The organism is Sphaerotilus uruguayifluvii (assembly GCF_013294065.1).
Taxonomy (GTDB): domain Bacteria; phylum Pseudomonadota; class Gammaproteobacteria; order Burkholderiales; family Burkholderiaceae_C; genus Sphaerotilus; species Sphaerotilus uruguayifluvii.
On the sequence record NZ_JABSNM010000005.1, the window covers coordinates 1 to 57,671 of the forward strand.

Here is a 57,671-nt window from a genome sequence, read left to right on the forward strand (position 1 = left end):
CAAGGCCCAAGCCGCCACCAGGCTGCACGGTCCGGTCTGGCCGCCTCAACGGCGTTCAGACTCTACCGCGCTGGTCTGGTCTGAAACATACAAGCCCGGCCCGTCCGGGTCCGGACCGGGCGCCTGCCGGCCGGCTTCAGCCGGCGGCAAGGCCCGCGAAACGAGGTGCGCGAGGATTTGCGCACAATGCCGATCCGGTGCCCCCGCGCCTGCGGGGGTGTGAACGACGTCACGAAGATGGCGCCGATTGAACCCGGATCCGGATGCCGCTACGCTGGAAACCTTTCTGCCGCAGCACCGCCTCGAGACGAGGCTGGAGCTGCCTGAGCTTGGCCGCGACGGCGGGATTGCCCGCCAGCAGCGTCCATCCCTCGTCGTCGGCGGGGCCGGAGCGCACATGCCTGGCCAGCGCGGCGGGCAGCAGCGGACGCACCGCATCCATGCGCGCGCTGGCCTGCGCCAGCCGCTGCTGGAGCCTCAGCAACGGCTCGCACTGGTCCAGTGCCCGCTGCAGCGGCAGCGGGTCCGGCACGGAAACCGACGCGCCCGGCGCGGGGCGAGGAACGAAGCGACGATGGATATCCTGATCACCCATGGCGGACTGGCCCGCACGCGCTCGCTGCACCTGCGGCCGCTGCAATTGTGGCTGATCCTCGCCGGGGCGGTCCTCGCGATGCTGCTGCTGTCGGGCACGGTCTACCACTTCGTGTTTCTGAAGGCGGTGCGCGAGGGCTGGCCGGTGGTCAGCCAGATCGTCGGCCCGGTCATCGGCCGCGACGCGGTGCAGCGCGAGCGCTACCTGCGCGAGAACGTCGACGCGATGGCGCAGAAGGTCGGCGAGCTGCAGGCCAAGCTGCTGAAGATCGAGGCGGTCGGCGAGCGTGTCTCGGGCCTGGCGGGCATCAAGGCCGAGGAGCTGCGTGCGCTCGACGAGGCCGCGAAGGCCGCCTCGGCGGGGGGCGCGGCGTCCGCGCCCGCGCGGCCGTCGCCCCGGGGCGGCCCCTTCGTGCCGGCACCGGTGCCGGTGCCGGCCGATGGCGCCGGCCGGCTCGAGGCGCTGATGCAGCAGCTCGATGCCCAGGCCGATCGCCAGTCCGACCTGTTCGTGCTGGCCGAGTCGCGCCTGCTGTCGAGCCGGCTGGAGATGATGCTGGTGCCCAGCGTGCGGCCGGTCGACTCCGGGATCGGCTCGGGCTTCGGCTTCCGCATCGACCCGTTCAACGGACGCACCGCGCTGCACACCGGGCTGGACTTTCCCGCCCCGGTCGGCACGCCGATCCACGCCGCCGCCGGCGGGCGCGTCACCGAGGCCCAGCCCGACGGCGCCTACGGGCTGGCGCTGCTGATCGACCACGGCAACGGCCTGGTCACCCGCTACGGCCACACCTCGCAGATCCTGGTGCGCCCGGGCGAGCTGGTGCGCCGCGGCCAGCAGGTCGCGCTGGTGGGCAACTCCGGCCGCTCCACCGGCCCGCACCTGCACTTCGAGGTGCTGCTCGACGGCGCGCCGCAGGACCCGGCGCGCTTCCTGGCGCGTGGCGAAAGCCTCGATGCGGCCGAGCGCGCCGCGCTGCTCGCGCCCGCGGCGGCGCCCCTCAGGAAAGCCGCCAGAGGCCGGTGATATAAACTCGAAAACTGTTTCCGTCGTCCGAGGGCGCGCCACAGCGGCGCGCCGGCCTGGCCTGCCGCGCTGCTGAACTCACACGGCCGCACCTCACCCACCTTGTTCCCGGATCCTGCGGCAAGGGCTGAACCGCCGCGGAGTCCCCTGCTCGCGTCGCGCACGTCCCCGTTCATGTTGCCCAAGCTCCTGACCCAGATTTTCGGCAGCCGCAATGACCGCCTGCTCAAGCAGTACCGGCGTGTGGTCGAGCGCATCAATGCACTCGAGCCGCAGTTCGAGAAGCTCAGCGATGAGGAGCTGCGCGGCAAGACCGACGAGCTGCGCCAGCGCGTCGCCGGCGGCACCTCGCTCGACGACCTGCTGCCCGAGGCCTTCGCCACCGTGCGCGAGGCCGGCAAGCGCGTGCTGAAGATGCGCCACTTCGACGTGCAGCTCATCGGCGGCATGACGCTGCACAACGGCAAGATCGCCGAGATGCGCACCGGCGAAGGCAAGACGCTGATGGCGACGCTGCCCGTCTACCTGAACGCGCTGTCGGGCAAGGGCGTGCATGTCGTGACGGTCAACGACTACCTGGCCAGCCGCGACGCGGCGACGATGGCGAAGCTGTACGGCTTCCTGGGCATGAGCGTCGGCGTGAACCTGCCGAACATGCCGCGCGAGGCCAAGCAGGCCGCCTACGCCGCCGACATCACCTACGGCACGAACAACGAGTTCGGTTTCGACTACCTGCGCGACAACATGGTCTACGAGACGGCGGACCGCGTGCAGCGGCCGCTGAACTACGCCATCGTCGACGAGGTGGACTCGATCCTGATCGACGAGGCGCGCACGCCGCTGATCATCTCCGGCCAGGCCGACGACCGCACCGACCTGTACCTGCGCATCAATGCGGTCGTACCCTTCCTGAAGAAGCAGATCGGCGAGGCCGATCCGCGCACCGGCGAGGGCGTGATCGAGCCGGGCGACTTCACCGCCGACGAGAAGACGCACCAGGTCTTCCTGACCGAGGCCGGCCACGAGAAGGCCGAGCAGCTGCTGGCCGAGGCGGGCCTGATCGTGCCGGGCGCGTCGCTGTACGACGCGGCCAACATCACGCTGGTGCACCACCTCTACGCCTCGCTGCGCGCGCACCACCTGTTCAACCGCGACCAGCACTACGTCGTGCAGAACGGCGAGGTCGTCATCGTCGACGAGTTTACCGGCCGCCTGATGAGCGGACGGCGCTGGTCCGACGGCCTGCACCAGGCGGTCGAGGCCAAGGAAGGCGTGAAGATCCAGGCCGAGAACCAGACGCTGGCCTCGATCACCTTCCAGAACTACTTCCGCATGTACGCCAAGCTCGGCGGCATGACCGGCACGGCCGACACCGAGGCCTACGAGTTCCAGGAGATCTACGGTCTGGAGACCGTGGTGATCCCGCCGAACCGGCCGATGATCCGCAAGGACGAGCTCGACCTGGTCTACAAGACCGACAAGGAGAAGTACGACGCGGTGGTCGCCGACATCCGCGACTGCTTCGAGCGCGGTCAGCCGGTGCTGGTGGGCACGACCTCGATCGAGAACTCCGAGCAGGTCGCGGTGCTGCTCGAGAAGGCCGGGCTGCCGCACCAGGTGCTCAACGCCAAGCAGCACGCCCGCGAGGCCGACATCATCGCCCAGGCCGGTCGGCCGAAGATGATCACGATCGCCACCAACATGGCCGGCCGCGGCACCGACATCGTGCTGGGCGGCAACATCGAGAAGCCGCTGCAGGCCATCGAGGCCGACGAGTCGCTGTCCGAGGCCGACAGGGCCGCGCGCATCGACCAGCTGCGCGCCGAGTGGAAGGAGCTGCACGAGAAGGTGCGCCAGCTCGGCGGCCTGCGCATCGTCGCCACCGAGCGCCACGAGAGCCGCCGCATCGACAACCAGCTGCGCGGCCGCGCCGGCCGCCAGGGCGACCCGGGCTCCTCGCGCTTCTACCTGTCGCTGGAGGATCCGCTGATGCGCATCTTCGCCGGCGACCGGGTCAAGGCGATCATGGACCGCCTGAAGATGCCCGAGGGCGAGGCGATCGAGGCCGGCATCGTCACCCGCTCGATCGAGAGCGCGCAGCGCAAGGTCGAGGGGCGCAACTTCGACATGCGCAAGCAGCTGCTCGAGTACGACGACGTCTCCAACGACCAGCGCAAGGTCATCTACCAGCAGCGCAACGAGCTGCTCGAGCAGACCGAGATCGCCGCGCAGCTCGCGCACCTGCGCCGCGGCGCGCTGACCGACGTGGTGCGCGCCTTCGTGCCGGCCGAGAGCGTCGAGGAGCAGTGGGACCTCGACGGCCTCGAGAAGGCGCTGGCCGAGGAATGGCAGCTCGAGATCGGCCTGAAGGGCCTGGTCGAGTCCAGCCAGGAGATCGACGACGCCGAGATCGTCGAGCGCGTCATCGCCGCCGCCGAGGCGTCCTACCAGGCCAAGGTCGCGCTGGTCGGCGAGGATCAGTTCAACAACTTCGGCCGCATGGTGCTGCTGCAGGCCATCGACACCCACTGGCGCGAGCATCTCGCCTCGCTCGACTACCTGCGCCAGGGCATCCACCTGCGCGGCTATGCGCAGAAGAACCCGAAGCAGGAATACAAGCGCGAGGCCTTCGAGCTCTTCAGCCAGATGCTTGATGTGGTAAAAATGGAAGTCAGCCGTCTGCTGCTGACGGTGCGCATCCAGTCCCAGGAAGAGGCCGCGCGTGCGGCCGGGGCGATCGAGTCCGAGGCCGAACACCTCGACAACGTCACCTACACCCATCCGAACGAGGATGGCAGCGTGTCCGAGGATCCGGCCGGCGAGGCCGATCCGGCGTCCCGGCCGCTGCCCGAGCACCTGATGCAGCGTGTCGGCCGCAACGATCCGTGTCCCTGCGGCAGCGGCAAGCGCTTCAAGCTGTGTCACGGCAAGCTGACCTGATCCTCGCCCGGTCGGTCAGACGAGTCCGAGAACAGGGGGCCCGCGGGCCCCTTGTCGCTTTCTCCGCGTTGTTCATCGTGTCAGGCCGGTGCCTTCCCGGCTCTCCTTTCCGACAGCAGGACCGTCGCCCATGACCCCAGACACCTTTCGCCACAGCCCGGAAATCCTGCCGGGCCGCCGCCTGCGGCTCGAGAAGATCCATGTCCGCCATGCGCCGGCGCTCTACGCCAGCGTGCGCCGCTCGATGCCCGAGCTCGACTACATCGCCTGGGGCCACCAGCACTGGGACGAGGAGGCCGCGCGCCACCACTGCGAGAGCACCCGCGAGTGGATCCTGTCGGAAGGCGAGGGCGTCAGCTACCTGGCCTTCGAGTACGACACCAGCACCTACGTCGGCTGCGTCGACCTGCACAGCGTCGACTTCGGCGTGCCGCGCTGCCAGATCGGTTTCGTCGGCTGCACCCGCCAGCGCGGCCGCGGCCTGATGCGCGATGCGGCGCTGACGCTGATGGACTGGGCCTGGCGCCAGGGCATGGTGCGCATCGAGGTCTGGTGCGACGTGCGCAACACCCGCTCGCTGGCCTTCGCCGAGAGCCTGGGCATGCTGCGCGAGGGCCTGATGCGCCAGGTCGAGCGCGACGGCCGCGGCCTGCTGTGCGACCACCATCTGCTGGCGCGCCTGGCCGGCGATCCGGTGCCGGATCGGCTGCCTACAATGCCCGCGCGCCGGGCCCGTGCCGATTCCGATCCGGCCGTGGCCTGAATCCCTCCTCATCTGCCCACCGTCCGACTGCCATGCCCGTCAATCTCTCCGCTCCGAATCCCCAGGACCTGCACCCGGTCGCCGGCGTGCAGCTCGGCATCGCCATGGCCGGCGTGCGCAAGGCCAACCGGCGTGACCTGACCGTCATCACGCTCGCTCCGGGCTCCAGCGTCGCCGGCGTGTTCACGAAGAACCGCTTCTGCGCCGCGCCGGTGCAGATCTGCCGCGAGCACCTCGCCGCCGGTCCGGCCAAGCGCGCGATCGTCATCAACACCGGCAACGCCAACGCCGGCACCGGCGACGACGGCCTGGTGCGCGCGCGCGCCGTGTGCCTGGCGCTGGCCAATGCGCTGGAGATCGCGCCCGAGGAGATCCTGCCGTTCTCGACCGGCGTCATCATGGAGACGCTGCCCAGCGACCGCATCCAGGCCGGCCTGCCCGCCGCGCTGGCCGACGCGAAGGCCGACAACTGGGCGGTCGCCGCAGAGGCGATCATGACCACCGACACGCTGCCCAAGGCCGCGTCGCGCCAGGTCACGATCGGTGGCAGGACGGTCACCGTCACCGGCATCAGCAAGGGCGCGGGCATGATCCGTCCGAACATGGCCACGATGCTGGGCTTCGTCGCCACCGACGCGGCGATCGACCCGGCGCTGCTGCAGCCGCTGGTCACCGAGGCGGCCAACCTCAGCTTCAACCGCATCACCATCGACGGCGATACGTCCACCAACGACTCGTTCGTGCTGATCGCCACCCACCAGGCCGGCAACGAGACGATCGCCGCGCTGGATTCGGCCGAGGGCCGGGCGCTGCGCGACGCCGTCGTGGCGGTGTCGCAGCAGCTCGCGCAGGCGATCGTGCGCGACGGCGAGGGCGCGACCAAGTTCATCGCCGTCACCATCGAGGGCGGCCGCACCGAGGCCGAGTGCCTGCAGGCCGCCTACGCCATCGCGCACTCGCCGCTGGTCAAGACGGCCTTCTTCGCCAGCGACCCGAACCTGGGCCGCATCCTGGCGGCGGTGGGCTATGCCGGCATCGACGACCTCGACCAGACCCTGATCGACCTGCACCTCGACGACGTGCATGTGGTCCACCAGGGCGGCCGCCGCCCCGAGTACCGCGAGGAAGACGGCCAGCGCGTCATGAAGCAGGCCGAGATCACCATCCGCGTCGGCCTGAACCGCGGCGACGCGCAGGCCACCGTCTGGACCTGCGACCTCTCGCACGACTACGTGACGATCAACGCCGACTACCGCAGCTGAGCGTCGGCGCAGACCATCGGCGTGGCCCGGCTCAGGGCCCGCAGTGGCTGCTGGTGTCGCTGGCCTGACGGATCAGCGTCTGCGCCAGCAGCTGCTCGGCGCTCGACAGCACGCCCGAGCAGTCCGCGGGCGCCGGAGCCGGTGCGCAGGTCGGGGCTGGTGCGCTGGTGCAGCTGCCGCCCGTGCCGCCGCCGCTGCTCCACTGCGCGAGCAGGTCCGCGGCCTGGGTCAGCAGGTCGCCGCAGTGCAGCGTGTCGGTGGTGCCGCCGCTGCTGCAGCTGCCCGTCGACGTGGTGTGGGTCGCATCGGTCGTCGTGAGGCCGTCGTGGCTGCAGGGATCGGCCAGCGACCAGTTCAGGATGCTGCCGGTCAGGCAGCCCGAGGTGTCGGGGACCAGGCAGGACGTGGCGGGAGCGCACTGCACGTCGCAGTGGCCGTTGCCGTCGACGTCGATGCCCAGCGTCAGCGAACCCGTGCGGCTGTCGCCGTCGGCATCCGTCAGCACGAAGCCGATCTTCTCCTGGTAGTCGTGCGAGGCGCCGGCCGGCGGCTGGTAGCTGTAGTGGCCGTTCTCCATGTTGAAGGTGAACTCGCCGCCGCTGGCGGTGCGCACCGTGACGGTGTCGGAGGCGCTGGTGGCCGGATCCCAGCGGTGCTGCACGCCGTCGACGATCAGCGCGCTCAGGTGGCCGCCGTCGGCGCCGGCGGCGTGATCGAGGCCGCCGGCCACCAGATCGCCCTGGACCGGGTCGGCCACCGTCTGCGCCAGCGCCGCGTCGAGCTGCTCGAAGCGGGTGACCAGCAGCGGCGAGATGCTGTCGTTGTGGTCGACGCCGTCGTGGGCGACCGGCGCCAGCGCCGAGACCGGCACGTCGCAGCCCAGGCCGATCGCGTAGGAGCGGATGTCGTGGCTGTCGAGGAAGCTCTCCCAGGTCTTCTGCTCCGCCGCGTCGATGCCGACGTCGCTCGTGGGCAGGTTCGGCCGTCCGTCGGAGAAGAAGTAGGCGACGCTCTGCCCGTCGACCAGCCGCCCCGGATCGTCGAAGGCGCCGCGCGCCGCGTCCAGCGCCGCGTCGTAGTTGGTGTTGCCGCCGGCGCTCAGGCAGTGCAGCGCCGAGCGCGCCTGGTCGGCCGTCATCCAGCAGGCGCCGCGCTCGCTGGCGCCGGTCGAGAAGGTCACCAGCCGCACCATCACGTCGCCGTGCTCGGCGTAGCTGTCGATCAGCTTCTCGATCGAGGCGATCGCGCTCTGCAGCCGGGTCTGGCCGTCGATGCCGTCGCGCGTCGACATCGAGCCCGACACGTCGAGCGTGACCAGCAGATTGGTCTGCACCAGGCTCAGGTCGGCGCAGCGGGCCACGCACAGCGGCACGGGTGAATCGTCGCGCACGCCGACGTCGATCGTGGCGCTGCTGCTCGAGTGGCCGTCGCTGACCTGCACGCCCAGCGACAGCGTCAGCAGGTCCTCGCTGCCGCGCACCGGGTGGTCGAGCGGCGCGTGCAGCGTCACGGTGTAGCGACCCTCGGCGTCGATCGTCGCGCTCAGCACCGGCTGGCCGCCCGCGCTGCCCACCAGCGGGTGCGCGGCCGAGCCGTCGCCGCTCCAGCTCAGCGCCACGCCGCCGCTCGAGTACAGGCCCGAGGGCGCGCCCAGCGTGAACGACAGCGTGCTGCTGTCGACGTCGCTGAACTGCAGCCGTCCGGTCGCGCAGGTCGTGACCGGATCGCCGGTCTCCGGCCGGCCGCCGGGCAGGCCCTCCTCGCTGAGCAGGGCGGTGCCGCCGCGCAGCACCGGCGCGTCGTCCACCGGCGTGATCGCCAGCGTCAGCGTCGAGACCGCGGCATGGCCGTGGCCGTCGCTGACGGTGCAGCTGGCCGCGGGCACCGCGCCGGCGTAGTCCTTGGCCGGCGTGAACAGGAACTGCCCGTCGCTGCCCACCGTCAGCGTGCCCACGCCGGCGATCGTCGCGCTGCTGCCGGCCGTGAAGCTCTGGTCGTTCCAGGTGAAATGGGTGACGGTGAGCGTGTCGCCGTCCGCGTCGCGGTCGTTGGCGAGCAGGTTGCCGCTGACGGCGGTGTCCTCCGGCGTGACGGCGCGGTCGGCCTGCAGCACCGGCGCGCTGTTGCCGTCGGCGATCTGCGTCGTGACCGAGAAGGCGCCGGGGTCGCCGCGCAGCACCTCGAAGCCGCCGCCGGAGATCGTGCCCAGCGTGACGGTGATCTGCTCGCCGCCCTCGGCCACGCCGTCGGCGGCGGTGGGCAGGTCGAAGCTGGCGCTGCGGCTGCCGGCGGGAATCGTCACCGAGGCTACCGGCGCGAAGTCGCTGCCGGCGCTGGCGCTGCCGCCGTAGTTCAGCCGGATCACCACGTCGGTGATGGCCGCCTGGCTGAGCGTGACGGTGTAGCCGCTGGCGACCGCACCCTCGGCGACCGCGGCCGGGCCGGTGATCGACACCAGGCAGGTGTCCTCGGCGCCGGGCGTGCCGGGGCCGAAGGGGCCGGCGTCGTCCAGCAGCGTCGTCGTCACGCTGCGCTCGAGCGGATGCACGACGATGGCCTCGAAGCCGCCGCCGGAGATCTCGCCGACCGAGACGGTGAGGGTCTCCTTGCCCTCGGCCAGCGCGTCGTCGAGGGTCTTCAGGTCGAAGGCGACGCTGCTCTGTCCGGCAGGGATGGTGACCGTGGTGACAGCCGAGTAGTCGGAGCCGTCGGTGGCGGTGCCGGTGTAGGCGAGCTTGACGGTGACGTCGGTGGCCGCGGGCTGGCTGAGCGAGACGGTGTAGCCGCCGGCGGTCTCGCCCTCGACCACGGTGGTCGGGCCGGAGATCGACACCAGGCAGGTGTCCTCGGCGCCGGGCGTGCCGGGGCCCGAGGGGCCGGCGTCGTCGTGCAGCAGCGTGGTGACCGAGGCCCGCGCCGGATCGCCGGCAATGGCCTCGAAGCCGCCGCCGCTGATCGTGCCCAGCGTCAGCGTGATCGTCTCGGTGCCCTCGGCCAGCGCGTCGTCGAGGGTCTTGAGGTCGAAGCTGGCCTGGCTCTGGCCGGCGGGGATGGTCACGCTGGCGACCTGGATGAAGTCGGTGCCGGCGGAGGCGGTGCCCGAGCAGACCAGGCGCACCGTCACGTCGGTCTGCGCGGGCTGCGTCAGCGAGACGGTGTAGCCGCCGGCCACCTCGCCCTCGACGACCTCGCCGGGACCGGAGATCGAGACGAGGCAGGTGTCCTCGGCACCGGGCGTGCCGCCACCGCTGCCGCCGACGTCGTCGATGAGGGTGGTGGTCACCGCGCCGTGCGCCGGATCGACCGCGGTCGCCTCGGAGCCCGGCGCGCCGATCCGCGCGATCGCGACGGTGAACTGCTCCGCGCCCTCGGCGAGCGCATCGTCGAGCGTCGAGATCGAGAACGTGGCCTGCGTCTGCCCCGCCGCAATCGTGATCGAGGCCACCCGCACGAAGTCGCTGCCGTCGACCGCCGTGCCCGAGTAGCTCAGCCCGACGACGACACCCTGCGCCGACGGCTGGCTGAGACTGACGACATAGCCTTCCGCCACCTGACCTTCGACGACCTCGCCCGGCCCCGTGATCGACACCAGGCAAGTGTCCTCGCTGCCCGGCGTGCCACCGCTACCACCGCCGACGTCGTCGGTGATCGTGGTCGTGACCGACCCATGAGCCGGATCAGCCGCGATGGCCTCGAAGCCGCCACCGGTGATGTCGCCGACCGAGATGGTGATGGTTTCGGCGCCTTCGGCCAGGGCGTCGTCGATGGTCTTCAGATCGAAGGTGACGCTGCTCTGGCCTGCGGGGACGGTGACCGTGGTGACGGCGGTGTAGTCGCTGCCGTCGGCGGCGGTGCCGGAATAGGTGAGCTTGACGGTGACGTCGGTGGCTGCCGGCTGGCTGAGCGAGACGGTGTAGGAACCGGACTCGCCTTCGGTGATGGAGCCGGCGGCCGGGCCTGCAATCGACACCAGGCAGGTGTCCTCGCCGCCCGGCGTGCCACCGCCACTGCCTCCGACATCATCGGTAATCGTCGTGGTCACCGAGCCCTGAGCCGGATCGGCCGCGATGGCCTCGAAGCCGCCGCCGGTGATGTCGCCGACCGAGATCGTGATGGTCTCGGCGCCTTCGGCCAGAGCATCGTCGATGGTCTTCAGATCGAAGGTGACGCTGCTCTGGCCGGCGGGGATGGTGACCGTGGTGACGGCGGTGTAGTCGCTGCCGTCGGTGGCGGTGCCGGAATAGGTGAGCTTGACGGTGACGTCGGTGGCTGCCGGCTGGCTGAGGCTGACGGTGTAGCCGGTTGCCGGTTCACCCTCGACGACGGAGGCGGGGCCGGAGATCGAGACGAGGCAGGTGTCCTCAGCGCCCGGCGTGCCACCGCCACCACCGCCGACGTCGTCGGTGATCGTGGTCGTGACCGAGCCCTGAGCCGGATCGGCCGCGATGGCCTCGAAGCCGCCGCCGGTGATGTCGCCGACCGAGACGGTGATGGTCTCGGCGCCTTCGGCCAGCGCGTCGTCGAGGGTCTTCAGATCGAAGGTGGCGCTGCTCTGGCCGGCGGGGACGGTGACCGTGGTGATGGCGGTGTAGTCGGAGCCGTCGGTAGCGGTGCCGGAATAGGTGAGCTTGACGGTGACGTCGGTGGCTGCCGGCTGGCTGAGCGAGACGGTGTAGCTGGTTGCCGGTTCACCCTCGACGACGGAGGTCGGGCCTGCGATCGAGACGAGGCAGGTGTCCTCGGCGCCCGGCGTGCCACCGCCCGAGCCGCCGACGTCGTCGGTGATCGTCGTGGTCACCGAGCCCTGAGCCGGATCGGCCGCGACGGCTTCGAAGCCGCCGCCGGTGATGTCGCCGACCGAGACGGTGATGGTTTCGGAGCCTTCAGCCAAGGCGTCGTCGAGGGTCTTCAGATCGAAGGTGACGCTGCTCTGTCCCGCGGGAATGGTGACCGTGGTGACGGCGGTGTAGTCGGAGCCGTCGGTGGCGGTGCCGGAATAGGTGAGCTTGACGGTGACGTCGGTGGCTGCAGGTTGGCTGAGCGAGACGGTGTAGGAGCCGGACTCGCCTTCGGTGATGGAGCCGGCGGCCGGGCCTGCAATCGACACCAGGCAGGTATCCTCGGCGCCCGGCGTGCCGCCACCACCGCCGACGTCGTCGGTGATCGTGGTCGTGACCGAGCCATGAGTCGGATCGGCCGCGATGGCCTCGAAGCCGCCGCCGGTGATGTCGCCGACCGAGATGGTGATGGTCTCGGAACCTTCGGCCAGGGCATCGTCGATGGTCTTCAGATCGAAGGTGACGCTGCTCTGGCCGGCGGGGACGGTGACCGTGGTGACGGCGGTGTAGTCGGAGCCGTCGGTGGCGGTGCCGGAATAGGTGAGCTTGACGGTGACGTCGGTGGCTGCCGGCTGGCTGAGGCTGACGGTGTAGGAGCCGGACTCGCCTTCGGTGATGGAGCCGGCGGCCGGGCCTGCAATCGACACCAGGCAGGTATCCTCGGCGCCCGGCGTGCCACCGCCACCACCGCCGACGTCGTCGGTGATCGTGGTCGTGACCGAGCCCTGAGCCGGATCGGCCGCGACGGCTTCGAAGCCGCCGCCGGTGATGTCGCCGACCGAGATCGTGATGGTCTCGGAGCCTTCGGCCTGCGCGTCGTCGAGGGTCTTCAGATCGAAGGTGACGCTGCTCTGGCCGGCGGGGACGGTGACCGTGGTGACGGCGGTGTAGTCGCTGCCGTCGGTGGCGGTGCCGGAATAGGTGAGCTTGACGGTGACGTTGGTAGTTGCCGGCTGGCTGAGGCTGACGGTGTAGCCGGTCGCCGGCTCACCTTCGACGACGGAGGTCGGGCCGGAGATCGAGACGAGGCAGGTGTCCTCGGCGCCGGGCGTGCCACCGCCCGAGCCGCCGATGTCGTCGGTGATCGTGGTCGAGACCGAACCATGAGCCGGATCGGTTGCGATGGCCTCGAAGCCGCCGCCGGTGATGTCGCCGACCGAGACGGTGATGGTCTCGGAGCCTTCGGCCAGGGCATCGTCGATGGTCTTCAGATCGAAGGTGATGCTGCTCTGGCCGGCGGGGATGGTGACCGTGGTGACGGCGGTGTAGTCGCTGCCGTCGGCGGCGGTGCCGGAATAGGTGAGCTTGACGGTGACGTCGGTGGCTGCGGGTTGGCTGAGGCTGACGGTGTAGCCGGTTGCTGGCTCACCCTCGACGACGGAGGCGGGGCCTGCGATCGACACCAGGCAGGTGTCCTCGCTGCCCGGCGTGCCACCGCCACTGCCTCCGACATCATCGGTAATCGTCGTGGTCACCGAGCCCTGAGCCGGATCAGCCGCGATGGCCTCGAAGCCGCCGCCGGTGATGTCGCCGACCGAGATGGTGATGGTTTCGGCGCCTTCGGCCAGCGCGTCGTCGATGGTCTTCAGATCGAAGGTGATGCTGCTCTGGCCGGCGGGGATGGTGACCGTGGTGACGGCGGTGTAGTCGGAGCCGTCGGTGGCCGTGCCGGAATAGGTGAGCTTGACGGTGACGTCGGTGGTTGCCGGCTGGCTGAGGCTGACGGTGTAGCCGGTTGCCGGCTCGCCCTCGACGACGGAGGCGGGGCCGGAAATCGACACCAGGCAGGTGTCCTCGCTGCCCGGCGTGCCACCGCCCGAGCCGCCTATGTCGTCGGTGATCGTGGTCGTGACCGAGCCCTGAGCCGGATCGGCCGCGACGGTCTCGAAGCCTCCGCCAGTGATGTCGCCGACCGAGACGGTGATGGTTTCGGAGCCTTCAGCCAGGGCGTCGTCGATCGTCTTCAGATCGAAGGTGATGCTGCTCTGGCCGGCGGGGATGGTGACCGTGGTGACGGCGGTGTAGTCGGAGCCGTCGGTGGCGGTGCCGGAGTAGGTGAGCTTGACGGTGACGTCGGTGGTTGCCGGCTGGCTGAGCGAGACGGTGTAGGAGCCGGACTCGCCTTCGGTGATGGAGCCGGCGGCCGGGCCTGCAATCGACACCAGGCAGGTGTCCTCGCTGCCCGGCGTGCCACCGCCCGAGCCGCCGACGTCGTCGGTGATCGTGGTCGTGACCGAGCCCTGAGCCGGATCGGCCGCGATGGCTTCGAAGCCGCCACCGGTGATGTCGCCGACCGAGATGGTGATGGTCTCGGAACCTTCAGCCAGGGCATCGTCGATCGTCTTCAGATCGAAGGTGACGCTGCTCTGTCCCGCGGGAATGGTGACCGTGGTGACGGCGGTGTAGTCGCTGCCGTCGGTGGCCGTGCCGGAATAGGTGAGCTTGACGGTGACGTCGGTGGCTGCCGGCTGGCTGAGCGAGACGGTGTAGGAGCCGGACTCGCCTTCGGTGATGGAGCCGGCGGCCGGGCCGGATATTGAGACGAGGCAAGTGTCTTCGCCGCCCGGCGTGCCACCGCCACTGCCTCCGACATCATCGGTAATCGTCGTGGTCACCGAGCCCTGAGCCGGATCGGCCGCGATGGCTTCGAAGCCGCCGCCGGTGATGTCGCCGACCGAGATGGTGATGGTCTCGGAGCCTTCAGCCAGCGCGTCGTCGATGGTCTTCAGATCGAAGGTGACGCTGCTCTGGCCGGCGGGGACGGTGACCGTGGTGATGGCGGTGTAGTCGGAGCCGTCGGTGGCGGTGCCGGAATAGGTGAGCTTGACGGTGACGTCGGTGGCTGCCGGCTGGCTGAGCGAGACGGTGTAGCCGGTTGCCGGTTCACCCTCGATGACGGAGGCGGGGCCGGAGATCGAGACCAGGCAGGTGTCCTCGGCGCCCGGCGTGCCGCCGCCACCACCGCCGACGTCGTCGGTGATCGTGGTCGTGACCGAGCCCTGAGCCGGATCGGCCGCGATGGCCTCGAAGCCGCCGCCGGTGATGTCGCCGACCGAGATGGTGATGGTCTCGGCGCCTTCGGCCAGCGCGTCGTCGAGGGTCTTCAGATCGAAGGTGACGCTGCTCTGGCCGGCGGGGATGGTGACCGTGGTGACGGCGGTGTAGTCGGAGCCGTCGGTGGCCGTGCCGGAATAGGTGAGCTTGACGGTGACGTCGGTGGCTGCCGGCTGGCTGAGGCTGACGGTGTAGCCGGTTGCCGGTTCACCCTCGACGACGGAGGCGGGGCCGGAGATCGAGACCAGGCAGGTGTCCTCGGCGCCGGGCGTGCCGCCGCCCGAGTCGCCGACGTCGTCGGTGATCGTGGTCGTGACCGATGCGTGTGCCGGGTCGATCGTGATCGTCTGCCCTGCGGTCGTGCCGCTGATCTCGCCGATCGTGATGGTGACGCTCTCGGCTCCTTCGGCCAGGGCATCGTCGAGGGTCTTCAGGTCGAAGGTGATGCTGCTCTGGCCGGCGGGGATGGTGACCGTGGTGATGGCGGTGTAGTCGCCGCCGTCGGTGGCCGTGCCGGAATAGGTGAGCTTGACGGTGACGTCGGTGGTTGCCGGCTGGCTGAGCGAGACGGTGTAGCCGGTGGTCTGGCCTTCGATCACGCTGGGGGGGCCGCCCAGTCCGACCTGCGCATGGTGGCTGCCCTCGCCGCCGTTCCCGCTGCCGGTGTCGGTGCCTCCGCCCTGGTCGAGGCCGGTGCCGAGCGTGCCGTCGGCGCTCTCCGGCTCGACGAACGAGGGCGTGCGGTCGTAGGCGTACTGGTATTCCTGCGGCGTGACGATCTCGATGACCCGGTCGACGATCATGCCCGGCTGCAGGCTGCCGTCGCCGCCGCCCTCCAGGCCGGCTCCGGGCTCCATCTCGAGCTCGCCGTTGTCGAGGCTGGCGATGATGCGGTCGAGCGCGTCGTCGCCCGTCGGATAGGTGACGGGCCGCACGTTGGTGGCCACCGCGTCCCCGCCCAGGCTGATCTCGACGACGCCGTTCTGTCGCGTCAGCAGCACGTCGCCCTTCAGCACCACGTCCCCGAGCTGCAGCGCATGCGTGCCGCCGTCGTCCTGGCGCATCACCGCGTCGCCCCACAGTCCGACGACCACGCCGGCCGGCAGGCGGCTCGGGACATAGTGGACGTTCAGCCGCGGCAGGTCGGGCTGGGCAGCGCTCGACGAGGCGGTGGAACCATGGGGGGAGAGGGTGGCGGGCATGGAGAGCCTTTCGACGGTCGCGAATGCGTGAGCGGGGCGCGCGTGCAGCGCGCCTCGCCGATATCGGAGGCGTCGGGAAGGCTCTTGAGAAGGTGCGCCGGTTCGCGAAAAACCGGCGGCACGCGCCGGCCGGGGTCGCTCAGTCGGCCGGCACGAAGCGGTCGACCTCGTCGCTGATCAGGCCGTCGATGCCCAGGTCGATCAGCTCGCCGGCGCGGCCGGGATCGTTGACGGTGTAGGCCAGCACGCGCAGGCCGTCGCGATGCAGCCGCCGGATCAGCTCCGGCGTGAGCAGCGACTGCGCGAGCACCATCGCGCTGCAGCCCAGCCGCTCGGCGATGTCGATGCAGTCGGGCCACAGCGTCTCGACCAGCAGCGCGCGCGGCAGCTCCGGCGCGACCTCGCGGGCCGCCGCCAGCGCCTGCGGCCGGAACGAGCTCAGCAGCGGCCAGATCGCCTGCTCGTCGTGCACCGCCTCGCCCCAGAGGCGGCGCACCTCCAGCGCGACCTGCCGGCCGGTGCGCTCCTCGTCGCCGGCCGCGGCCTTCAGCTCGATGTTCAGCGCGTGGCTGTTGCGCAGGCAGAAGGCGGCGACGCCGTCCAGGCTGGCCAGCGGCTCGCCGGCGAAGATCCGGCCGTGCCAGCCGCCGGCGTCGAGCCGCGACAGCTCGGCCCAGCCCAGGTCGAGCGCCGCGCCGGCGGCATCGGTGGTGCGCTCGAGCGTGTCGTCGTGCAGCAGGAAGGGCACGCCGTCGGCGCTCAGCCGCACGTCGCACTCGAAGGCGCGCCAGCCCAGGCCGGCCCCGGCGCGCATCGCCGCCAGGGTGTTCTCCGGCGCCAGCCGGCCGGCGCCGCGGTGCGCGAACCACAGCGGATAGGGCCAGGGCCGCGCCGGGGTCGGTGTCGTGTCCTCGTCGTCGCTGATGGGGTCGTCGGGCAGGTTCATCGGGATCCCTCGTGCTGGTCGGCCTCCAGATTGCGCCGTGGCGATGTCCGGGTCAAGACAGCTTTTCGTGGCAGCGCATCCACGCCGTCTCGGGACCGGAAAGGACGTGCCGCGGCGGGAAAAAGGCCCGCTGCGGTAGCATTGCCGGTCCTGCGCGCGCCTCGCGCTGCTGCCTTCGCGGCCCCATGAACGCTCCGCTGCCCCCCAATCCGCTGCTCCAGTCCCCCGGTCAGGACGTCGATCCGGCCCACGCCGAACCGCGCCTGCGCGAGATTCCGTACAACTACACCTCGTTCTCCGACCGCGAGATCATCATCCGCCTGCTGGGCGCGCGCGCCTGGGAGCTGGCCGACCAGCTGCGCGGCGAGCGCCGCACCGGTCGCTCCGCACGCATGCTCTACGAGGTGCTGGGCGACATCTGGGTCGTGCAGCGCAATCCCTACCTCGAAGACGACCTGATCGACAACCCGAAGCGGCGCGAGAACCTCATCGAGGCTCTGCATCACCGCCTCGCCGAGGTCGAGAAGCGCCGCACGCCCGGCGCCGATCCGGCGCGCGACGCGCTGGTCGGCGAGCTGATGGCGATGGCGCGCGGCGCGGTCGAGCGCTTCGCCGAGCGCTTCCGCCAGGTCCACGACCTGCGCCAGCGCACGAAGAAGGTGCTGGGCCGCCACACCCGCGCCGACAACCTGAAGTTCGACGGCCTGAGCCGCGTGGCCCACGTCACCGACGCCACCGACTGGCGCGTCGAGTACCCCTTCGTCGTGCTGACGCCCGACACCGAGGCCGAGATGGCCGCGCTGGTGGCCGGCTGCGTCGAGCTCGGCCTGACGATCATCCCGCGCGGGGGCGGCACCGGCTACACCGGCGGCGCCGTGCCGCTGACCTGGAAGAGCGCGGTCATCAACACCGAGAAGCTCGAGCAGATGACCGAGGTCGAGTTCGTCGACCTGCCGGGCGTCGCGCACAAGGTGCCGACGATCTGGACCGGCGCCGGCGTCGTCACGCAGCGCGTGGCCGATGCGGCCGAGCGCGGCGGCCATGTCTTCGCGGTCGATCCGACCTCGGCCGAGGCCTCGTGCGTGGGCGGCAACATCGCCATGAACGCCGGCGGCAAGAAGGCGGTGCTGTGGGGCACGGCGCTGGACAACCTGGCCAGCTGGCGCATGGTCACGCCCGAGGCCAAGTGGCTCGAGGTGGTGCGCCTGGACCACAACCTGGGCAAGATCCACGACGTCGAGGTCGCCCGCTTCGAGCTGAACTACTTCGATGCCTCGGGCCGCACGCTCGAGCGCACCGAGCGGCTCGACATCCCGGGGCGCGTCTTCCGCAAGGAAGGCCTGGGCAAGGATGTCACCGACAAGTTCCTCGCCGGTCTGCCCGGCATCCAGAAGGAAGGCTGCGACGGCCTGATCACCTCGGCGCGCTGGGTGGTGCACCGCATGCCGGCGCACACCCGCACCGTCTGCCTGGAGTTCTTCGGCAACCCGAAGGACTGCGTGCCCTCGATCGTCGAGATCAAGGACTTCATGTTCGGCGAGATGAAGAAGCCGGGCGGCGCGATCCTGGCCGGCCTCGAGCATCTCGACGACCGCTACCTGAAGGCGGTCGGCTACGCGACCAAGAGCAAGCGCGGCGGCTTCCCCAAGATGGTGCTGATCGGCGACATCGTCGGCGACGACGAGGACGCGGTCGCGCGCGCCACCAGCGAGGTGGTGCGCCTGGCCAACGGCCGCTCGGGCGAGGGCTTCGTCGCCATCTCGGCCGACGCGCGCAAGAAGTTCTGGCTCGACCGCAAGCGCACCGCCGCGATCTCGAAGCACACCAACGCGTTCAAGGTCAACGAGGACGTGGTGATCCCGCTCGAGCGCATGGGCGAGTACACGCTGGGCATCGAGCGCATCAACATCGAGCTCTCCCTGCGCAACAAGATCGCGCTGGCCGACCGGCTGGAGGCCTTCTTCCAGAGCGGCAACCTGCCGCTGGGCAAGACCGACGATGCCAGCGAGATCCCGAGCGCCGAGCTGCTCGAGGACCGCGTGCAGCAGGCCCTGGCGCTGATCCGCGAGGTCCGCGCGCAGTGGCAGCAGTGGCGCGACGGCCTCGATGTCGTGCAGCCCGACACCGGGCGGACCTTCTTCGAGCAGATCCAGGACGTCAGCCTGCGCGCGTCGTGGAAGACGCAGATCCTCAAGGCCTTCCAGCAGCGGCTCTTCGCCGGCGCGGCCTTCGTGCCGGTCATCGAGGCCTGCAAGAAGATGCACAAGGAAGTGCTGCGCGGGCGCACCTGGGTGGCGCTGCACATGCATGCCGGCGACGGCAACGTGCACACCAACATCCCGGTGAACTCCGACAACTACGAGATGCTGCAGACCGCGCACGAGGCGGTCGCGCGGATCATGGTGCTGGCGCGCAGCCTGGGCGGCGTGATCTCGGGCGAGCACGGCATCGGCATCACCAAGCTGGAGTTCCTGACCGACGCCGAGCTGGCGAACTTCGCCGCCTACAAGGCGCGCATCGATCCGGAAGGGCGCTTCAACAAGGGCAAGCTGCTGCGCCCGCAGGACCGCGTCACCGACCTGGGCACCGACACCCGCTCGGCCGACCTGAGCGAGGCCTACACGCCCAGCTTCGGCCTGATGACGCACGAGTCGCTGATCATGCAGCAGAGCGACATCGGCGACATCGCCGCGTCGGTCAAGGACTGCCTGCGCTGCGGCAAGTGCAAGCCGGTGTGCGCCACGCATGTGCCGCGCGCCAACCTGCTCTACAGCCCGCGCAACAAGATCCTGGGCACCTCGCTGCTGATCGAGGCCTTCCTGTACGAGGAGCAGACCCGCCGCGGCGTCAGCCTCAAGCACTGGGAGGAGTTCGAGGACGTCGCCGACCACTGCACCGTCTGCCACAAGTGCTTCACGCCGTGCCCGGTCAAGATCGACTTCGGCGACGTGACGATGAACATGCGCAACCTGCTGCGCAAGATGGGCAAGAAGAGCTTCCGGCCGGGCAACGCCGCCGCGATGCTGATGCTCAACGCCACGAACCCCGAGACGATCAAGATCGCCCGCTCGGCGATGGTGGGCGTCGGCATGAAGGCGCAGCGCCTGGCGCACGACGTGCTCAAGCTGGCCGCGAAGAAGCAGACCAGCGCGCCGCCGGCGACGGTGGGACCGGCTCCGATCAAGGAGCAGATCATCCACTTCGTCAACAAGAAGATGCCCGGCGGCCTGCCGAAGAAGACCGCGCGCGCGCTGCTCGACATCGAGGACCGCGACTACGTGCCGATCATCCGCGACCCGAAGGCGACCACCGCCGAGACCGAGGCGGTGTTCTACTTCCCCGGCTGCGGCTCGGAGCGGCTGTTCAGCCAGGTCGGCCTGGCCACGCAGGCGATGCTCTGGCACGCCGGCGTGCAGACGGTGCTGCCGCCGGGCTACCTGTGCTGCGGCTATCCGCAGCGCGGCTCCGGCCAGTTCGACAAGGCCGAGCAGATGATCACCGACAACCGCGTGCTGTTCCACCGCGTCGCCAACACGCTGAACTACCTCGACATCAAGACGGTGGTGGTCTCGTGCGGCACCTGCTACGACCAGCTCCAGGGCTACCAGTTCGACAAGATCTTCCCCGGCTGCCGCATCGTCGACATCCACGAATATCTGTTGGAAAAAGGCATCACGCTGCAGGGACAAGGTAACTTCATGTACCACGACCCCTGCCACACGCCGATGAAGCTGCAGGACCCGATGAAGACGGTCAAGGCGCTGGTCGGCCCCGGCGTGGTCAAGGCCGAGCGCTGCTGCGGCGAGTCCGGCACGCTGGGCGTGACCCGCCCCGACATCTCGACGCAGATCCGATTCCGCAAGGAAGAGGAGATCCGCAGGGCCGAAGGCCAGCTGCGTGCGCAGGGTGCCCAGGGCGACCTGAAGATCCTGACCTCCTGCCCGAGCTGCCTGCAGGGCCTGTCGCGCTATGGCGACGACCTGAAGGACGGCCTGCTCGAGGCCGACTACATCGTCGTCGAGATGGCACGCCGCATCCTCGGCGAGAACTGGATGCCGGAGTACGTCGCGCGGGCCAATGCCGGCGGCATCGAGCGCGTCCTGGTCTGAGTCGTGCCTGCAGGCGGGCCCGCCGGCCCGCTTGTCCCGTCTCTTCACCTTTGTCATGTCCGCCGTCACGGCCGGTCGCGGATAATCGGGGCGCCTGCACCGTCGGCTGCCGCCGCGGTGCCTCTGATCCTCCCGGTCGCGCCGCTGCCGGCGCGCCTTTTCCGGACCCTTCCCGCATGACCCATTCCGTGCCCCAGCCCACCGCGCTGACGCTGCACCAGCAGTCCCGCGTGCTGGAGATCGGCTTCGACGACGGCCAGACCTTCCGTCTGCCCTACGAACTGCTGCGCGTGTACTCGCCGTCGGCCGAGGTCCGCGGCCACGGCCCCGGGCAGGAGGTGCTGCAGACCGGCAAGCGCGAGGTCGAGGTCGTCGACCTGCAGCTGGTCGGCCACTACGCGATCCAGCCCGTCTTCAGCGACGGCCACGACAGCGGCCTCTACACCTGGGAGATGCTGCACGACCTGGGCATGCGCCAGGCGCAGCTCTGGCAGGAGTACCTCGATCGCCTGAGCGCGGCCGGCGTCGACCGCGATGCACCGATGCAGGGCGCCGCGAGCGCCGGTGGTGCCTGCGCGTCCCACGGCCACTGAGATCCGTCAGGCACGGAAGCTGCTAATTCCCCGACCCGATTTCCTGCCCATGAGCGATACCCATTTCGGCTTCAAGACCGTCGACGAGCAGAGCAAGGCGCGCATGGTGCGCGGCGTGTTCGACTCGGTCGCGGCCCGCTACGACCTGATGAACGACCTGATGTCGGGCGGCATGCACCGGCTCTGGAAGGCCTACACGCTGGCCGTCTCGGGTGCGCGCGAGGGCCAGCAGGTGCTCGACATCGCCGGCGGCACCGGCGACCTGAGCCGCGCCTTCGCGCGCAAGGTCGGCCGCAGCGGCTGCGTGGTGCACACCGACATCAACGAGGCGATGCTCGGCCGCGGCCGCGACCGGCTGGTCGACGAGGGGCTGGTGCTGCCGACGGTGCTGTGCGATGCCGAGAAGCTGCCCTTCCCGGAGGCGCGCTTCGACATCGTCTCGGTCGCCTTCGGCCTGCGCAACATGACGCACAAGGATGTCGCGCTGGCCGAGATGTGCCGGGTGCTCAAGCCGGGCGGCAAGCTGATGGTGCTGGAGTTCTCCAAGGTGGCCGCGCCGCTCGAGAAGGTCTACGACTGGTACTCCTTCAGCGTGCTGCCGAAGCTGGGCCAGCTGGTGGCCGGCGACGCCGAGAGCTACCGCTACCTGGCCGAGTCGATCCGCATGCATCCCGGGCAGGCCGAGCTGAAGGCGATGATGAAGACCGCCGGCTTCGGGCATGTCGATGTCCACAACCTGACAGGTGGTGTCGTCGCGCTGCACGTCGGTCTGAAATGTTGAGCCGGAGTTGATCCTGGTCGGCCTTCGAGTGCGTATTGCACGCCAGACTGCGCGGTGATGCGGCAGTACCGGGATTGCGGGATTACTTGTTTTCTCAATTCGAACGACCGTTACAGAATTCGGCGTACTGTCTGATTTGCACCTCTGTCAGAGTCACAGTTGGTACAAGTCTTCACTCTCTCGTTAATACGTCACACAATCGTGATCCAGTCTCCCTTGCGTGAGGGGGAGCCGGTCGAGCCGATGTCGAGGCCGGACCGCTTGGGTCGAAAATCCGGAGGGCAGGGATGCCAGCCTTCCGCGCGGCGGGATGCGCAAGGGCATCCAGTGTTTGCCAAGGGGGCTGCAAGAATGTTTCGAGTTTTCCAGCACCGGTCGTCGGGAACCCACTTCGTGGAACTGTTCGCCGATGGTCTGCTCTGCTTCATCGCCGCGCTGCTGTCTGCAGCCACGCTGGCCAGTCCGGTGCCCGGAGCCAGTCCGCTGACCCAGGTCATCACGCCGACGATCCTCTTCTCGGCCTTCTCCTTCGCGCTGGTGATGGCGCTGCTGTACTCCTTCGTCGGCCTGTACCGTCATCGCAACCTCGGCCTGGTGCCGATGGTGCTGCGCATCGGCTTCGCCTTCCTGGTCGGTGGCTACATCACCTACCTGACGATCAAGTACATCCGCTATGACGGCTACGCCAGCAGCCTGGTCGGCTACTCGCTGGTCTACCTGATGGTGGGTCTGGCGATCTACCGTGGCGTGGCCTGGGGCGTGCGTCAGGTCGTCGGCACCCGTCGCGTGCTGATCGTCGGCACCGGCCCGGATGCGCGCCAGGTCTGCACCGACCTGCGCGCCGGCGGCCAGTGGGCCGGCTACGACGTCGTCGGCTTCTACCCGACCACCGAGCAGACCGACCGGGCCGCGCTGCGTGGCGCCGCCCATGTGTTCGATGCCCGCCAGAAGCTGGTCGACCTGGTGCGCGAGCACCGCATCAACGAGATCATCGTCGCGGTGCGTGAGCAGCGCGGCGGCGGCGTGCCGATGAACGATCTGCTCGAGTGCCGCATCGGCGGCGTGCCGATCATGGATCTGGCCTACTTCTACGAGCGCACGAAGGCCGAGGTGCCGGTCGACAGCCTGAAGGCCAGCTGGCTGGTCTACGGCGACGGCTTCGTCCAGGGCCATGCCCGCGAGATCACCAAGCGCCTGTTCGACATCGTCAGCTCCTCGGTGCTGCTGGTGCTGGGTGCGCCGGTCATGCTGCTGACCGCGCTGGCGATCCGCCTCGACAGCCCCGGCCCGATCCTCTACAAGCAGGAGCGCGTCGGCATGAGCGGCAAGGGCTTCATGTGCATCAAGTTCCGCAGCATGCGCACCGATGCCGAGAAGGATGGCGTGGCCCGCTGGGCGTCCAAGAACGACTCGCGTATCACCCGCGTCGGCGCCTTCATCCGCAAGACCCGCATCGACGAGCTGCCGCAGCTCTTCAGCGTGCTGCGCGGCGAGATGAGCATGGTGGGTCCGCGTCCGGAGCGCCCGTCCTTCGTCGCCCAGCTGCGCGAGCAGATTCCCTACTACGACCTGCGCCACACGGTGAAGCCGGGCCTGACCGGCTGGGCCCAGGTCCGCTACGCCTACGGCGCCTCGCTCGAGGACGCGCGCAAGAAGCACCAGTTCGACCTGTACTACGTCAAGAACAACTCGCTGCTGCTGGACCTGCAGGTCCTGATCGAGACGGTCAGCGTGGTGCTGTTCCGCGAGGGAGCGCACTGAGGAATACCGGGGAGACCTGCCCGCTGCCGGCACAGCCTTCCTTGCGACAGCGCACGAGCCTTTGTTCGTGCGCTGTTTCGTTTGGGGTGATGTTCATTTTTTTCATTTGGGCGGAAATGCCGGTTCTGGTTCACGAATGGTCACGATTGCTGTCCGACAGGCCTGTTCTGTAAGGAATCATTGCAAACCGACGGTACGATCACGTCACCGTGTGGACAGACCGGCGGGACAGATTGCTCTGGCTATCGCAGTTGGCTTGCAGTTATTGAAGAGAGGAATTCGCATGAGGATCGAAACGGGCCGTCTCACGCGTGCGGCCGCATGGCTGCTGGCTTCGACGCTGGCTGTGGGGGCCCTGTCGGGTTGCGGCAGCATCGGCCGCTATCCGCCGGCGCCGCGCAGCGCCGAGACGCCGGACCACCGCTATCGCATCGGCCCGCTGGACACGCTCAATGTCGTCGTCTGGCGCAACCCGGAGCTGTCGGCGACCGTCACCGTGCGTCCGGACGGCCGCATCTCCACGCCGCTGGTCGAGGATCTGCTGGCGTCGGGCAAGAACCCGTATGACCTGTCGCGCGAGATCGAGAAGGAACTCGGCAAGGTGATCCGCGATCCGGTCGTCACCGTGGTCGTCGGCTCGTTCCAGGGGGTCTACAGCGACCAGATCCGCATCGTCGGCGAGGCGGCCAAGCCGCAGAGCGTGGCCTTCCGCCAGAACATGAGCCTGCTCGACGTCATGATCCAGGCCGGCGGCCTGACCGACTTCGCCGACGGCAACTCGGCCGTGCTGGTGCGCGGCTCCGAAGGCGGCAAGCAGTACAGCGTCCGGCTGAAGGACCTGCTCAAGCGCGGCGACATCTCGGCCAACGTCGATGTCAAGCCGGGCGACATCATCATCGTGCCCCAGAGCTGGTTCTGAGACACGCCTGCCGTCGCACATGGCCGGCCCCGGCAGGGGCGGCCCGCGGTCCGACGGCCCGAACTGACGATTACAGGTAGACAGCCGGTATGAACGATTTCACCCGACAGGCTGCGATCTTGGCTGGAAGCGTATGGCGACACCGCTGGGTGGCGGTGGCCGTCGCGTGGCTGGTGGCCATTCTTGGTGCGCTGGTGGTCATGGTCGTGCCCGAGCGCCACGAGGCTCGAGCCCGGATCTATGTGGACACGCAGACCGTGCTGCGTCCGATGATGGTCGGTCTGGCCTTCCAGCCCGACATCGACCAGCAGGTTCGCATGCTCGGCCGCACGCTGATCTCGCGCCCGAACGTCGAGCGTCTGGTCAACAACCCCACGGTCGGACTCGAGAAGGTCGAGCCGTCGAAGGTCGACAGCCAGATCGAGACGCTGATGAAGACCATCAAGGTCGAGCAGACCGGGGGCAACAACCTCTACGCCATCAGCTATCGCGACACCAACGGCGAGCGCGCCCAGCGCCTGGTCGAGGCCCTGGTCTCCATGTTCATGGAGAGCGGCATCGACTCCAAGCGCAAGGACTCGGCCGACGCGAGCCGCTTCATCGACGAGCAGATCAAGTCCTACGAGACCAAGCTGACCGAGTCGGAGAACCGCCTGAAGGAATTCAAGCTGAAGAACATGAACGTCGCGGCGACGCAGACGCAGGACTTCTTCGGCCGGATCCAGTCGATGACCGACGAGGTCAACCGCCTGAAGGTGCAGCTCAGCGCCGCCGAGCGCTCGCGCGACGCGATCCGCCGCGATCTCGAGGGCGAGGATCCGCAGCTGCCGATGGGCGCCGCCTCCGCGGTGTCGATGACGCCGGACCTCGACGAGCGCATCCTCGCGCTCAAGCGCCAGCTCGACGACATGGAGCGCCGCTACACCGAGAACCACCCCGACGTGAAGACGACGCGGCGCATGATCACCGAGCTCGAGCAGAACCGTCGCGCCGAGCTCGACCGCCTGCGTGCCGAGAACCCGAAGCGCCGCACCGCCGCGACCAATCCGGTCTACCAGCGCCTGCGCAACAACCTCTCGGATGCCGAGGCCAACGTCGCCTCGCTGCGCGGCCAGCTCGAGGCCCAGGCCGCACGCCTGGAGGAGATCCGCTCGCAGGCCAACCGCGTGCCGCAGGCCGAGGCGGAGCTGGCGCAGATGAACCGCGACTACGAGATCCTGCGTCGCAACTACGACCAGCTGGTGCAGCGCCGCGAGGCCGCCTCGCTGGGCGTGAAGATCGACCAGACCGCGTCGATGGCCGACTTCCGCATCATCGAGCCGCCGCGCATGCTGCCGGCGCCGGTCTTCCCGAGCCGCATCCAGATGGCTGCGGGCGTGATGCTGCTGTCGATGGTGATCGGCGTCGCCGTCGCCTACGCGATGACGCTGGTCAACCCGACCTTCGCCAGCGAGCGCGAGCTGCGCGAGTTCACCAAGCGTCCGGTGCTGGGCAGCCTGACGAAGATCGAGGATCCTCGCGAGCGTGACCAGCTGCGCCAGGACCGCATGAAGCTGGCCGGCGTGATGGGGCTGTTCCTGCTGGCGAATGTCGGCTGGATGGCCTGGATCTCGATGCGCGCGGCCACCTGAGGGAGTCATCCAGATGAACACCATCGAGCAGGCCGCCAAGCGCCTGGCTGAACTCAAGCGCGCCGGCTACGACGTCCCGGTGCCCGACATGCCGGGCGGAAGCCCGGCGGCGCAGCCCGGCGCCACGCCCGCGGTGCCGCTGCCGGCCGAGGCCGGGCCGGCGGGCGCGTCCGCGCCGGCCGCCGTCGCGGCGGTCGCGGCGGCACCCGCGGTGCCTGCGGTGCGCAGCGCCCAGGTCGAGATGCTGCCCTCGTCCGGCCGGCGCTCGCGCGAGGTCATGATCGACGTCGCCCGTCTCGAGCGCGAGGGCTATCTGGTGCCCACGCAGGCCCGCTCGCAGCTGGCCGAGCAGATGCGCATCATCAAGCGCCCGCTGCTGGCCAATGCCCGTGGCGAGACGGCGCAGCACATCCCGCGCGCCAACCTGATCCAGGTCGTCAGCGCGATGCCCGGCGAGGGCAAGACCTTCTTCGCGATCAACCTCGCGATGAGCATCGCGATGGAGGTCGACCTGTCGGTGCTGCTGGTCGACGCCGACGTGCTGCGCCCCTCGGTGCTGGCGCGCTGCGGCATCGAGCCCTCGCGCGGCCTGATGGATGTGCTGAAGTCGCCCTCGCTCGACCTGGCCGACGTGATGCTGCGCACCAACGTGCCCAAGCTGACGCTGCTGCCGGCCGGCACCGCCAACGCGCAGTCGACCGAGCTGCTGGCCAGCGCGGCGATGGAGAAGCTGCTCGACGAGCTGGCCTCGCGCTTCCCGGACCGCATCATCGTCTTCGATGCGCCGCCGCTGATCCCGACCACCGAGTCGCGCGTGCTGGCGTCCCGCGTCGGCCAGGTCGTCATGGTCGTCGAGGCCGGCAAGACCACGCACGGGCAGGTCACGCAGGCCTATGCCGCGGTCGAGCAGTGCCCGATCGTGCTGTCGGTGCTCAACCGCGCCAGCACCAAGTCGAACGAGGCCTATGGCTATTACTACGCCACCTGAGGCTGCCGCGGTGCGGCGCATCGTGCTGTCCGTGCTCGGTGCGCTGGCCGTGGTGGCGGCCCAGGCCCAGCAGGTGCCGGGCGCAGCGGCCAACGATGCCGGCGCGGCCGCGACGCAGTTCAACCCGAACCGCACGCCGGTCAACGCGATTCCCGACGCCGCCCAGGCGCTCGGCGGCGTCGGCGGCGCGCCGCCTCCGGCGGCCGCCTCGGCGCCGGCGCGCGGATGGCGCGTGGCGCCGGCGCTGAAGGTCACGGCCACCGCGACCAACAACGTCGGCCTGCAGCAGGGCGACCGCCAGGCCGACGTCGTCACGACGGTCACGCCGCAGCTGCAGCTGCTCGGCACCGGGCCGGACTACCGGCTCAATGCCAACGTCGCCGCCGACGTGGTGCAGTACCTCGGCCGCACCCGCGCCGACCGCATCTTTCCGCGCGGCCAGGTGGCGCTGAACGCGCGTCTGCTCGAGCGGCTGTTCTTCGTCGACGCCGAGCTCGGTGCCGACACCACCTCGTCGACGCCCTTCGAGATGCTCGGCGACGGGGCCACCTACTACACCGCCAGCACCGTCACCCGCGAGCGGATCAGCCCCTACATCGACCGCGAGCTGTCGCCGGGGTCGCGCTTCACCGCGCGCAGCGACAACACCTGGTCGCAGGGCCGGGGCACCGGCACCGCCGCGGCGGCGCAGCTCAACGCCGACGCGCATGTGCGCACCGACACGCTGCGCTACGACCTGCGCCCGCAGCCGACCGGCCTGCGTGCCGAGTACAACCGCCAGGACACCCGCTACCGCGACAGCGCCGGCAGCCTCGTGCTGGCCACCGCGCGGCTGTCGGCGCTGTACGCTCCGGATCCGACGCTCACGCTCGGCGTGACCGGCGGCAGCGACGGCGCCGACTACTCGACCAACTCGGTGCGCGAGACGCTGCGCGGCGTGCTGCTGCGCTGGGCGCCGTCCGAGCGCACCGTGTTCGACAGCCTGGTCGAGAAGCGCTTCTTCGGCACCGGCTGGAACGCCACGCTGACGCACCGCTCGCCCTTCATGGCGCTGTCGGCCGGACTGCAGCGCCAGGCCTCGACCTACGCGTCGCGCCTGGGCACGCTGCAGGCCGGCGGCGACGTGGCCACGATGATCGACGCGATGCTGCAGACGCGCATCCTCGACGAGGCCACCCGCCAGGCCGCGGTGCAGGACCTGATGAGCAAGCGCGGCCTGTCGAACTCGCTGGGCAGCGCGGTCGACCTGTACTCGCGCACCGTGCAGGTCCAGCAGGGCGTCAACGTCACGCTGGCGCTGGTCGGCGTGCGCCACACCTTCACGATGCGGCTGTACCAGACGCGGCTGGAGGACTATCACGGCGGGAACGAGGACAGCAGCGGCATCGTCGGCCTGGCCAGCGACTCGATCCAGCGCGGCATGACGCTGGGGCTGAGCCGCCGGCTCGATCCGGACACGACCGCCTCGGTGACGCTGACACGCGCACGCACCGAGGGCATCGGCGCCAACGCGACGCTGGGCACGCGCAGCGGCACGATCGTGCGGCTCGGCCTGTCGCACGCGCTGTCGCCGCGCACGACGGTCACCGGCGCGCTGCGCCACCAGTCCGGCTCGACCTCGCTGATCAGCCCGACGGCCAGCGAGACCGGCCTCTCCGCCGGCCTGCTGCACCGTTTCTGACGGCTTCGAAGAACGACGATGTACGAATCCCACTTCGGTTTCAGCGGCCCGCCCTTCCAGCTCAACCCGGATCCGGCGTTCTACTTCAACAGCCGCGGCCACGGCCGCGCGCTGGCCTACCTGCAGTACGGTGTCGCGCAGGCCGAGGGCTTCGTCGTCATCACCGGCGAGATCGGCGCGGGCAAGACCACGCTGGTGCGCATGCTGCTCGACGGGCTGGACCGACAGAAGGTGCTGCCGGCGCAGATCGTCAGCACCCAGCTGGAGTCGGGCGAGCTGCTGCAGTCGATCATCACCGCCTTCGGCATTCCCGCGCAGGCCAGCAGCTCCAAGGCGCACCTGATCGCGACGCTGGAGGCCTTCCTGACCGCGCTGGCGGCGCAGGGGCGTCATGCGCTGCTGATCGTCGACGAGGCGCAGAACCTTGAACCGCGCGCGGTCGAGGAGCTGCGCATGCTGTCGAACTTCCAGCTCGGCAACCATGCGCTGCTGCAGAGCTTCCTGGTCGGCCAGCCGGAGCTGCGCCGCCTGCTCGAGTCGCCGACGATGGAGCAGCTGCGCCAGCGCGTGACCGCGTCCTGCCACCTCGGGCCGCTGACGCTCGCGGAGGCGCGCGACTATGTCGAGCACCGGCTGCGCCATGTCGGCTGGGACGGCCGTCGTCCGGCCTTCGCCGACTCCGCCTTCGACAGCCTGTTCCGCTGGTCCGGCGGCGTGCCGCGGCGCCTGAACCGCCTGACCAACCGCTCGCTGCTGGCGGCCTTCCTCGACGGCGCCGACACCATCGACGCCGAGCTGGTCGAGCGCACCGCCGCCGAGCTGCGCAGCGAGATCGGCGAGGGCGACCTGGCGCCGGTCGAGCCGCTGGCGGCTGCGTCGGCGGTGGACGCGCCTGCGCCGGCCCCCGTTCCGGTCGCCGAACCCGTGGCGCCACCCCCTTCGGCGCCGGTGCTGCAGTTCATCGCGCCGCCGGCACCGGCTCCGGTTCCGAGCCCGGCGGCGACGCCCGAGCCTGCGCCGGCACCGGCGGCCGAGGCGCCCGCACCGGCCACGATCGAGCTCGACGAGCGCGCGCGCGACTCGCTCGAACGCGAGCCGCTGCCGCGCATGGCGCTGCCGGCGGCCCGTCTGCAGGCGCTCACCTCCGCGATCCGCGCCGCGCGCAGCCATGCCGACGGCCTGCTGGCGCGCCGCGCCAGCCGCGATGTCCTGCTGTGCCTGGCCGACAGCACCAGCGCCGCGCTGAAGTTCGCCGCGCTGGCCGAGGCGATGGCCGAGATCGGCCGCGCGCCGCGCATGGTGCTGGTCAGCCTCGGGCCCCTGCCTCTGGTCTGGCCGTGGAACGGCATGGGCCGCGTGCTGCCGACGCTCGAGGTCGGCCTCGATCTCGAATGGGTGCCGGGCGACATCGAGCAGAGCATCTCGCGCATGACCGAGGGGCTCGGCCAGTTCATCGAGGAATTCGCGCCGATGGCGGTGCTGAGCCTGGGATCGAGCGACGCGATGACCGCCTGCTGCCTGGCCGCGCACCAGCGCGGCCTGCCGCTGCTGCGGCTGGAGGCCGGCACCCGCACCACCGGGCCGCAGGCCTGGAACGCGACGATGATCGAGCAGGCGGCCGACGTGCTGTTCGTGCCGGGGCAGGCGGCGCCGATGGGCCAGCTGCGGCGTCAGGGCCTGCAGCCGGATAGGCTGTTCTGCGTGCCCGACCGGCTCGAGTCCGACGCGCTGGCGCGGCTGTGGCCGGAGGTGCCCGCACCGTCCGGGGCCTGCCTGCGCAACGGCCTGCCGATGTATTTCGGCCCGACCTGGTCGGTCAATGGCGTCGAGGGCGAGCCCTTCATGCTGGTGGCGGTCTCGCTGCTCGGCCATCCGGTCGAGGCGGCTCGGCGACTGGTCGAGGCGCTGCTGGGTGCGGGCGGCCCGATGCGCCGGCTGTGGATGATCGATGCGCCGACCCGCGAGGCGCTGAAGGCGCTGCTGGCGCAGCAGCCTGCGCTCGACGGTCCGGTGCTGCTGATGCCGTCGGGCGGACCGCGTCCGGCCGGCCTGCGCGAGCGCATCGACGCGGCGCGGTTGCTGTGCTGCGAGGTCGGCTCGCTGCCGGAGCAGATCGGCCTGCTGTGCGGCGCCAGCGCCGCGCTGGTCGAAGGCGGCCATGTGCTGGCCGACGCGGCGGCCCGGCTGGGCATCGCGCTGGCCGGTGTCGACGTCTCGCGCGGCGTGCTGCTGGGCACCGCGTCCGAGGGTCCGGCGGCCGAGTCGCCGCTGGAGGCTGCGACGCTGTCGGCGCTGCTCGGCCTGGACGGTGCGGTCGCGCTGCGCGACGGCCCGGTCGAGCCGGTGAGTGCCTCCGGCGCCTCGGTCGAGATCGCCAGCTACCTGCAGGCCTGGATCGACCGGCTGATGTCGGACCGCGACGGACCGCTGCAGCCGGCCGCCTGAGGCCGCCGGGCCTGCCGGCTCAGCTCAGCAGCGCCTGCGCGAACTCGCGGGCGCTGAAGGTCTGCAGGTCCTCCAGCTTCTCGCCGACGCCGATGAAGTAGACCGGCACCGCCGGCTTGCCCTGCGCGACGCGCTCGCGCACCCACAGCGCGATGGCCGCGAGCACGCCGCCCTTGGCGGTGCCGTCGAGCTTGGTGACGATCAGCCCGGTCAGGCCGATCGCCTCGTCGAAGGCCTTGACCTGGGTGAAGGCGTTCTGGCCGGTGTTGCCGTCGACCACCAGCAGCACCTCGTGCGGCGCGCCCTCCATCGCGCGGCCCAGCGTGCGGCGGATCTTGCGCAGCTCGTCCATCAGGTGCAGCTGCGTGGCCAGCCGGCCGGCGGTGTCGGCGATGACCACGTCGCAGCCGCGCGCCTTGCCGGCCGAGACCGCGTCGAAGCAGACGGCGGCCGGATCGCCGCCTTCCTGGCTGACGATCTCCACGCGGTTGCGGTCCGCCCAGACCGCCAGCTGCTCGCGCGCGGCGGCGCGGAAGGTGTCGGCCGCAGCCAGCAGCACCTTGCTGTCCTGCTCGGCCAGATGGCGGGTGAGCTTGCCGATGCTGGTGGTCTTGCCCGCGCCGTTGACGCCGGCGACCATCATCACGGTGGGCTGGGTCGCGCCGATCTGCAGCGAGCCTTCCAGCGGCGCGAGCAGCTCGGCCAGCACCTCGGCCAGCAGCGCCTTCACGCCGGCCGGATCGGTGCAGCGCGTGTCCTTGACGCGCTTCTTCAGCTCCTCGAGCAGGTATTCGGTGGCGCCCACGCCGGCGTCGGCCATCAGCAGCGCGGCCTCGAGCTCCTCGTAGAGCGCCTCGTCGATCTTCGTGCCGGTGAAGACCTGGGCGATGCTGGAGCCGGTGCGCTGCAGGCCGGCCTTGAGCTTCTGCAGCCAGGAGCCGCGTGCGGCCGGGGCCGGTGCGGGCTCCAGGGGCGTGACGGGCGCCGGCAGGTCGGCCGGTACAGGCGCCAGGGCAGGGGCGGGCAGGGACGCTGCCGAGGGCGACTCGGCCGCCGGGCCGTCCTGCGGCCCCTCGGGAGCGGGTTCCGGGGCCGGAGACGACGAGAAGAGCTTGCGACGGAGGAAACTGAACATGCGGGCGGGGGCCGGGTGAGCAGCCGGCAGGGAGTCGGGCAGGGCCGGCGCCGGTGCCGCGCGAGGCGGGCAGCAGACGGCCGCAGGATGATGGTCCGATTGTAGGCAGCCCGCCTGACTAGAATGCCGCCCGTGCCCAGAAATCATCCCGACCGCCGTGCGCCGGCCTCGCCGCACGCCCCCCGCGCTTCCCGTGCCGACGGTGGCGCGCCCGGAGAGATCCGCCTGATCGGCGGGCGCTGGAAGCGCACGCGGCTGCCGGTGCTGGCCGAGCCCGGTCTGCGCCCGACGCCCGACCGGGTGCGCGAGACGCTGTTCAACTGGCTCGGCCAGGATCTCTCGGGCTGGCGGGTGCTCGATGCCTTCGCCGGCACCGGCGCGCTCGGCTTCGAGGCGGCCTCGCGCGGCGCGGTCGAGGTGGTGCTGCTGGAGCAGGGGCCGCGCGCGGCCGCGCAGCTGCAGCAGGCGGCCGCGCGGCTCGGCGCGACGATGGTCGAGGTGCGGCGCACCGACGCGCTGGCCTGGATGGCGGGAGCTCCCGCCGGGCATTTCGATCTGGTGCTGCTCGATCCGCCTTTCGGCGCCGACCTGTTCGAGCGTGCGCTGCAGGCGGCGCGGCGGCTGCTGGGCGAGGGCGGCTGCATCTACCTGGAGGCCGACCGGCCCTTCGACGAGGCCGCCTGCGCCGCGCTGGGGCTGACGCTGCACCGTCATGGCCGCGCCGGCATGGTGCATTATCATCTTCTGAAACTGCACCCCTGAAGCATCCGCTCCGGAGCCCGTCTTGACCCCCGCGATCCAGCAACTCACCGCGATCTATCCCGGCACCTTCGACCCGATGACCCTGGGTCACCAGGACCTGATGCGTCGCGCCAGCCGGCTGTTCAGCCGCCTGATCGTGGCGGTCGCCGCCGGCCACCACAAGCGCACGATGTTCACGCTCGAGGAGCGCCTGGAGATCGCGCAGGAGCTGGCCCAGCCCTACGGCAATGTCGAGGTGGTCGCCTTCCGCGGCCTGCTGCGCAACTTCGTCGTCGAGAACGGCGGCAAGGTGGTGGTGCGCGGCCTGCGCGCGGTCAGCGACTTCGAGTACGAGTTCCAGATGGCGGGCATGAACCGCCAGCTCATGCCCGAGGTCGAGACGCTGTTCCTGACGCCGAGCGACCAGTACCAGTTCGTCAGCGGCACCTTCGTGCGCGAGATCGCGATGCTCGGCGGCGATGTGTCGAAGTTCGTCGCGCCGTCGGTGCTGGCGCGTCTGCAGCAGCGCGTGGCCGCCGGTCCGCGCGACTGAGCGGGCCTCAGGAGAACCGGATCATGGCGCTGACCATCACCAGCGAGTGCATCAACTGCGACGTCTGCGAGCCCGAGTGCCCGAACCAGGCCATCTCGATGGGCGAGGAGTTCTACGTCATCGACCCGGCGCGCTGCACCGAGTGCGTCGGCCATTTCGACGAGCCGCAGTGCGTGCAGGTCTGCCCGGTCGAGTGCATTCCGGTCCATCCGGAGCATGTCGAGACGCGCGAGCAGCTGCAGGCCAAGTACGACCTGCTGCAGCGCAGCGCGCTGCCGCGCACCTCGATCGGCTGAACGCGTCGGCTCAGCCGCCTTCGGTCGGCGTCGGCGCTGCCGGCGGCCTGGGCGGGCGCGGCGGCTTCGGGCGCTGCGGCCCGGCGTGCAGCAGTGCGGTGGCCTTCGCCATGTCGCCGGCCAGCAGCAGGTCGAGCGCCTCCATCGAGCGGTCGATGCAGCCCTCGATCAGCTCGCGCTCCGATGCCGGCGGCTTGCGCAGCACATAGCCCGCGACCTCGGCGCGGTCGCCCGGATGCCCGATCCCGAGGCGCAGCCGCCAGAAGGCCGGCGAGCCGAGCTGGGCCTGGATGTCCTTCAGCCCGTTGTGGCCGGCGGCGCTGCCGCCCTGCTTGAGCTTCATCTGGCCGGGCAGCACGTCGAGCTCGTCGTGCACCACCAGGATTTCCTCGGGCGCGATGCGGAAGAAGCGCGCCAGCGGCGCCACCGACTTGCCCGACAGATTCATGTAGGTCTGCGGCTCGATCAGCCAGATCGGGCCGGCCGGGCGGTTCACCCGCGCGACCAGACCGTGATAGGCCTTGTCGGCGCTCAGGTGCGCGCCCAGGCGCCGCGCTACGGTGTCGATCCACCAGAAGCCCGCGTTGTGGCGGGTCGCCTCGTATTCGGGGCCCGGATTGCCCAGGCCGACCAGCAGTCGGATCATGATCTCCTTCCCACGCAAAAAAGCCCCGCCAGGGCGGGGCTTCTCGTCGGTGCAACCAGGGTCGCGAGGCAAGAATTACTTCTTGCCCTTGCCCTTCTTGCCCTTGTCGGCGGCCGGAGCGGCAGCGACGACGATGATTTCCTCGACGATCTCCACCGGGGTGGCGATGACCGGGTTCTTGCGGCCGTGCGTGCGGACCTTGATGCTCGGGTCGAGCACCAGATCGTCGACGTGCAGCGACTTGCCCTTGACCATGCCCTTCAGGTCGACGGTCAGGAATTCCGGCAGCTGCTCGGCCAGGCACTCGATGTCCAGCTCGGCCACGACGTGGTTGATCGTGCACTTCTCGAGCTTGACGGCTTGCGACTCGGCTTCGTTGATGAAGTGCAGCGGAACGCGCTTGCGGATGCGGGTGGTGGCGTCGACGCGCTGGAAGTCCACATGCAGGACCAGCGGGCGGAACGGGTGCATCTGCAGGCTGCGCAGCACGACCTTGGTGGTCTCGCCGCCCAGTTCCATCTCGAGGACGGAGCAGTGGAAGGCTTCCTTCTTCAGCGCGTGGTACAGCGCATTGTGGTCCAGCTCGATCTGGGCCGGATCCTTGACGCCGTAGACGATGCCGGGAACCTTGCCGGCATTGCGCAGGCGGCGGCTCGCTCCGGTCCCCTGCACTTCGCGCGGGAATGCGACGAATTTCATGTGATTTCTCCAGACAATGGAAGGGCGCCCGCGACCAGGCCGCCCCGGGTGAAACGGATCAGAAGTTGTTGTTCTGTTCCGAGAAGAGATCGGTCACCGAGGCGCCGTCGGAGATGCGACGGATCGTTTCGGCGAACAGGAAGGCCACCGACAGCTGGCGGATCTTCTTGCAGTCCTTGGCCGCGCCACGCAGCGGGATGGTGTTGGTCACCACCACCTCGTCGAGCTGCGAGCCGGCGATGCGGTCCACGGCCGGACCCGACAGGATCGGGTGCGTGCAGTAGGCGAAGACGCTGTTGGCGCCGCGGTCCTTGAGCACCTCGGCGGCCTTCACCAGCGTGCCGGCGGTGTCGATCATGTCGTCCATGATCACGCAGTTGCGCTTGTCGATGTCGCCGATGACATGCATCACTTCGGAGACGTTCGCCTTCGGGCGGCGCTTGTCGATGATGGCCAGGTCGCAGCCGAGCTGCTTGGCCAGGGCCCGCGCGCGCACCACGCCGCCGACGTCGGGCGAGACGACCACGAGGTTCTCGTAGTCCTTGCCCTTCAGGTCGCTCAGCAGCATCGGCGAGGCGTAGATGTTGTCGACCGGAATGTCGAAGAAGCCCTGGATCTGGTCGGCGTGCAGGTCCATCGTCAGCACGCGGTTGACGCCGGCGGCTTCCAGCATGTTGGCGACGACCTTGGCGCTGATCGGCACGCGGGTCGAGCGCGGACGGCGGTCCTGGCGTGCGTAGCCGAAATACGGGATCACCGCGGTGATGCGACGGGCCGAGGCGCGCTTGAGCGCATCGACCATCAGCAGCAGCTCCATCAGGTGCTCGTTGGTCGGCGCGCAGGTCGGCTGGACGACGAAGACGTCGCGGGCGCGGACGTTCTGCTGGATCTCGACGGTGACTTCGCCGTCGGAGAAGTGACCGACGGCAGCCTTGCCCAGTTCGAGGCCCAGTTCGGAGGCGATCTCGCGGGCCAGGGCCGGGTTGGCGTTGCCGGTGAAGAGAAGGGTGTCGGAGAGCATGTGCGGAGCTGCCCGCGGAAGCGGACTTTTCAGGCCATCAAGAAACAAGCGCCTCGCCGTGTGACCGGCAGGCGCTTGATGTGGATGGTTTGGCAGGGGAGGAAGGACTCGAACCCTCGCATGTCGGAATCAAAATCCGATGCCTTAACCAACTTGGCGACTCCCCTACGCTGGACCCGTCTGTCGACGCGCCCGAAAACTCTGTGCCGCTTTTCAGTCCTGCACCCAATGCTGCATCGGGTGTTCATCCAGACCTCTGCACGTTCTCGCTGTCCAGAGCTCATTCGGTGTCGCCAAACTCCGAAGAACCTTTTCTGTCAGCGTGTCGTGCTGGACACTGCATTCTCGCAGACTTTCCGGATACTGCGCAAAAACTGCGCTTCCTGATCCGCTCATCTTGCTGAGCCCTAGATTCTGCTTGAGAATTTTTAGTCCGTCAACTACTTGCTTGCTGTACGCTTCGGCGCCGGCTTGCAGATCGTTTTTCCCGAACTCGGGCTCTGCGAGAAAGACTGCAATTGTGGCGGGTTTCGTGTCGCGGCGCAAGAGGGGGCTCGAAAAAATCGCGGCGGTCGGAATCGCGACCGGGGGCTTGAGCACCAGATAGGTTGCCGGCGGCAGCTCGATCGGGGTCAGGATCTCGCCGATGCCCTCGACCCAGGCATTGCGTCCGCCGACGAAGAACGGCACGTCCGCGCCCAGTTTCACGCCGAGCTCCAGCAGCGTGCGCCGGTCCAGCCCGAGTTTCCACAGCCGGTTCAGCCCCAGCAGCACGGTGGCGGCATCGGAGCTTCCGCCGCCCAGGCCGGCCCCCCAGGGCACCTGCTTGTCGATCGCGACGTGCACGCCCTCGCGGGTGCCGGTCACCTGCTGCAGCAGCCGCGCGGCGCGGGTGCACAGGTCGTCCTCGGGCAGCGCCGGACCGAGGTCCTCGCGGCTGATCCGGCCGTCGGCGCGGCGTTCCAGATGGATCGTGTCGCACCAGTCGATCAGCCGGAACACCGACTGCAGCAGGTGATAGCCGTCGGCGCGGCGGCCGACGACATGCAGGAAGAGATTGAGCTTGGCCGGGGCCGGCAGGTCGTACAGGGCGGACAGGGACATGCGCGCGCGGGCGGGTGAGCGGGTGAGAAGGCAGGGGCGGGACGGGCGTCGGCGGTCAGGACGGGCCGTCGAGCCTGAGTCGCACGGTGACGGTCGGCGCGGGCAGGCGGCGCTCGGCCAGCAGCAGTCCTTCGGGCAGGCGGCCGGTGCGCACGCTCCAGCCGAGCTGGCGAAAGCCCGGGGCGCCGTCGGCCTCGGACAGCGGCCGGCTGCTCGCGCCCGACCAGGGCCGGCCGTCGATCCAGTCGAACAGCGCCGCCAGCGGCAGCGCATCGCCGACCAGCGCCTCCATCATCGTGTCGAGATCGCCGAAGCGCTGCGTGGTGCCGGCGCTGTCGAGCAGGACCTCGCCGGGACGCCACTGCGCGCGGCCCAGCGGCAGGCCGATCGGGCTGATCAGCGTCAGCCGGCCGGCCTGCGCGTCGCCCTCGAGCTCGAAGCCCGAGCTGAAGGAGCGCGAGGCGTCGCCGCTGACCTGCACCGCGAGCCGGCCGCTGCGCAGCGCGGTGGCCGCGGCGCCGGGGCGGCCGGTGTCGGGCGGCGTCAGGGCCGCGCAGCCGCCCAGCAGCAGGGCCAGGCCGAGCAGCGGCGCGGCCAGCGCCGCGCGGACCGGCCTCACGGCTTCACCTTCAGCCGCTCGAGCGTCTCGATCAGCACCTCGTTGCCGGCATCGCGCTCGCGCGACTCGCGCCAGACCTGGCGGGCCTCGTCACGGCGGCCCATCGACCACAGCACCTCGCCGAGGTGGGCGCCGATCTCGACGTCCGGCCGCTGGCCGTAGGCCTGGCGCAGCAGCCGCGCGGCCTCCTCGGCGCGGCCCATGCGGAACTCGACCCAGCCGAGGCTGTCGGTGATGTAGGGATCGCCCGGCGTCAGCGCCAGCGCCCGCGCGATCAGCTCGCGGGCCTCGGGCAGGCGCTGGCCGCGCTCGGCCAGGCTGTAGCCGAGCGCGTTGTAGGCGTGCTGCTGTTCGGGGCGCAGCGTGATGACGCGCCGCAGCAGCGTCTCCATCTCGTCGTAGCGGCGCAGCTTCTCGGCCAGCAGCGCCTGCTCGTAGAGCAGGTCGGCATCGTCGGGCAGGCGGGCGGTGGCCTGTGCGAGCAGCTCGTGCGCGGCCTGCCACTGGCGTGCGTCGCGCAGCAGCTGCGTCTCGGTCAGCAGCCGGGCGCGCTGCTGCTCGGGCGTGTCCTGCGGCAGTCGCTGCAGCAGCGCGCGCGCCTCGTCGAGGCGGCCCTGGCGCATCAGCAGCGAGGCGCGGCGGCTCAGCACGGTGGCCGAGTCCTGCGGCTGCAGCTCGGCGGCGCGCTCGAGCCAGGTCTGCGCGGCGGCGTAGTCGCGCAGCTGCTCGCTGGCCTGCGCAAGCATCAGGAAGGCCTGCAGCAGCTCCTGCTCGTCGCCGCGGCGCAGCAGGTCGCCGGCCTCGCTCGAGCCGTCGTCCTCGTCTTCGCCGGATGTCTGCGGACGGACCAGCGGCGGCGTGGCCACGCTGCGCAGGTCCAGATAGCGCTGCAGCGACACGCGCGCCGGAGCGGGCTCGCCGGCCTCGATCTCGAGCGCGCCCTGCATCAGCCAGCCGTTGCCCATCTCGGGCGCGGCGCGGGTGAGCGCGCGCGCCTCGCGCAGCGCCTCGCCGTAGCGCTGTGCGGTCGACAGCCGGCGCACATAGCCGGCGCGCACCGCCGGGGCCGGCATCGGCGAGGCCAGATGCGCGCGCACGATCTCCTCGGCCGCGGGCGTGTCCTTCATCAGCTCCAGCGCCAGCAGCGCCGGGGTCGGATCGGCCGGGTCGCGCCGGCTGGCCTGGCGCACGTAGCCCAGCGCACGCTCGCGCTCGCCGGCCGTCAGCCAGGCCGCGGCGGTGGCGATCTGCGCGCTGGCGAGCGTGGCCGGGCGCGAGCGCCAGACGGCCAGCGTCTCGTCGAGCATGCGCGCGGTGTCCTGCGGCTTGGCTCCGGCGAGCACCAGCCGCGGCAGGCTGGCGATCGCGGCCGGGCGCTCGGCCTCGGGCGTGAGCTCGATGAAGCTCTCGAGCGCCTTGCGCGCGTCGGCGAAGCGGCCCAGCGCGACCAGCATCTGGGTGTCGATCTCGGCGGCCTGACGCGACTGGGGCAGCGCCTGGCGCCACTGGCGCAGCGCCTCGGCGGCCTGCTCGCCGGCCTGCGCGCCCAGCGCGATGTCGACCGCGCGCCGGTAGAGCGCCTCGTCGCGCGAGCGCTTGGCCGCCTCCATCATGACCTGATAGGCCAGCGCCGGATTGCCCGCGCGCAGCTCGAGCTCGCTCACCAGCACCTGATAGAACAGCACGCCGTCGAGCGCCGAGCGCGTCGGCGCCGCGGCCGCAGCCGAGGCGGCAGGGGCGGACGGTGCCGCCTCCTGCGCCCGGGCCGGCAGCGCGAGGCCGCCCAGCAGGCCCAGGCCCGCCATCAGCGCGCACAGGCCGCGCAGGCGCCCGCCGGGATGTTTCAGGGGGGCGCGGCGCGCCGAGATGGCGGGAACGGGCGGCAGGGGCATCGAGGCGGACTCCATGTTCGAGGCCATTCTAGGGCGCGGCGCCGGCCGGGCCTGCGGGCTTCGATAATTCCGCGCATGCCTGAACTGCCTGAAGTCGAAGTCACCCGCCTCGGTCTGGTCGACCGCATCGAGGGCGCGCAGGTGCATGCGGTCCGCCTGGGCAAGCCGCTGCGCTGGCCGCTGGGCACCGATCCGCAGGCGCTGGCCGGCGCCCGCGTCGGCCGCCTGCAGCGCCGCGGCAAGTATCTCTGGCTGCCGCTGGGCGCCTGCGGCGGGCTGCTGCTGCACCTGGGCATGTCGGGCTCGCTGCGCTTCGATGCGGCCGAGGCGCTGCCGCCGGCCGGGCCGCACGACCATTTCGAGATGCAGACCGACCGCGGCCTGCTGCGCCTGACCGATCCGCGCCGCTTCGGCGCGGTGGTGTGGTCGAGCGCGCTCGACGCGGCGCCTGCGGCCACGCTGCTGGCGCGGCTGGGCGTCGAGCCGCTGTCGCCCGCCTTCAGCGCCAGCGTGCTGCAGCAGGGCCTGCGCGGGCGGCGCGTGCCGGTCAAGCAGGCGCTGCTGGCCGGCGACGTCGTCGTCGGCGTGGGCAACATCTACTGCTCGGAGGCGCTGTTCGCCGCCGGCATCGATCCGCGCCAGAGCGCCGGCACGCTCGACCGCGCGGCCTGCGAGCGGCTGGTCGACACCGTCCGCGACGTGCTGCAGCGTGCGCTGGCCGCCGGAGGCTCGACGCTGCGCGACTTCCGCGACGTTCATGGCATGGGCGGCGCCTTCCAGCTGCAGGCGCAGGTCTACGGCCGCGAGGGCCTGCCGTGCCGGGTCTGCGCCACGCCGGTGCGGCGCATCGTGCAGGGCCAGCGTGCGACCTATTTCTGCCCACGCTGCCAGCGCCTGCCGCACGGATCCTGAACTCGCGAATCCGCTGCGCTACCATGCCAGATCACCCCGGGCCGCGCGCTGCGCGTGCCGCTCGGACCAGCCTCAGCCACGCCACAGCGATGAGCGAACATCTTTCCGGGCCGCAGGCGGCCCCGCCCGACGAACCCGTCCACGAGCCCTTCGTGCGCAGCCTCGACGCGCTCGGGCGCTGGCGCGCGGCGCTGCAGGAACGGGTGCACGACCTGTCGCGCTTCCTGCGCGAGCAGGGCCTGCTCGACGAGAACGCCGACGACCTGCTCGACGCGCTGGCGCGGCGCCTGGCCGGCGAGAAGCTGGTGGTGGCCTTCGTCGCCGAGTTCTCGCGCGGCAAGTCCGAGCTGATCAACGCGATCTTCTTCGCCGATGCCGGCCGGCGCATCATGCCGGCCTCGCCCGGGCGCACGACGATGTGCCCGGTCGAGCTGGGCTGGGATCCGGAGGAGGCTCCGGGGCTGGCGCTGCTGCCGATCGAGACGCGGCTGGACGGCGCCTCGCTGGCCGAGCTGCGCGCGCAGCCGCGTGCCTGGCAGCGCGAGTCGATCGACGTGCAGGACCCCGCCGCCTTCGCCCGCGCGCTCGACGCGGTGCGCGGCGTGCGCGCGGCCTCGGTCGACGAGGCGCGCCAGCTCGGCTTCTGGAACGACGAGCAGCCGGCCGACAACCCGCCGATGCTCGCCGACGGCCAGGTCGAGATCCCGCGCTGGCGCCATGCGCTGATCAACGTGCCGCATCCGCTGCTCAAGCGCGGCCTGGTGGTGCTCGACACCCCGGGGCTGAACGCGATCGGCGCCGAGCCGGAGCTGACGGTCGGCCTGCTGCCGAGCGCGCATGTCGCGGTCTTCGTGCTGGGCGCCGACACCGGCGTGACCCGCTCGGACCTGGAGATCTGGCGCGACCACCTCGCCTCGCAGGCGCTGGCGCGCTATGTGGTGCTGAACAAGATCGACGCGCTGATCGATCCGCTGTCGCCGCGCGAGCACAGCCTGGCGCAGATCGCCTCGCAGTGCGAGCAGGTGGCGCGCACGCTGGGCATCGCGCCGGAGCGGGTCTTTCCGCTGTCGGCGCGCCAGGCGCTGGCCGCGCGGGTCGAGGGCGACGTGGCGCGGCTGGCCGACAGCCGGCTGCCCGCGCTCGAGCAGGCGCTGGCGCAGCAGCTGCTGCCCGAGCGGCGCGCGGTCTTCGAGCAGCTCACGCTCGAGGCGCTGGGCGTGATCCGCGCCCAGACCGGCCGCACGCTCAACGACCTGCGCCGCCAGCTCGCCGAGCAGCTCCAGGAGCTGCGCGGCCTGCGCGGCAAGAGCGGCGCGAAGGTGCAGCTGCTGCTGCAGCGCGTCGGCGCCGAGACGGCCGAGTTCGAGCAGTGCACCGCGCAGATCCAGGCGCTGCGCGTCGTGCACTCGCGCTCGCTCAAGGCGGTGCTGGCGACGCTGGCCAGCGACATGCTCAAGCGCGAGGTCGATGCGATGATCGGCTCGATCCGCGACTCCTTCCTGAAGCTGGGCGCGCGGCGCTCCTACACCCAGCTCTTCGCCGACCTGCGCCAGGCGCTGGAGACGGCGCAGCAGCAGGGCGGCGAGCTGCGCGAGCTGCTGTCGGCCTCGTGCCACCGGCTCAATGCCGAGTTCGGCTTCAGCCTGATGGTCCCGCCGGCGCCGGAGCTGGCGCGCTTCCGCGACGATCTGGCGCTGATCGAGCGCAACTACATCCAGTACCTCGGCCTGACGCAGGCGGTGCGGCTGGCGCAGCCGCGCTTTCTCGAGCAGTTCCGGCGCATGCTGATGTCGCGCCTGCGTGCGGTCTTCGAGGGCGCGGCCGGCGAGATCGAGCTGTGGAGCCGCACGCTGTCGGGGCAGATCGACGCGCAGCTGCGCGAGCGCCGCAAGGCCTTCAAGCGCCGGCGCGAGTCGCTCGAGCGCATCCGCGCGGCCGCCGGCGAGCTGGAGTCGCGCCTGGCCGAGCTCGAGGCCCAGGACCAGCGCCTGGCCACGACCGAGGTGCGGCTGCAGGCGATGCACGAGCGGGTGCGCCGGGCCGCGATCCGCCACGAGCTGGCGCTGCCGAGCGACTTCGCCGCGCTGGCGGCGGCGCCGGTGCGCGCGGGGGGCTCGCCCGCGCCGGCCGCGCCGGTCTCCAGCGATGCCTGAACCGCGCATGGACGACGACGACGACCTGGCCGGCCGGCTGGTGCGCTGGCAGCGCAGCCACGGCCGCCACGCGCTGCCGTGGCAGAACACCCGCGATCCCTACCGCGTCTGGCTGTCGGAGATCATGCTGCAGCAGACCCAGGTCGCGACGGTGCTGGGCTACTACGAGCGCTTCCTGGCGCGCTTCCCCGACGTGCGCGCGCTGGCCGCGGCACCGCTGGACGACGTGCTGGCGCTGTGGAGCGGGCTGGGCTACTACAGCCGGGCGCGCAACCTGCACCGCTGCGCGCAGCAGGTGGTCGAGCGCCACGGCGGCGACTTCCCGCGCAGCGCGGCCGCGCTGGCCGAGCTGCCGGGCATCGGCCGCTCGACCGCGGCGGCCATCTCGTCCTTCTGCTTCGGCGAGCGGGTGGCCATTCTCGACGGCAATGTGCGCCGGGTGCTGTCGCGCGTGCTGGCCTTCGAGGGCGATCTGGCGCAGGCGGCGCAGGAGCGTGCGCTGTGGGACCTGGCCACCGGCCTGCTGCCCCAGGATCCGGCCGACATGCCGGCCTACACCCAGGGCCTGATGGACCTGGGCGCGACGCTGTGCATGCCGCGCCGCGCCGACTGCCTGCTGTGCCCGTGGCAGGCGCCGTGCCGCGCGCGGGCGCTCGGCCGCGAGCTGGACTTCCCGGTGCGCACCCGCAAGCTCAGGCGCGGCCGGCGCGAGAGCTGGTGCCTGTGGCTGCGCACGCCGCAGGCGGTGTGGCTGCAGCAGCGCCCCGACACCGGCGTCTGGGCCGGGCTGTGGACGCCGCCGATGTTCGACGACGCGGCCGCGCTCGACGCGGCGGTGGCGCGGCTGGGCAGCGGCGGCGCGCAGGCGCTGCCGTCCTTCGTGCATGTGCTGACGCACCTGGACTGGACGCTGCATCCGCGCCGGGTCGAGCTGGGCGGCGCGCTGCTGGCCTGCGAGCCGGGGCAGGATCCGCCCGCGGCGCCGCTGCCGGAGCTCGCGCCCGGGCGCTGGTGGCGCCACGACGAGCTCGACGCGGTCGGCCTGCCCGCGCCGCTGCGCCGGCTGCTGCAGCCGGCGGCGCCGGCCGGCCCGCTCAGTCGCTGATCACGCCGTGCCGGCGCAGGAAGCCGTCGACCAGGCGAAGCCGCGACACCGGATCGGGCAGCATCATCAGCTTGTGGCGGGTGGCCAGCGGAATCGGCAGGATCTCGCTCCAGCGGTTGGCGACCCAGCCGGCGTCGTCGAGCCGGTGCGGCTCGAGAAAGGGCGCCTGCTCGCGCTGCGCCAGCGTCGCGATCGCGCGGCCGAGCGCAGCGGCACAGGCCTGCAGCTCCGCGCCGACCGGCTGCGCCGGGTCGGCGGCCTGCAGCACGGCGTCGGCGCGCCACAGTCCGTCATGGCCCTGGTGCGGTGAACCCACCAGCGTGAAGCGCTCGAGGCCGCGGCAGCGCACCTGCAGGATGCCGGCCTGCTCGCTGTCGCAGTCCAGCACCTCGGCCAGGCAGCCCTCGGGCTCGAAGCGCACCGGCTCGTCGTCGCGGCGCACCTCGCTGCCCTGCACCAGCGCGACGACGCCGAAGCGCTCGCCGCTGCGCAGGCAGGCCGAGATCAGGTCGAGATAGCGGGCCTCGAACACCCGCAGCGGCAGCAGCCCGCCCGGAAACAGCACCGTGCCGAGCGGGAAGAGCGGCAGCTGCGGGCGCAGGCCGGGAAAGAGCCCGGGCGCCGTCGGCGCCATGCCGTCATCGGACGGGAACGGGCCGGGGCGGTCGCCGGGCGTCATGTCGGATCCTCAGTGCTGAGCGGCGGCCTCGCGGGCCTCGATCTCGCGGTGGCGCACCAGCGTCGGGATGCGGTCGCGGAAGCGCGCCGCGAGCTGCTCGACCGAGTAGACCGAGCGGTGCTGCCCGCCGGTGCAGCCGATGGCCACCGTCAGGTAGCTGCGCTGGTCCTGCTCGTAGGCCGGCAGCCAGCGGGCCAGGAAGCCCTCGATCTGCGCCAGCATCTCGGCGACCTCGGGCTGGCCCTGCAGGAACTCGATGACGCCGGCATCGCGGCCGTTGAGCGCGCGCAGCTCGCGCACGTAGTGCGGATTGGGCAGCACGCGCAGGTCGAACACCAGGTCGGCGTCGCGCGGCACGCCGTGCTTGAACGCGAAGGACTCGAACACCAGCGTCAGCGACGAGTGTGCCGCGCCGACGAGCTGGCGGATCCACGAGCGCAGCTGCGTCGGGCGCAGGTCGCTGGTGTCGATCACGGTGCTGGTCTCGCGCAGGGGGCTGAGCATCTCGCGCTCGCGCTCGATCGCCTCGCCCAGCGCCGAGCGGGACTGGCCGCCCTGGCCGTCGTCCTCGCTGGAGAGCGGATGGCGCCGGCGCGTCTCGGAGAAGCGCCGCACCAGCGTCTCGGTGCGCGAGTCCAGGAAGATCATCAGCACCGGCGTGCCTTCGCGGCGCAGCGTGTCGATCATCGGCAGCAGCTTGGGCAGCGAGGCGGCGGTGCGCACGTCGGCCGCGATGGCCAGGCGCCGGCGCGGGTCGCGGCCCTCCAGCCGGATCAGCTCGGGCAGCAGCTCCGGCGGCAGGTTGTCGACGCAGAAGTAGCCGGCGTCCTCCAGCGCGTTGATCGCCACCGACTTGCCGGATCCGGAGATGCCGGAGATCAGCACCACCGGCTGGGGTGGCGAGCCGGTGGGCGGCGCGGCGAGGGCGCCGGTCGGTGCGGGGTCGGTGGCGGTCGTCATGTCTCTTTGTCGGTCAGGGAACGGTGTCTTGGAGCGGATTCTGCGATGCCGCGGCCTGCAGCATGTCCCGCGCATGCGCCAGGCCGGCGCCGGAGCTGCTCTGGCCGCCGATCATGCGGGCAATCTCGCCGACGCGCTCGTCGCCGCCGACCGGACGGATCTCGCTGCGGGTGCGGCCGTCGTCGCCGACCGCCTTGCTGACCACCAGATGGGTGTCGGCGCAGGCGGCGACCTGGGCCAGGTGCGTGACCGCCAGCACCTGGCAGTCCCGGCCGAGCTGGCGCATCAGCCGCCCGACGGTGTCGCCGACCGCGCCGCCGACGCCGGAGTCGATCTCGTCGAAGATCAGCGTGCCCGCGCCCAGGCCGCGCGCCTGGCGACTGCGGCCGGTGGTGACGGCGATGGCCAGCGCCAGCCGCGACAGCTCGCCGCCGGAGGCGACCTTGGCCAGCGGCCGCGGCGTGCTGCCGGCGTGGCCGGCGACCAGGAACTCGACCGATTCCAGGCCATGCGCCTGCGGCTCGGCCAGCGTCTCCAGCGCGATCGCGAAGCGTCCGCCGGCCATGCCGAGCTGCTGCATCGCCGCGGTCACCGCGTCGGCCAGGCCAGGCGCGGCCGCCTGCCGGCGTGCCGAGACCTGGCGCGCCTGCGCGACGAAGGCCGCCCGCGCGGCCTCGGCCTGGCGCTGCAGGCCCTCGAGATCGGTGGCGGCATCGAGCTCGGCCAGCTCGGCCTGCCACTGCGCCAGCTGCGCGGCCAGATCCGGCGGCGGGCAGCGGAAGCGCCGCGCCAGCCCGATCCAGGCCGACAGGCGCGCATCGAGCTCGGCCAGGCGCTCGGGCTCGAGCTCGGTGCGGCGCAGCAGCGCCTGCAGGCTGCGTGCGGCGTCGGCCAGCTGCGCCTGCGCGCCGGCCAGCACCTCGATGACCTCGGCCAGCGCCGGCTCGTAGCCGGCCACCGTCTCCAGCGCCTCGAGCGCGCGTGCGGCCTGGCTGCTGGCCGCCGCCTCGCCTTCGTGGACCGCGTCGACCGACAGCTGCACCGCGTCCAGGATGGCCTGCGCATGGGCCAGGCGCTGGTGTTCGGCGTTGAGCTCGGGCCATTCGTCGGCGCCCGGCGCCAGGCGCTCGACCTCGCCGATCTGCCAGACCAGGCGCTCGCGCTCGCGTTCGCGCTCGGCGCCCAGGCGCTCGGCGGCCTCCAGCCGCGCGAGCTGCTCGCGCCAGCGCTGCCAGGCCTGCAGCATCGGGCCGCCGTCGACCTCGGCATGGTCGTCGAGCCACTGGCGCACCGCCGCGGGCCGCGTCAGGCTCTGCCAGGCGTGCTGGCCGTGGATGTCGACCAGGTGCTCGGCGATCTCGCGCAGCTGCGCGACGGTGGCGGCGCTGCCGTTGATCCAGGCGCGGCTCTTGCCCTGCGCGTCGATCGTGCGGCGCAGCAGCAGCGTCGCCGCGCCGGCCTCGTCGGCCGGGGCCAGGCCGGCCTCGTCGAGCCAGGCCGCCAGCGCCGGCGGCACCGGCTCGAACTCGGCGGCGATCTCGGCGCGGCTCTCGCCCTCGCGGACCACGCCGGCGTCGCCGCGTCCGCCCAGCGCGATCTGCAGCGCGTCGATCAGGATGGACTTGCCCGCGCCGGTCTCGCCGGTCAGCGCGGCGAAGCCGGGGCCGAAGTCGACGTCGAGACGGCTGACGATGACGAAGTTCCGCAGGGACAGCCGGCGCAGCATCACTGGCCTCCGTCGCCGGGCAGGGCGCCCTCGTTCCAGTGCAGCTTGCGACGCAGCGTCGCGTAGTAGTTCCATCCGCGCGGATGCAGGAAGCGCACGCGGTGGTCGGAGCGCCGCACGGTGATGCGGTCGCCGATGAGCAGGCTGGCCAGCGATTGCATGTCGAAGTTGACGGAGGGCTCGCGCGCCGAGACGATCTCGATGCTGATGCGTCCCGAATCGGGCACGACGATGGGGCGGTTGGAGAGCATGTGCGGCGCGATCGGCACGATCAGCCAGCCGGCCACGCCCGGGTGCAGGATCGGGCCGCCGGCCGACAGCGCGTAGGCGGTCGAGCCGGTCGGCGAGGACACGATCAGGCCGTCGGCGCGGAAGTTGGCGACGAACTGGTCGTCGACCTCGACGCGCAGCTCGACCATCGAGGTCGTGCCGCTGCGCAGCACCACGTCGTTCATCGCCACCGCCTCGTAGATCGACTCGCCGTCGCGCAGCACGCCGCCCTCGAGCATCGCGCGGTGCTCCTCCTCGTAGTCGCCGGCGACGATGGCCTTGAGCGCGTGCAGCACCTGTGCGACCGGAATGTCGGTGATGAAGCCCAGCCGGCCCTGGTTGACGCCGACCATCGGCACGCCGTAGCGCGCCAGCGTGCGGGCGATGCCCAGCATCGTGCCGTCGCCGCCGACGACGATGGCGATGTCGCAGGTCTGGCCGAGCTCGTCGGGCGTGAGCGCCGGATAGCCCGCCAGGCCGGTGTTGTGCGCGGTCTCGATCTCGACCGAGACCTCCAGGCCCCGCCGGGTCAGCAGGTGCGCGATCTCCTCGAGCAGCGGGCGCATGCCACGGGCCTGGTACTTGCCTATGAGCGCGGCATGACGGAAGCGGCTGATCATGGGCACAAATTACACCACAGCACTTTGACAGTCCGGGCCGCGCCCCCATGTCGGCAGGCAAGGGGGCGTCCTGTCAGGAAGCGCGCCCTACAATCGGTTTCACCATGATGGACGATCGTTCGAAGCTGCTGCTGAAGACGCTGGTCGAGCGCTACATCGCCGACGGCCAGCCGGTGGGGTCGCGCACCCTGTCGAAGACCTCCGGGCTGGAGCTGTCGCCGGCGACGATCCGCAACGTCATGGCCGACCTCGAGGAGCTCGGCCTGATCGCCAGCCCGCACACCTCGGCCGGGCGCATTCCGACCGCGCGCGGCTACCGCGTCTTCGTCGACACGATGCTGACGGCGCGCCCGAACGGCAGCGGCTTCGAGGAGTCCTCGATCGCGCCGCTGCAGCCCGACCAGCCCAAGCGGGTCATCGCCAGCGCCGCCAACCTGCTGTCGAACCTGTCGCATTTCGTCGGCGTCGTCACCGCGCCGCGCAAGGTCGGCGTGTTCCGCCACATCGAGTTCCTGCGCCTGGGCGAGCGCCGGGTGCTGCTGATCCTGGTCGCGCCCGACGGCGACGTGCAGAACCGGGTGCTGTTCACCGCGCAGGACTACAGCCAGTCGCAGCTGCTCGAGGCCTCCAACTACCTCAACGCGCACTACGCCGGCCTGACGATCGACGAGGTGCGCGACCGCCTGCAGGGCGAGGTCGACCGGCTGCGCGTCGAGATCGCCACGCTGATGCAGGCGGCGGTGCAGGCCGGCAGCGATGCGGCCAGCGACGAGGCCGCGCAGGTGGTCGTCTCGGGCGAGCGCAACCTGCTGGGCGTGAGCGACTTCAGCAACGACCTGGGCTCGCTGCGCAAGATGTTCGACCTGTTCGAGCAGAAGACCCAGCTCATGCGCCTGCTCGACGGCTCCAGCCGCGCCGAGGGCGTGCGCATCTACATCGGCGGCGAGAGCGGCGTGGTCCCGATCGAGGACCTGTCGGTGGTCTCCGCCCCCTACGAGGTCGACGGCCAGGTGGTGGGCACGCTGGGCGTCATCGGCCCGACCCGCATGGCCTACGACCGCATGATCCAGATCGTCGACATCACCGCGCGCATGGTCGGGCAGGCGCTGAGCCAGAAGTGATGCACACCGCCTGAAACCGCAAAGCGCTGCCGCAGCCACTACAATCGCGCTCCCACGGGCCTCTAGCTCATGCCTGGTTAGAGCAGCGGACTCATAATCCGTTGGTGCGGGGTTCGACTCCCCGGGGGCCTACCAATGAAATCAAGGGGTTGGCGCGGTGTCGTGCAGACCCCTTGGCGTTTCTGGGGAATCTGCAGGCGTCCTGCAGGTGCCGAGTCCCGTCAGTTCGTGGGCCAGAGGCGGTTCGGCATGCGACTGCCGCTTCGCGGCAGGGAGCGTCGCCTTTTGGCCTCACCTCGGCGTGAGATTTCCTCGATGGACCGGAATGCGGCACTGTGGATCGTGCGGCGGACAAGTGCGCTTGACGTAGCGTGCGGATACTCCGGATCCATGCAGATTTCCAGAATTGCGATTTCGCTGCTGCTGGCCTCGGCGCTGTCTCCGGCGCTGGCCGCGCAGACGGACTGCCCGCAGCACTACGCCGGCGGACAGGCGCCCGACCTCCTGAAGCCCGCGATGCAGCAAGGCGCACGCCCGCTGTGCTTCTCGGCCTTCGGCGTCGTGCACAGCGCGGTGTCGCGCACGCCGCTGTGGTCGGCCGAATACCTGACGCCGGCGCGCGTGGCCAAGGCCGCCACGCTCGAGCGCAAGGACAGCTTCCACGAGGAGGAGCGGCTGCCCGAGGCCGAGCGTGCCGAGCTCGAGGACTACCGCGCCTCGGGCTACGACCGCGGCCACCTCAGCCCGAACCACGACATGCCGGACCTGCAGGCGCAGGCCGAGAGCTTCTCGCTGGCCAACATCGTGCCGCAGGCGCCGTGGGCCAACCGCGGCCAGTGGGGCGATCTGGAGGAGGCGGTGCGCAAGCGCGTCAAGGCCGGCCGCAGCCTGCATGTGATCAGCGGGCCGATGTTCGAGGGCAGCCAGCTGGCGCAGCTCGACGGCCGGGTGCTGGTGCCCAGCGCGATGTTCAAGCTGGTGTGCGACCTGCAGGCGCGCCAGCTCGTCGCCTTCGTGCTGTCCAACGAGCTTCGGCCGGCGGCCACGCCGCGCTATCAGCAGGTGTCGCTGGTCGAGCTGGAGCGGCGCCTGGGGATGACGCTGCTGCCGGGCGTGCCGGAGGCGGCCGCTTTCGGTAAGCTGGTGCTGCCGGGCACCTCGACGGCCTCGCGATGACGAACCCAGCGGAGAAGCACCCCATGCAGCCCTATGCCAATGACGCCGATTCGGACGCGATCGACGGCCTGACCATCGAGAACGGCACCGACCGCCTGTCGCTGTACGGCAGCCTGACGCTGACGCGCGACCAGGCCGGCCTGGCGCGGGCGCGCCAGCTGCTGGCGCTGCTGCAGCAGACGGTCGCGGTGCTGGAGTCCGCGCCGCTGCCCGAGCAGATCGCCGAGCGGCCGGCGACGAAGGTCGCCAACCCCTTCGGCTGATCGCTCAGTACTCCATGAACATGCGCTGCAGCGCCTTGCTGTCGGCGCCGCGGGCCAGCGCGACCATCGTCAGGATGCGGGCCTTCTGCGGGTTCAGGTCATGCGAGACGACCCAGTCGTACTGGTCGTCGGGCTGCTCGGCGTTGCGCAGCACGAAGCCGCCGGCGGTCACGCGCGCCGAGCGGACGATCTGCACGCCCTGGGCCCGCAGCTCGCGCAGCGCCGGCACGACCGGGGCCGCCACCGAGCCGTTGCCGGTGCCGGCGTGGATGATGGCCTTGGCGCCCTTGGCGGCGAAGGCACGGTAGGCGGTGTCGTCGGCGTTGCCCGAGCCGTAGGCGATCGAGACCGCCGGCAGCGCGCCGATCTGCTCGATGTCGAACTCCGAGCCGGTGGTGTGGCGCTTGACCGGGGCGCGGAACCAGTAGGTCTTGCCCTCGACGACCATGCCCAGCGGGCCCCAGGGGCTGCGGAAGGCCTCGGTCTTGATGTTGACGCTCTTGGAGACGTCGCGGCCGGTGTGGATCTCGTCGTTCATCACGACCAGCACGCCCTTGCCGCGGCTGTCCTTGGCGGCCGCGGTGGTGACCGCGTTGAGCAGGTTCAGCGCGCCGTCGGCCGAGATCGCGGTGCTCGGGCGCATCGAGCCGACCACCACCACCGGCTTGTCGGTGTGCACGGTCAGGTTCAGGAAGTAGGCGGTCTCCTCGAGCGTGTCGGTGCCGTGCGTGATGACGATGCCGTCGACGTCGGGCTGCTTCGCCAGTGCGGCGACCCGCTTGCCCAGCGTCAGCAGATGCTCGTTGGTGAAGCTCTCCGAGGCGATCTGGAAGACCTGCTCGCCGCGCACCTGCGCGACCTGGGCCAGCTCGGGCACGCCGGCGATCAGCTTGTCGACCGGCACCTTCGCGGCCTGGTAGGAGGCGCTGTTGGCGGCGGTGGCGCCGGCGCCGGCGATGGTGCCGCCGGTGGCCAGCAGCACGACCTGCGGCCTGGCCGGCGGGGTGGCCGTCTGCGCGTGCACGGCGGCGGCGAAGGTCAGCGCGACCAGGCCGGTCGCGAGGGAGTTCATCAGCTTCTTCAGCATGGCGACATCTGCGTTGGTGAGGGAGGCCCTCGCCATTGCAGATGCCATGCCAGTGCGCACCGCCCCCGGTGCGATGCTGCAAGTCCTTGATTCTTCAGGAGCCAGGCGGTCGAGCGGCCCGGACCCGCACGAGAATCCGTCGCCGAACGATCGTTCGGCGACGTGTGTTCGTCAGGGCGTCAGACGACCTTGCCGAGGTTGAAGATCGGCAGGTACATCGCCACGACGATGCCGCCGATGATGGTGCCCAGCACGACGATGATGATCGGCTCCATCAGGCTGGACAGGCCCTTGACCGCCTCGTCGACCTCCTGCTCGTAGAAGTCGGCGACCTTGCCGAGCATCTGGTCGAGCGAGCCCGACTCCTCGCCGATCGAGGCCATCTGCAGCACCATGTTCGGGAAGATGCCCGAGGCCTGCATCGACGAGGTCAGCGCCGCGCCGGTGGCGACGTCGCGCTGGATCTGCTCGGTGGCCTGGGCGAAGACCGCGTTGCCGGAGGCGCCGCCCACCGAGTCCAGCGCCTCGACCAGCGGCACGCCGGCGGCGAACATCGTCGACAGCGTGCGCGTCCAGCGCGCGACGGTGGCCTTGTGGATCAGGTCGCCGAAGATCGGCAGCCGCAGCGCCGCGCGGTCGATCGCCATCTGCATCTTCGGGGAGCGTCGCCAGCTCTGGATGAAGAAGTAGATGCCCGCGCCGATGCCGCCGAAGATGATCCACCAGTAGTCGACGAAGAACTCCGACATCGCGATCACCAGCAGCGTCGGCGTCGGCAGGTCGGCGCCGAAGGACGAGAAGACCTGCTTGAACGACGGGATCACGAAGATCATGATCACCGCGACGACGACGAAGGCCACGACCAGCACCGCCACCGGATAGACCAGCGCGGACTTGATCTTCTGCTTCAGCGCCATCGTCTTTTCCTGGTAGGTCGCCAGGCGATCGAGCAGCGCCTCCAGGATGCCGGCGGCCTCGCCGGCCTCGACCAGGTTGCAGTAGAGCGCGTCGAAGTGCAGCGGATGGCGGCGGAAGGCCGCCGACAGGCTGGTGCCGGTCTCCACGTCGCTGCGGATGTCGTTGAGCATGCGGGTGAGCCGCGGGTTCGAGCTGCCGCGCGAGACGATGTCGAAGGCCTGCAGCAGCGGCACGCCCGACTTCAGCATCGTCGCGAGCTGGCGGGTGAAGATGGCGATGTCCTTGGAGCGGATCGCCTTGCCGCCGGACATGCGGCGCTTCCTGACCTTGCTGACGAGAATGCCCTGCCGGCGCAGGCTGGCGTTGACCATCGCCTCGCCGCCGGCCCGCATCTCGCCGCGCACCGCCTTGCCGTTGCGGTCGCGGCCCTCCCATTCGAAGATGAATTCCTTGACCTTCTTCGAAGCATTCGCTGCCGCTGTGGCCATTGTCGGTGCGCCTCCTGGCGGGGTCGGGGTCAGCCGCAGGCCGACCGGGGAATCGGATGTCGCCGCTCGGGCGGCGTCGCTGCACGCGCCATCGCCGCGTTCACTGGTTGGTGACGGAGATCACTTCTTCCAGTGTCGTCACGCCGGCGCGAACCTTGATCAGGCCGGCCTGGCGCAGGTCGCGCACGCCGTCGCGCTGGGCCTGTTCGGCGATGTCGATCGCGTTGCCCTGCGCCAGGATGATGCGCTGGATCTCCTCGGAGATCGGCATCACCTGGTACAGGCCGACGCGGCCGCGGTAGCCGTTGTTGCACGAGGAGCAGCCGATCGCGCGGTACGGCCGCCACGAGCCGTCGAGCTCCGAGGGCGGGAAGCCGGCGCGCAGCAGCGCCTCGCGCGGATAGTCGGCCGGCGCCTTGCAGTTCTCGCACAGCCGCCGCGCCAGGCGCTGCGCGGTGATCAGGATCACGCTGGCGGCGATGTTGAACGGCGGCACGCCCATGTTCAGCAGCCGCGTGAGCGTCGTCGGCGCGTCGTTGGTGTGCAGCGTCGACAGCACCAGGTGGCCGGTCTGCGCGGCCTTGATGGCGATGTCGGCCGTCTCCAGGTCGCGGATTTCGCCGACCATGATGACGTCCGGATCCTGGCGCAGGAAGGCCTTCAGCGCCACGGCGAAGTTCATGCCCGCCTTGTCGTTGACGTTGACCTGGTTGACGCCGGGCAGGTTGATTTCCGCCGGATCCTCGACGGTGGAGATGTTGATGCCGGGCTGGTTCAGGATGTTCAGGCAGGTGTAGAGCGACACCGTCTTGCCCGAGCCGGTCGGGCCGGTCACCAGGATCATGCCGTAGGGGCGGCGGATCGCGTTGAGCAGCCGCTCCTTCTCGTCGCGCTCGTAGCCCAGCGCATCCACGCCCAGGCGGGCCGAGGACGGGTCGAGGATCCGGATCACGATCTTCTCGCCGAACAGCGTCGGCAGCGTCGAGATCCGGAAGTCGATCGCCTTGCTGCCGAACTTCAGCTTCATGCGGCCGTCCTGCGGCACGCGCTTTTCCGAGATGTCGAGCTTGGAGATGACCTTGATGCGCGAGGAAAGCTTGTCCTTGATCGCGATCGGCGGCTGCGTGATCTCGCGCAGCTCGCCGTCGATGCGGAAGCGCACGCGGTAGGTGTTCTCGTAGGGCTCGAAGTGCAGGTCCGACGCGCGCATGTTGATCGCGTCGATCAGCATCTTCTGCAGGAAGCGCACGACCGGCGCGTCCTCGACCTCGGCGGTGACCTCGTCGTCGGCCTTGGCGTTGGGATCCTGCTCCTCGACCTCGAAGTCGAACTCGCCCGCCGAGACGATGGAGTCCAGCGCATCGCTCACCGAGGCGGTCTTGGAGTCGACGATGCGCGCGAGCTTGTCGTACTCGACGACGACCCACTCGGGCGTGAGCTGCGTGGCGAACTTGATGCGGTCGACCGCTTCCTGGTCGGTCGGGTCGGCGCCGCCGATGAACAGCCGGTTGCCGCGCCGGCCCAGCACCAGCACCTGGTACTGCGACAGCGTGCGCGCGTCGACCAGGTTCTGCGGCAGCCGGTTGATGTCGATCGCGTCGAGGTCGAGCAGCGGCAGGCCCAGCACCTGCGACAGCGAGATCGCCAGGTCGTTGGCGCTCAGCGCGTTGGCCCCGACCACCGCGGACACGAAGCTGCGGCGCTGGTCGCGTGCGGTCCGGGAGAGATCTTCCGCGGTTCGTGCCGGCAGCTTGCCGGCGTGCACCAGCACGCGCGCCACGCCCGACAGGGTGCTGGCAGGTCCATCAGGAAGGGTTTCGGCAGCCACGTGAACGACAGGAATCGAGAGGAAAGGGTGCTGGAATGCGAAAAGCGGATGATCGGCGATCCAGCCTGTGCTGTAAATCACGTCCTGCCAGCCCCGGGCCGGGGATCTCGAGGGCGTTCGCCGTCGGGTCTGCTTGTAACTCACGCCCGTGCGCGAAACGTGAAGCGGGTGCACCGGTTCCGTGCGTTTGTATCAATTTCTTGCACTTTCGCCAGAAAGTCACGGAATGGGACAGCGTCCGGCCCGGTGCGGGATCGCCGGGGCGGCCTGCGCATGCGCCGGCTCTTGAAAAGCCGCTGGCCGGCCTCATGCTCGTCAGCCACGGCAGGCGGCATGGCCGGCCGACGGTTTTCACCGCATCTTTCCTCTCCAGAGACGTCCCGAGACGACCCACGACCATGGAAAAACAGACCCTGTCCTTCCAGGCCGAGGTGAAGCAGCTGCTGCACCTCGTCACCCACTCGCTGTACTCCAACAAGGAGATCTTCCTGCGCGAGCTGGTGTCGAACGCGTCGGATGCCTGCGACAAGCTGCGCTTCGAGGCGCTGAACGATGCCTCGCTGTTCGAGGACCAGCCCAACCTCGAGATCCGCGTCGGCTTCGACAAGGAGGCCCGGCGCATCATCATCAGCGACAACGGCATCGGCCTGTCCGCCCAGGAAGCCATCGACCACCTCGGCACCATCGCCAAGAGCGGCACGAAGGAGTTCATGGCCAAGCTCGACGGCGACAAGGCGCGTGACGCCAACCTGATCGGCCAGTTCGGCGTGGGCTTCTACTCGGGCTACATCGTCGCCGACCGCATCACGGTCGAGAGCCGCCGCGCCGGTCTGGCCGCGGATCAGGGCGTGCGCTGGTCCAGCGAGGGCACCGGCGACTTCGAGGTCGAGACCATCACCCGCGAGCGCCGCGGCACCGACATCATCCTGCACCTGCGCGAGGGCGAGGACGAGTTCCTCTCCACCTGGAAGCTCAAGAGCATCGTCGGCAAGTACAGCGACCACATCTCGCTGCCGGTGCTGATGCGCAAGGAGTCGTGGGACGCCGAGAAGGGCGAGAACGTCGTCTCCGACGACTGGGAGCCGGTCAACAAGGCCGCGGCCATCTGGACGCGCTCGAAGTCGGACATCACCGACGCCGAGTACAAGGCCTTCTACGAGCAGCTGACCTACGACACCACCGCGCCGCTGGCCTACACGCACAACCGCGTCGAGGGCCGCACCGAGTACACGCAGCTGCTCTACATCCCGGCCAAGGCGCCGTTCGACCTGTGGAACCGCGACAAGCGCGGCGGCGTCAAGCTCTACGTCAAGCGCGTCTTCATCATGGACGACGCCGAGGCGCTGATGCCGGTCTACCTGCGCTTCGTCAAGGGCGTGATCGACTCGGCGGATCTGCCGCTGAACGTCTCTCGCGAGCTGCTGCAGGAAAGCCGCGACGTGCGCGCGATCCGCGAAGGCTCGACCAAGCGCGTGCTGTCGATGCTCGAATCGCTGGCCGACAGCGAGAGCGCCGACGACAAGGCCAAGTATGCCGAGTTCTGGAAGCAGTTCGGCGCGGTGCTGAAGGAAGGCGTCGGCGAGGACCACGCCAACCAGGAGCGCCTGGCCAAGCTGCTGCGCTTCGCCTCGACGCAGGCCGACGAGGGCGTGTCCTTCGCCGACTACGTCTCGCGCATGAAGGAAGGCCAGGAGGCGATCTACTACATCACCGCCGAGACCCTGGCCGCCGCGAAGAACAGCCCGCAGCTGGAGATCTTCAAGAAGAAGGGCATCGAGGTGCTGCTGTTCACCGACCGGGTGGACGAGTGGATGCTCTCGCACCTGTTTGAATTCGAGGGCAAGAGCCTGCAGAGCGTCGCGAAGGGCGCGGTCGACCTGGGCAAGCTGCAGGACGAGGAAGAGAAGAAGCAGGCCGAGGCCGCCGCCGAATCCTTCAAGCCGACGCTCGACCGCCTGAAGACCGCGCTGGCCAGCCGCGCCAAGGACGTGCGCGTCACCACCCGCCTGGTCGACTCGCCGGCCTGCCTGGTGGTCGAGGAGGGCGACATGAGCGGCCACCTGGCGCGCCTGCTCAAGCAGGCCGGCCAGAGCGCGCCGAACAGCCAGCCGGTGCTGGAGGTCAA

General features: G+C 70.5%; 40 protein-coding genes and 2 tRNA genes (1 of these 42 running past the window's edge). 24 read left to right on the plus strand and 18 right to left on the minus strand.

What is annotated here, in order from left to right:
• Positions 1–229: 229 nt before the first annotated feature.
• Entirely contained in the window at positions 230–595 is a 366-nt protein-coding gene (locus tag HNQ01_RS06925) for a DciA family protein (protein WP_286180558.1), read from the minus strand.
• On the opposite strand from HNQ01_RS06925, the gene HNQ01_RS06930 reads away from it, so the two are divergent.
• The 4 genes from HNQ01_RS06930 (at position 575) to argJ (ending at position 6,586) form a co-directional block, all read left to right on the plus strand.
• On the plus strand, positions 575–1,621 hold the full coding sequence (locus tag HNQ01_RS06930; protein ID WP_173804635.1) for a M23 family metallopeptidase: 1,047 nt from the start codon (positions 575–577) through the stop codon (positions 1,619–1,621). The genes HNQ01_RS06925 and HNQ01_RS06930 overlap by 21 nt on opposite strands.
• 174 nt (positions 1,622–1,795) lie before the next feature.
• Positions 1,796–4,561 (plus strand): preprotein translocase subunit SecA, encoded by a 2,766-nt coding sequence (secA, locus tag HNQ01_RS06935; RefSeq protein WP_173804636.1) that lies wholly within the window; start codon positions 1,796–1,798, stop codon positions 4,559–4,561.
• Between the two features lie 130 nt (positions 4,562–4,691).
• Entirely contained in the window at positions 4,692–5,324 is a 633-nt protein-coding gene (locus HNQ01_RS06940) for a GNAT family N-acetyltransferase (RefSeq protein WP_173804637.1), read from the plus strand.
• A 32-nt stretch (positions 5,325–5,356) separates the two neighbouring features.
• Positions 5,357–6,586 carry a bifunctional glutamate N-acetyltransferase/amino-acid acetyltransferase ArgJ gene (argJ, locus tag HNQ01_RS06945; RefSeq protein WP_173804638.1) on the plus strand — a complete coding sequence of 410 codons (1,230 nt, stop codon included), beginning with the start codon at positions 5,357–5,359 and terminating at the stop codon, positions 6,584–6,586.
• 31 nt (positions 6,587–6,617) lie between these two features.
• Here the strand turns inward: argJ and HNQ01_RS06950 are convergent, their stop codons facing one another.
• Together HNQ01_RS06950 and ugpQ are read right to left on the minus strand one after the other, a co-directional pair.
• A complete protein-coding gene (locus HNQ01_RS06950) occupies positions 6,618–15,680 on the minus strand; it encodes an immunoglobulin-like domain-containing protein (RefSeq protein ID WP_173804639.1) in 9,063 nt (3,020 codons plus the stop codon).
• 139 nt (positions 15,681–15,819) lie between these two features.
• Positions 15,820–16,626, minus strand: a complete 807-nt coding sequence (gene ugpQ, locus HNQ01_RS06955) for a glycerophosphodiester phosphodiesterase (RefSeq protein ID WP_173804640.1) — start codon at positions 16,624–16,626, stop codon at positions 15,820–15,822.
• A gap of 185 nt (positions 16,627–16,811) precedes the next feature.
• Here ugpQ and HNQ01_RS06960 point away from each other — a divergent pair, with 185 nt between their 5' ends.
• From HNQ01_RS06960 to HNQ01_RS07000, 9 genes are all read left to right on the plus strand, one after another.
• Entirely contained in the window at positions 16,812–20,735 is a 3,924-nt protein-coding gene (locus HNQ01_RS06960; RefSeq protein WP_173804641.1) for a DUF3683 domain-containing protein, read from the plus strand.
• Positions 20,736–20,911: 176 nt separating this feature from the next.
• Entirely contained in the window at positions 20,912–21,328 is a 417-nt protein-coding gene (locus HNQ01_RS06965; protein ID WP_173804642.1) for a gamma-butyrobetaine hydroxylase family protein, read from the plus strand.
• 49 nt (positions 21,329–21,377) lie between these two features.
• Positions 21,378–22,109 (plus strand): bifunctional demethylmenaquinone methyltransferase/2-methoxy-6-polyprenyl-1,4-benzoquinol methylase UbiE, encoded by a 732-nt coding sequence (gene ubiE / locus HNQ01_RS06970; RefSeq protein ID WP_173804643.1) that lies wholly within the window; start codon positions 21,378–21,380, stop codon positions 22,107–22,109.
• 393 nt (positions 22,110–22,502) lie between these two features.
• Complete coding sequence (locus HNQ01_RS06975) at positions 22,503–23,870, plus strand: TIGR03013 family XrtA/PEP-CTERM system glycosyltransferase (protein WP_353621650.1); 1,368 nt, start codon at positions 22,503–22,505, stop codon at positions 23,868–23,870.
• A gap of 283 nt (positions 23,871–24,153) precedes the next feature.
• Complete coding sequence (locus HNQ01_RS06980; protein WP_173804645.1) at positions 24,154–24,789, plus strand: XrtA/PEP-CTERM system exopolysaccharide export protein; 636 nt, start codon at positions 24,154–24,156, stop codon at positions 24,787–24,789.
• Between the two features lie 119 nt (positions 24,790–24,908).
• A complete protein-coding gene (locus tag HNQ01_RS06985) occupies positions 24,909–26,420 on the plus strand; it encodes an XrtA system polysaccharide chain length determinant (protein ID WP_173804646.1) in 1,512 nt (503 codons plus the stop codon).
• 13 nt (positions 26,421–26,433) lie between these two features.
• The gene (locus HNQ01_RS06990; protein WP_173804647.1) at positions 26,434–27,408 is read left to right on the plus strand and encodes an XrtA-associated tyrosine autokinase; all 975 of its coding nucleotides are present in this window, start codon (positions 26,434–26,436) and stop codon (positions 27,406–27,408) included.
• Between the two features lie 10 nt (positions 27,409–27,418).
• On the plus strand, positions 27,419–29,089 hold the full coding sequence (locus HNQ01_RS06995; RefSeq protein WP_173804648.1) for a TIGR03016 family PEP-CTERM system-associated outer membrane protein: 1,671 nt from the start codon (positions 27,419–27,421) through the stop codon (positions 29,087–29,089).
• A gap of 18 nt (positions 29,090–29,107) precedes the next feature.
• Positions 29,108–31,534, plus strand: coding sequence for an XrtA/PEP-CTERM system-associated ATPase (locus tag HNQ01_RS07000; RefSeq protein ID WP_173804649.1), 2,427 nt, complete (start codon positions 29,108–29,110; stop codon positions 31,532–31,534).
• A 19-nt stretch (positions 31,535–31,553) separates the two neighbouring features.
• Here the strand turns inward: HNQ01_RS07000 and ftsY are convergent, their stop codons facing one another.
• Positions 31,554–32,669, minus strand: a complete 1,116-nt coding sequence (gene ftsY, locus HNQ01_RS07005; protein WP_173804650.1) for a signal recognition particle-docking protein FtsY — start codon at positions 32,667–32,669, stop codon at positions 31,554–31,556.
• Between the two features lie 123 nt (positions 32,670–32,792).
• Here ftsY and rsmD point away from each other — a divergent pair, with 123 nt between their 5' ends.
• Genes rsmD through HNQ01_RS07020 form a run of 3 tightly spaced genes read left to right on the plus strand, consistent with a single transcriptional unit; the run spans position 32,793 to position 34,259 of the window.
• Positions 32,793–33,431, plus strand: coding sequence for a 16S rRNA (guanine(966)-N(2))-methyltransferase RsmD (rsmD, locus tag HNQ01_RS07010; protein WP_173804651.1), 639 nt, complete (start codon positions 32,793–32,795; stop codon positions 33,429–33,431).
• 22 nt (positions 33,432–33,453) lie between these two features.
• On the plus strand, positions 33,454–33,963 hold the full coding sequence (coaD, locus tag HNQ01_RS07015; protein WP_076458432.1) for a pantetheine-phosphate adenylyltransferase: 510 nt from the start codon (positions 33,454–33,456) through the stop codon (positions 33,961–33,963).
• Between the two features lie 23 nt (positions 33,964–33,986).
• Positions 33,987–34,259 carry a YfhL family 4Fe-4S dicluster ferredoxin gene (locus tag HNQ01_RS07020; protein ID WP_173804652.1) on the plus strand — a complete coding sequence of 91 codons (273 nt, stop codon included), beginning with the start codon at positions 33,987–33,989 and terminating at the stop codon, positions 34,257–34,259.
• Positions 34,260–34,269: 10 nt separating this feature from the next.
• On the opposite strand, the gene pth is transcribed toward HNQ01_RS07020, so the two are convergent.
• The 7 genes from pth to HNQ01_RS07055 form a co-directional block, all read right to left on the minus strand.
• On the minus strand, positions 34,270–34,905 hold the full coding sequence (gene pth / locus HNQ01_RS07025) for an aminoacyl-tRNA hydrolase (RefSeq protein WP_173804653.1): 636 nt from the start codon (positions 34,903–34,905) through the stop codon (positions 34,270–34,272).
• A 75-nt stretch (positions 34,906–34,980) separates the two neighbouring features.
• Positions 34,981–35,604 (minus strand): 50S ribosomal protein L25/general stress protein Ctc, encoded by a 624-nt coding sequence (locus HNQ01_RS07030; RefSeq protein ID WP_173804654.1) that lies wholly within the window; start codon positions 35,602–35,604, stop codon positions 34,981–34,983.
• Positions 35,605–35,662: 58 nt separating this feature from the next.
• Positions 35,663–36,625 (minus strand): ribose-phosphate pyrophosphokinase, encoded by a 963-nt coding sequence (locus HNQ01_RS07035; protein ID WP_173804655.1) that lies wholly within the window; start codon positions 36,623–36,625, stop codon positions 35,663–35,665.
• Positions 36,626–36,715: 90 nt separating this feature from the next.
• Positions 36,716–36,792 (minus strand) — tRNA-Gln (locus HNQ01_RS07040).
• Positions 36,793–36,838: 46 nt separating this feature from the next.
• A complete protein-coding gene (ispE, locus tag HNQ01_RS07045) occupies positions 36,839–37,729 on the minus strand; it encodes a 4-(cytidine 5'-diphospho)-2-C-methyl-D-erythritol kinase (protein ID WP_173804656.1) in 891 nt (296 codons plus the stop codon).
• 55 nt (positions 37,730–37,784) lie between these two features.
• A complete protein-coding gene (locus tag HNQ01_RS07050) occupies positions 37,785–38,348 on the minus strand; it encodes a lipoprotein insertase outer membrane protein LolB (protein WP_173804657.1) in 564 nt (187 codons plus the stop codon).
• Positions 38,345–40,240 (minus strand): tetratricopeptide repeat protein, encoded by a 1,896-nt coding sequence (locus HNQ01_RS07055; protein ID WP_173804658.1) that lies wholly within the window; start codon positions 40,238–40,240, stop codon positions 38,345–38,347. Before HNQ01_RS07055 ends, HNQ01_RS07050 begins: the two co-directional genes overlap by 4 nt.
• A 75-nt stretch (positions 40,241–40,315) precedes the next feature.
• On the opposite strand from HNQ01_RS07055, the gene mutM reads away from it, so the two are divergent.
• The 3 genes from mutM to mutY all read left to right on the plus strand — a co-directional run bounded on the left by mutM (position 40,316) and on the right by mutY (position 44,410).
• The gene (gene mutM / locus HNQ01_RS07060; protein ID WP_173804659.1) at positions 40,316–41,152 is read left to right on the plus strand and encodes a bifunctional DNA-formamidopyrimidine glycosylase/DNA-(apurinic or apyrimidinic site) lyase; all 837 of its coding nucleotides are present in this window, start codon (positions 40,316–40,318) and stop codon (positions 41,150–41,152) included.
• An 89-nt stretch (positions 41,153–41,241) separates the two neighbouring features.
• Entirely contained in the window at positions 41,242–43,305 is a 2,064-nt protein-coding gene (locus HNQ01_RS07065; protein WP_173804660.1) for a dynamin family protein, read from the plus strand.
• Positions 43,298–44,410, plus strand: a complete 1,113-nt coding sequence (mutY, locus tag HNQ01_RS07070) for an A/G-specific adenine glycosylase (protein ID WP_173804661.1) — start codon at positions 43,298–43,300, stop codon at positions 44,408–44,410. The genes HNQ01_RS07065 and mutY overlap by 8 nt, the downstream gene beginning before the upstream one ends.
• Here mutY and HNQ01_RS07075 read toward each other — a convergent pair.
• From HNQ01_RS07075 to HNQ01_RS07090, 4 genes are read right to left on the minus strand one after another with little or no spacing between them, the layout of a single operon-like run.
• A complete protein-coding gene (locus HNQ01_RS07075) occupies positions 44,400–45,089 on the minus strand; it encodes an LON peptidase substrate-binding domain-containing protein (protein ID WP_246607185.1) in 690 nt (229 codons plus the stop codon). The two genes, mutY and HNQ01_RS07075, sit on opposite strands and share 11 nt — an antisense overlap.
• 9 nt (positions 45,090–45,098) lie before the next feature.
• A complete protein-coding gene (rapZ, locus tag HNQ01_RS07080) occupies positions 45,099–46,049 on the minus strand; it encodes an RNase adapter RapZ (protein ID WP_173804662.1) in 951 nt (316 codons plus the stop codon).
• Between the two features lie 13 nt (positions 46,050–46,062).
• Entirely contained in the window at positions 46,063–47,775 is a 1,713-nt protein-coding gene (recN, locus tag HNQ01_RS07085; protein WP_173804663.1) for a DNA repair protein RecN, read from the minus strand.
• The gene (locus tag HNQ01_RS07090) at positions 47,775–48,665 is read right to left on the minus strand and encodes an NAD kinase (RefSeq protein WP_173804664.1); all 891 of its coding nucleotides are present in this window, start codon (positions 48,663–48,665) and stop codon (positions 47,775–47,777) included. Before HNQ01_RS07090 ends, recN begins: the two co-directional genes overlap by 1 nt.
• A 104-nt stretch (positions 48,666–48,769) precedes the next feature.
• Here HNQ01_RS07090 and hrcA point away from each other — a divergent pair, with 104 nt between their 5' ends.
• From hrcA to HNQ01_RS07110, 4 genes are all read left to right on the plus strand, one after another.
• Positions 48,770–49,786 (plus strand): heat-inducible transcriptional repressor HrcA, encoded by a 1,017-nt coding sequence (hrcA, locus tag HNQ01_RS07095; protein WP_173804665.1) that lies wholly within the window; start codon positions 48,770–48,772, stop codon positions 49,784–49,786.
• Positions 49,787–49,842: 56 nt separating this feature from the next.
• Positions 49,843–49,921, plus strand: a tRNA-Ile gene (locus HNQ01_RS07100).
• A 255-nt stretch (positions 49,922–50,176) separates the two neighbouring features.
• Complete coding sequence (locus HNQ01_RS07105) at positions 50,177–50,962, plus strand: DNA/RNA non-specific endonuclease (RefSeq protein ID WP_173804666.1); 786 nt, start codon at positions 50,177–50,179, stop codon at positions 50,960–50,962.
• The gene (locus tag HNQ01_RS07110; RefSeq protein WP_173804667.1) at positions 50,959–51,225 is read left to right on the plus strand and encodes a hypothetical protein; all 267 of its coding nucleotides are present in this window, start codon (positions 50,959–50,961) and stop codon (positions 51,223–51,225) included. Before HNQ01_RS07105 ends, HNQ01_RS07110 begins: the two co-directional genes overlap by 4 nt.
• Before the next feature lie 4 nt (positions 51,226–51,229).
• Here HNQ01_RS07110 and HNQ01_RS07115 read toward each other — a convergent pair whose 3' ends face one another.
• The 3 genes from HNQ01_RS07115 to pilB all read right to left on the minus strand — a co-directional run bounded on the left by HNQ01_RS07115 (position 51,230) and on the right by pilB (position 55,546).
• Entirely contained in the window at positions 51,230–52,312 is a 1,083-nt protein-coding gene (locus tag HNQ01_RS07115; RefSeq protein ID WP_434801489.1) for an asparaginase, read from the minus strand.
• Positions 52,313–52,491: 179 nt separating this feature from the next.
• Positions 52,492–53,718: a type II secretion system F family protein gene (locus HNQ01_RS07120; protein ID WP_173804669.1), complete on the minus strand. Its 1,227-nt coding sequence runs from the start codon at positions 53,716–53,718 to the stop codon at positions 52,492–52,494.
• A 100-nt stretch (positions 53,719–53,818) separates the two neighbouring features.
• The gene (pilB, locus tag HNQ01_RS07125) at positions 53,819–55,546 is read right to left on the minus strand and encodes a type IV-A pilus assembly ATPase PilB (RefSeq protein ID WP_173804670.1); all 1,728 of its coding nucleotides are present in this window, start codon (positions 55,544–55,546) and stop codon (positions 53,819–53,821) included.
• A 398-nt stretch (positions 55,547–55,944) separates the two neighbouring features.
• On the opposite strand from pilB, the gene htpG reads away from it, so the two are divergent.
• Positions 55,945–57,671 carry the 5' portion of a molecular chaperone HtpG gene (gene htpG, locus HNQ01_RS07130; RefSeq protein ID WP_173804671.1) on the plus strand. It continues 166 nt past the right edge of the window, so 1,727 of the gene's 1,893 nt are visible here — the first part of the coding sequence; it begins with the start codon at positions 55,945–55,947; the stop codon falls past the right edge of the window.

What these genes read in the sequence shown, in the direction of transcription:
- HNQ01_RS07120 (WP_173804669.1), bottom strand. Translation starts at nt 53,718, where the DNA reads ATGGCCACAGCGGCAGCGAATGCTTCGAAGAAGGTCAAGGAATTCATC.
- pth (WP_173804653.1), bottom strand. Translation starts at nt 34,905, where the DNA reads ATGATCCGACTGCTGGTCGGCCTGGGCAATCCGGGCCCCGAATACGAG.
- HNQ01_RS06940 (WP_173804637.1), top strand. Translation starts at nt 4,692, where the DNA reads ATGACCCCAGACACCTTTCGCCACAGCCCGGAAATCCTGCCGGGCCGC.
- HNQ01_RS07090 (WP_173804664.1), bottom strand. Translation starts at nt 48,665, where the DNA reads ATGATCAGCCGCTTCCGTCATGCCGCGCTCATAGGCAAGTACCAGGCC.
- HNQ01_RS06960 (WP_173804641.1), top strand. Translation starts at nt 16,812, where the DNA reads ATGAACGCTCCGCTGCCCCCCAATCCGCTGCTCCAGTCCCCCGGTCAG.
- HNQ01_RS07105 (WP_173804666.1), top strand. Translation starts at nt 50,177, where the DNA reads ATGCAGATTTCCAGAATTGCGATTTCGCTGCTGCTGGCCTCGGCGCTG.
- mutY (WP_173804661.1), top strand. Translation starts at nt 43,298, where the DNA reads ATGCCTGAACCGCGCATGGACGACGACGACGACCTGGCCGGCCGGCTG.
- HNQ01_RS07075 (WP_246607185.1), bottom strand. Translation starts at nt 45,089, where the DNA reads ATGACGCCCGGCGACCGCCCCGGCCCGTTCCCGTCCGATGACGGCATG.
- hrcA (WP_173804665.1), top strand. Translation starts at nt 48,770, where the DNA reads ATGATGGACGATCGTTCGAAGCTGCTGCTGAAGACGCTGGTCGAGCGC.
- HNQ01_RS06990 (WP_173804647.1), top strand. Translation starts at nt 26,434, where the DNA reads ATGAACACCATCGAGCAGGCCGCCAAGCGCCTGGCTGAACTCAAGCGC.
- HNQ01_RS07065 (WP_173804660.1), top strand. Translation starts at nt 41,242, where the DNA reads ATGAGCGAACATCTTTCCGGGCCGCAGGCGGCCCCGCCCGACGAACCC.
- rapZ (WP_173804662.1), bottom strand. Translation starts at nt 46,049, where the DNA reads ATGACGACCGCCACCGACCCCGCACCGACCGGCGCCCTCGCCGCGCCG.
- ubiE (WP_173804643.1), top strand. Translation starts at nt 21,378, where the DNA reads ATGAGCGATACCCATTTCGGCTTCAAGACCGTCGACGAGCAGAGCAAG.
- HNQ01_RS06980 (WP_173804645.1), top strand. Translation starts at nt 24,154, where the DNA reads ATGAGGATCGAAACGGGCCGTCTCACGCGTGCGGCCGCATGGCTGCTG.
- HNQ01_RS06925 (WP_286180558.1), bottom strand. Translation starts at nt 595, where the DNA reads ATGGGTGATCAGGATATCCATCGTCGCTTCGTTCCTCGCCCCGCGCCG.
- ispE (WP_173804656.1), bottom strand. Translation starts at nt 37,729, where the DNA reads ATGTCCCTGTCCGCCCTGTACGACCTGCCGGCCCCGGCCAAGCTCAAT.
- recN (WP_173804663.1), bottom strand. Translation starts at nt 47,775, where the DNA reads ATGCTGCGCCGGCTGTCCCTGCGGAACTTCGTCATCGTCAGCCGTCTC.
- ugpQ (WP_173804640.1), bottom strand. Translation starts at nt 16,626, where the DNA reads ATGAACCTGCCCGACGACCCCATCAGCGACGACGAGGACACGACACCG.
- HNQ01_RS06930 (WP_173804635.1), top strand. Translation starts at nt 575, where the DNA reads ATGGATATCCTGATCACCCATGGCGGACTGGCCCGCACGCGCTCGCTG.
- HNQ01_RS07020 (WP_173804652.1), top strand. Translation starts at nt 33,987, where the DNA reads ATGGCGCTGACCATCACCAGCGAGTGCATCAACTGCGACGTCTGCGAG.
- rsmD (WP_173804651.1), top strand. Translation starts at nt 32,793, where the DNA reads ATGCCGCCCGTGCCCAGAAATCATCCCGACCGCCGTGCGCCGGCCTCG.
- HNQ01_RS06950 (WP_173804639.1), bottom strand. Translation starts at nt 15,680, where the DNA reads ATGCCCGCCACCCTCTCCCCCCATGGTTCCACCGCCTCGTCGAGCGCT.
- argJ (WP_173804638.1), top strand. Translation starts at nt 5,357, where the DNA reads ATGCCCGTCAATCTCTCCGCTCCGAATCCCCAGGACCTGCACCCGGTC.
- secA (WP_173804636.1), top strand. Translation starts at nt 1,796, where the DNA reads ATGTTGCCCAAGCTCCTGACCCAGATTTTCGGCAGCCGCAATGACCGC.
- HNQ01_RS07030 (WP_173804654.1), bottom strand. Translation starts at nt 35,604, where the DNA reads ATGAAATTCGTCGCATTCCCGCGCGAAGTGCAGGGGACCGGAGCGAGC.
- HNQ01_RS07035 (WP_173804655.1), bottom strand. Translation starts at nt 36,625, where the DNA reads ATGCTCTCCGACACCCTTCTCTTCACCGGCAACGCCAACCCGGCCCTG.
- HNQ01_RS06965 (WP_173804642.1), top strand. Translation starts at nt 20,912, where the DNA reads ATGACCCATTCCGTGCCCCAGCCCACCGCGCTGACGCTGCACCAGCAG.
- mutM (WP_173804659.1), top strand. Translation starts at nt 40,316, where the DNA reads ATGCCTGAACTGCCTGAAGTCGAAGTCACCCGCCTCGGTCTGGTCGAC.
- HNQ01_RS07055 (WP_173804658.1), bottom strand. Translation starts at nt 40,240, where the DNA reads ATGCCCCTGCCGCCCGTTCCCGCCATCTCGGCGCGCCGCGCCCCCCTG.
- HNQ01_RS07000 (WP_173804649.1), top strand. Translation starts at nt 29,108, where the DNA reads ATGTACGAATCCCACTTCGGTTTCAGCGGCCCGCCCTTCCAGCTCAAC.
- ftsY (WP_173804650.1), bottom strand. Translation starts at nt 32,669, where the DNA reads ATGTTCAGTTTCCTCCGTCGCAAGCTCTTCTCGTCGTCTCCGGCCCCG.
- HNQ01_RS07115 (WP_434801489.1), bottom strand. Translation starts at nt 52,312, where the DNA reads ATGCTGAAGAAGCTGATGAACTCCCTCGCGACCGGCCTGGTCGCGCTG.
- HNQ01_RS07110 (WP_173804667.1), top strand. Translation starts at nt 50,959, where the DNA reads ATGACGAACCCAGCGGAGAAGCACCCCATGCAGCCCTATGCCAATGAC.